The following is a 57671-nucleotide window of genomic DNA, read 5'->3' on the forward strand; positions in this document are numbered from 1 at the left end:
ACAATCATCCAGCGTTATAAATGTTGTTTGCGAAGAGTTTTCATCCTTGCAATAGGGACAGCCTATTCTCTTAAATCGCCATTCCGTCTCACAGCGTCCACAATAGAGTTTTCGATGACCTTCCTTCCCCACGAGTTTCGCCATGGTGGGTTGATCACCGCAAACCGGGCAGTGATTATGATTCCATTCCGCCAAATCAATTTGCTTTAAGAACCCTTCCCCAAATGCCTTTAATATTGGTTTGAAGGTAGCTAAAGCAATAAAGTCAAGGAGACCCAAGGGCACTGCTAACCTCTTGGCCCATTCATACTTGTTTCCTTCTAAATAAAATAATGCCTCGATTAAATTCTTTTCCTCGAAAGAATTTAACCCCTTTAGCCCATTGATAAACTCATCGGAAACTGGCTGGGGACCAGCCTGCCATTTCTGGCAGGCCTGGGCCACAGCTAGCAGCCGTGCAAATATCTTTTCTGCATTTATGACCGGCGGGACAAGGGCCAAAGCAGCCTCACCCTGGGACCACCGGTTCATTTGTTGATGATCAATATCCGCTTTCCACTCTAATGATGCTATATCATGTTCCTGTTCCATTACTTCTAAATAAAAGTTGGCCAGTTTTTCAGTGCTTTTCTTTGTTCCCATTAGAGCCGCTCCTTTAATTAGTTTAGGCGGTCGCATTATGATGATGCTCTTCGTGATGATCCAGAACATTGAAGTTCTCAGCAGCAAAGCAATACACGAGAGCGCCGATTGCCACCAGACCTATACTTACAGCCCATTCCATGATGGATGGGAAGTACCAGCCGCCAATGGCTGCTGACATGCCGGTAAAGACCACGTTCATACGGTTGAAAATCAATCCACCGCTGACCAGGACACCAAAGGTAATCAGGCCTTTACGTGTGTTGCTATAGCCGCTAAAAGCAATAAAGATGGGAATCATGACGCCTAACACAACTTCCAACAGGAATAGGTTCCCCTCTAAGTTGCCCTTAAATATCAGGTTAAATACTCCCCTATTTACCAAATCAAAGAACTTCAGGCCCAAGTAAAGGATCATAAAGACCCCGGAAATTCGCACTAGACCCCGTAACACATGGATGGGTACTTCGTGCTTAAAGGCCCTGCCTGCCAAAGCTGTTTCCACACAGATCATGGCGGGCCCCACAAAAAAGGAGGACATCAAGAATAGCAGCCCCAAATAGGGTGACCACCACAAAGGATAAAGTTTATCCACCATAATCAGGTATAAAGCACCTAGTGAGGATTGGTGCAAGGTGGGGAAGATAATACCAATGATCATGAGGACAGGCAAAGCCTTCTTAAACATAGCATGATATTTAGTACCAACCTTCTCCGTTACTACCTCCCCAAACTCTAAAACCTGAACCGTGGTGTAACAAGATACACACCAGAAAACTTCAAACAACACAGAGGCATGACCCCAGGAAACAAAGGGCCGCCAGAAGTTAAACCATTGACCGATATCCATAAATAACCCGGCCATTACCAATATATAACCCAATAATGAAGTTAACATGGCACTTCTGGCAATGGCATGATACTTACCACGGTGCAATACATGGACAATAATGGCTGTACCATAACCACCACCGGCCAGAGCAACACCTGTTAAGACGTCAAAGCCAATCCACAGGCCCCAAGGCCACTTATCACTGAGGTTTGTGGTCATGCCTAGGCCTACGGCAAGACGGAATATCATGCAAACTACACCAAGACCAGCCAGTAAGAATAATACTTTACGAGCGGGAGTCATGGTGAATTTCCAATTATATTCCTTTATTTCCTGTAGCAATCCCTTATTTGCCGACATTATTTTCCCCCCCAATAACCTTTTGGTTCACCATTTTTTCACTATCATCAAACGTGTAAAATTTTAAGAATGATAGCAGCGGCCTACATGTGAACATTTTTATCCTTCTCTGCAGCAATCTTTTCACGCCGCTTGGTGTAATGATACAAGGCAGTCAATAAAGTACCCCAGCCCACCGCAATAACTGGTGTCCACTTTAAAAAATCGTGGGAGTACTCCGGCAACGGCCTGGTACCCAAATTGGGACGGAAACTAAAGTTTTCAAAGGGCACGTCGGAAATATAGAGCCAGGATGTGCCACCGGCTTCTTTTTCACCCATTACTTTTTTAATATATTTAGGATCACGGTTAATACGCTGCCATGCTTCTTTAAGCAGTTCATCCCGCTCGCCGAATTTCAAGGCTCCTGTGGGACAGGTATCCACACAGGCCGGGCCTAAACCATGGCCCAGGCGATCATACTTGCCATTGGGATCAAAACAAAACTGACATTTTGCAATTAACGGAAACTGCTTATCCCATTCATATTTAGGAATATCAAAGGGACATGCCAGCATGCAGTAACGACAACCTACGCAAAGGTGAGGATAATATACCACAGCTCCTGTCTTGGGATCTCTCTGTAGTGCTTTAGCAAAGCAAGCTGAAGCACAGGCAGGATGTAGACAATGCATACACTGCCGCTTACCGGAGCGCATGGTATAGTCGTTATCTTTTTCAATTACCTCTATTTGCACGGTGGTATAGGTATAACCATCCATATCCGGCGGGCTGGTTAGACCATCCTTAAAAGCAGGGTTGCTGGATGGCAGGTCATTCCACTGCTTGCAGGCCACCTGACAAGCTTTACAGCCCATGCATCTGGTTATATCAACTAATACACCTTTTGACATTTATTACACCCCCATTTAGCAGCACGCTTTAATGTTTGCCGGTTTTCTTAATATTACATAAGAAAGCTTTGTATTCCGGAATATTGGTATTCGGGTCGCCTACACTTGGTGTCAGGTCATTGGCCGAAGCACCCGTGGCAATGCCTTTATAACCAAAGCACCAAGGCATACCGATGACTTCAACCTCTTTACCATTTACGTTAAGTGGTACACAGACACCAGAAACAGCAACCTTACAGGTGATTTCGCCGCGTATCGTTTCAACGATTACATCATCACCTGTATTAACACCAATTTTACGGGCCAGTTTAGGCGAAATATTGGCAAACATATGAGCAGAAACCTCTGCTAAGGTGGGGCAGTTACGGGTAATGGCACCGCTCTGATAGTGCTCGATAACCCGATGGGTGGTACCTACATAGGGATACTTGTCACTGCCGGTATCCGCTATTTTACTAAAGTCACCCTTAAATTTAGTGGCTAAGGGCATCGTCTGCTGCTTAGAAATAATGTTTTGTACCGGACTTTCGATGGGTTCATAGTGTTCCGGCAAAGGCCCGTCATTAACTCCCTTGACCGCAAACAAACGTCCCCGGCCTTCCTCTTGCATCAGGAAAGACACCGTTTTATCAGGGGTTACGGGGGTTGCTTGACCGCCCGGTTCCTTTGCTGGTTCCACTGCTTTAAAGTCAGGTACGTCTGCATTCTCCCATTTACCAGCCAAGGCATCCCATTTAATGAGGGGCTTTTGGGGATTCCACGGGTTGCCAGCCGAGTCTGCGGAGCATCGGTTATATACAATACGACGGTTTGCGGGCCAAGCAAAACCGTATTGGGGAAATAGACCTAACCCCGATTTATCTTTATTCATACGGCGTTTGGCGGCAACGGTATTGGCTTCCTTATCCATATACCAGTAGCCGGTATGAATCCAACAACCGCAGGCCGTGGACCCGTCGTCCATTAGCTTGCCAAAACTATCCAAGGCCTTATTGGAGCCAACTTCAAAACCATTGATTTCCAAGGCCACTTGATCAATGTTGGGTTCATCTTCGCCTGGAATGTCATAATTCCATACCATGTTAAATATTGGGTCTGGGTATTTGCCACCGCTTTGATATTCTTTTTTAACAGCTTTAAACAGCCTATCGGCAATCCAAAGATCACTCTTGGCTTCACCCGGTGGATCAACAGCCTTATAACGGAACTGCAACCAGCGGCCGCTGTTGGTTACGGTACCTTCCTTCTCATAGGACATAGCAGCAGGCAGGAAAAATACCTCTGTATTTATTTTAGTGGGATCTGCCTCAGGGCGATGCCAGAAGGCAGAGGTTTCTGTTTCAAATAAATCTACAGCCACCAGCCAATCTAATTTTTCCATTGCTTTACGCCCTTGGAAAGAGGAGGGACCACCTACCGCAGGGTTTTGACCCCAGGCTATCATTCCTTTGATATTACCCTCGGACATCTCTTCAAAAATCCCCATATGGGTACGGTTTTTGCCATCATGCTTTGGTACATAATTAAAGCCAAATTCATTTTCCTTCGTGGCCTTATCCCCATACCAAGCCTTTAGCATACTAACTACAAACTTACCGCGGTTGGACCAAAAACTTGTTTTGGGTACATCCTTGTCCATGTAGTCCTGCAGCGTTTTGTGTTTGCTGGCATAAAACATTGGGTTATAACCAGGCAGTAAGTGATTCAGCATGGCAAAGTCAGTGGAACCCTGCACGTTAGATTCTCCACGTTGGGCATTCACACCGCCGCCAGGAATACCAATGTTGCCCAGGAGAAGTTGCAATACACTGAGGGCCCGGCAGTTCTGGGAACCATAGGTGTGTTGGGTAATACCCATCGCATAGATCACGTTACCTGCCTTATCTGGCTTGCCCGTAGAAGCGAATAGGGCATAGGTCTTCTTGAGAACTTCCTCAGGCGTACCGGTAACTTGTGAAACTGTCTTTAGATCATAGCGACTAACGTGTTTTTTCAGAATCTGGAAGGCACAGTTAGGATCTTGCAAAGTGGGATCTTTCTTGATGGCCTCTTCTCTAATGCCATCCTTTACAGGATCTCCATCCATCTGATATTGCCAGGTCTTGGCATCATAGCTCTTAATACCATCCTTTTCAACTAGCCCTGAGAACACCCCATCTTCGAATTTATACTCAGGGTTAATTAGGAAACTGGCGTTGGTGTAATTAACCACATAATCTTTAAAATGCAAATTATTTTCAATGATATAGTTAATTAATCCGTTAATATAAGCGATATCCGTACCAGGGCGAAGACGAGCATGCATATCCGCAAGTCCTGCGGACTTGGTTAGTCTGGGATCCACAACAATCAGTTTGGCTCCCTTGTCCTTAGCTTTCATAATCCACTTCATAGCCTGAGGGTGGTTTTCAGCAGAGTTGGAGCCAATCATCAGAAATACATCACTATTCTTAAAATCAATAAAGTGGTTAGTCATTACACCCCGTCCAAAAGAAGCAGCCAAACCGGCTACTGTGGAGGAGTGTCAGAGACGGGCGTGGTGCTCGATGTTAATAAGCCCCCACGACCTAAACATTTTATGCATCAGGTAGTTTTCTTCATTATCTAACGAGGCACTACCAAAGGTAGCAATGGTTGTTGACCGGTTTACTGTCACACCGTTACGATCTTTTTCTTCAAAGGAGGCATCCCTCGTTTTCTTAACTCGCTTGGCAATCTCAGATAGGGCCCAATCCCAGCTTTTTTCTTCCCATTTGGTGCTGCCAGGAGCTCGATAGAGAGGTTTGGTAATGCGAAGCCTGTTAATTACACGGTTACCCTTTTTTTCAATTGTGTTATAGGTGTCAATGATTCCATTACCCTTAGAGCAAATGGATCCTTCATTAATGGGATGATCCGGATCACCCTCACAGTAAATGATTTTGTTATCGTTATTGGCATATAGGATAATGCCACAACCACAACCACAGAATGCACAAACTGTAAAGGTTTCCTTTACCTTTCTGATTTTAGAAGGTAGGTTCTCTCCCGTAATTTGATGATGGGCCTCAGAGGCTATGGCGGGGGTTGCCACTAAGGTCAACCCCGCAGTCCCCAGCCCAATATTTTTTAAAAAGTCGCGCCTGCTTATTTTTCTCATGGAATTAACCCCCTCGGTTTAACCGGGATTATCTTTATTGGGTTGAAACTCTGGTGCTACTTCTCTTCTTCCTTAGCTGGAGCAGCTTTCTCTTTTTTCTCTTCCTGCTCAAAACTTGCCGAAGTAGCTCTTCTAAATTCACTTACTGTTTTACCCATGGCTTTACCTACCTCTGGTAGTTTGCCAGGGCCAAAAATAATTAATACCACAACTAAAATAAGTATCAAGTGAGTCGGTTGTAAAATTCCCTCGAAGAAGACGTTCAACCCCCTTTCATCCATTAATTTTGTGTGAGACATGTTTCACATTGATGCATTTTTAAAAACAAGACATACTACTAACATTATGCCAAACTTGGGACATGTTTTGCAACACATATTGTTTTGTTGCCTTTAAATTCTAGTGAATTATTATTCTTTAGAAAAAATTAATTATTTTCTCATAAATTAGGTTTGGTTTGGTATGTCCCCTGCTTTTCAAAGTTCTTTTTGGCAAGTATAATAATGTTGTATTTTTCGAAATTATATAGGCTATAATTAAAAATCAACGGCCTTGTTTATTGGCTTTTTCGCTTTAATAAAAGTTACACTTTACATTGCCATAATTTTTATAACATTGCAGACATATTTCACAATTAAAATTATTTTATATTAAGTATATTCATAAACTATTCCAAATATTCAAATGGGGATGTGCATACTATTGGATAAGCATTGCCCTTATTCTGCCGTTATTTTAGCAGGTGGCAGCAGCAGTCGTATGAAGACGAATAAAGCATTATTGCAATTAAATGGCAAACCCATGCTAACAATAATCATCGAGAAACTACAGCCTTTTTTCCAGGAAATAATCATTATCAGCAACACCCCGGCTCAGTATGCCAATTATAACCTGCCGATCTATACGGATATATTTCCCAACCGTGGGCCACTTTCTGGGATCCACAGTGGATTAAAAAACATTACCAATCAGGCTGCCTTCTTTGTTGCCTGTGATATGCCGTTTTTAGATTCATCCTTTGCCATCAAATTAACGGATTACCTTGGTCAATTTCAGGCTGTGGTTCCCCGTCAAGGCAAATACCTGCAACCCTTACACGCAGCCTATCGAAAGGATTGCTTGCCCGCTGTGGAGCAGGCTTTACAGTTGGAGTGTACCAAAATAAGATCCTTTTATGACCTAGTTGAGGTAAAATATTACGATTTAATTGATCATGCCGATTATAACTGGGAAAAAATATTCTTTAATGTAAATACCCCCGAGGAGTACCAAATGGCGCTTAATATACCGTAACGGCCTTGGGTCATGGTCATTAAGCCTCGGAGTGACATTTTTCGAGGCAAAAACAAGGGAGTGCGCTTGCTACTGTTCCAAGTAGCTTTTTGCGACACCCCCTTATTTTTTCGATTAATCCCCTTGTTTATCCGGTTTGCGAGCGGGTTCGGGCATTGCCTGACGGATCTTATCCTTGGGCTTAAAAATGGAAGGCCTTTTATTTTGAACCTCCACTGGTGTGCGAACGATTACCGAAAGCATGGCCGTGGCATTAAAGGGAATTAATGGCCACAGGTACGGAACACCCATGGATTTTGTCCGAATCAAATAAATTAAAACGATGGCAGAGCCAATAATCAAGCCCGGCAAACGGAAGGCAGCGGTGGCCAGCAGCAGAAACAGCCTTACTAATCGAATGGCCCAACCCATTTCATAGCTGGGAATCATAAAGGAAGCCACGGCAGCTATGGCAGTATACATAACAACCTCTGCGTTAAATAAACCAACGCTTATGGCCACATCTCCCACTAGAATGGCAGCAATAATACCCGTGGAAGTGGCAAGTGGGGTAGGTGTATGAATGGTGGCCAGCCTAATCATATCAATGGCCAATTCCGCCAATAAAAACTGTACAATGATTGGTATCTTACCCGGTTCATTCGGCCCAATGAACTTTAATGCCGGGGGCAAGAGTTCCGGCTGGATGACAAAGAGAAACCACAGTGGCAGCAGGAACAAGGCACCTAGTACTCCCGCATAGCGTACCCACCGGATATAAATGCCGATGGGAGGCCCCTGCCGATACTCTTCTGCTGATTGCAGGTGATCCCACAAAGTACTGGGAGCAATAATAATGCTGGGGGAAGTATCCACCATGACTAATACCCGACCTTCCAGCAAATGTGATACCGCCACATCCGGGCGTTCCGTAAAACGCACTTTTGGGAACAAATTACCATACTTGCCAGGTTCTATTATTTCCTGAACGGCCTTTTCCGCCATGGGAATACCGTCAATTTTAATTTTTTGCAATCTATCCTTAATTGTTTTAACCAAATCGGGGTTTGTCACATCTTCTATGTAAGAAATTACTACATCTGTTTTCGAGCGCGTTCCTATCTGCATTACTTCATTTCTCAACCGGGGGTCCCTTAGCCGCCTCCGGATTAATAAGGTATTCATTAAAACGGTTTCCACAAAACCATCCCTGGGACCCCTTACTACCTTTTCCAGATCCGGTTCCTGGGGGGAACGGGAAGGATAAATCCGCAAGTCAATAATCAGTGCTTGCTCCTGTCCCTCTATTAAAAGGGCCAGAGGACCACTTAAGACCTGGTCAATTACCTTATCTAAATCTCCAACCGGATCAACTTGAATGTGATTGATATGCTCATTAAATAATTTTTTTAAGCTGTTGGGAGAAACATCTGGTCTCTTAAGCTCGTCCAGATTTCTTAAAATTAAGGACATTACATCATCTTTGACAAAACCATTGACAAAGTACATGGCAATTTCTTTTCCTGCCACATTAAAACGCCTTAATACGATATCAAAACTTTTACCATAGCCCAAAACACTATTGAGATAGGCTATATTTCTTTCTAAGTTTGAGGAAATCTTTGGTGCTTCCTTTTCTACTGTAGCTGCTCCCAAACAAAACCACTCCTTTCGATGATTTCTTGTAAAGCCCTGGTGGTCACGGGGGCCCCATAGTGGTAATCATCCGCCCCATACATTTTGCCAATATCACCAATACCAACAACCACCGGAACATCAAGGTCGTTCAATATTTCTACGGTATCCCCCTGAAGCTCAATGCGCCTAGTGGTTCTGCCAAATTTATTGACCGGTCCTTTAACCACTGCTCCTGTATCGGTAATGGACACATCAACCTTGGCACCGTCACAACCACCACTGTTGGAAGCAACAGCCAGTACCCCCAAAATATTTATCTCCGGGCTGTTATAAACTTCCATCATGGCCTTTTCTCCCAAACCTTGTCCCTCGACCCCTTTATCATCAAACATCACAATAACCGGATCATGGGCCGCAGATTTAATCAGTTCCACCAACCTTTGGCCAGTCAAACGGGTAGGATTACCTGCTGACATGGATATGCACCGGGCCCCTATATTTTTGGCAGCCACCTCCAAAGTGCGCCGGGCAATTTGGTCCCCATCTGTAACTAAAATCACATTTCTTTTTTGACTCATTTAAACCACCTACCCCTTGGGTTTAAAAACCAGGGCCGCCAAATAGCCAAACACCACTGCCGCTGTGATTCCTCCTGCTGCAGCACCTAAGGCACCCTTAAACACCCCTAGTAAGCCAGAATTTTTTGCCTCTGTGATGGCACCCTGGGCCATCAGATGACCAAATCCCGTTAGTGGTACGGTGGCACCGGCACCGGCAAAATCTACCAAGGGTTGGTAAAAACCCAAAGCACTAATAATTACTCCAAGGGTGACAAAGACCACTAATATATGGCCTGGGGTAATTCTATGACTGGTCAAATCCATCAGAAGCTGTCCCATTAAACAAATGGCACCCCCTACCAGGAAAGCTTTGAGCAGCATTTCTTTACCCCCTTACATTTCAATGGCCACAGCATGTGCAATACCAGGGATCGTTTCCCCCTGTTGACAACTGCAAGGCGATAATAAAGCACCTGTACCAATACCAAGAAATTTTTTAATCCTTCCCCTGTTCATTTCATTTAATATGTAGCCACAGGTCACAACTGCCGAACAGGCACAACCACTGCCTCCTGCATGTGCATCCTGTTCTTCAGCAAAAATCAATACACCGCAATCCTGATAGGTCTGGGAAGGTTTTACACCTTGCTGCTCAGCCAGCCTTACCACCAATTCCCTGCCGTATTTGCCCAGATCCCCCGTGGCAATTAGGTTGTAAAATTCTAAGGTCCGTCCTGTATCTGAAAGATGTTTTAAAAGTGTGTCAGCGGCAGCCGGGGCCATGGCTGCTCCCATGTCACTGGCATCTCCTTCACCAAAATCAATAACTTTGCCAACGGTTGCATGTGTTATGCGCGGTCCTGCTCCCTGTGCCGCCAGCAGCATAGCACCGGCACCAGTAACCGTCCACTGTGCAGACATTGCCCGTTGTACCCCCTGCTCGATGGGAAAACGGAATTGCCTTTCCGCCGTTGCATAATGGCTGGAAGCACCGACCAATACATATTCTGCATAACCACCGTCTATCAGCATGCTGGCGAGGGCTAAGCCCTCATACATCGTTGAACAGGCACCATACAATCCCAGAAAGGGTATCCCTATATTTCTGGCTGTAAAATTTGCGGCAATAATTTGATTTGTTAGGTCGCCGGCCAATAAGTAATCGATCTTTTCAATTTCTAGTCCGGACTTATAGATGGCCAACTCAAGGGTTTCTTGAAATATTTTTTGTTCTGCTTTCTCCCACGTACTTTCACTGTAATATAAGTCATCTATCGTTTTATCAAAGGTGTGCCCCAGTGGTCCTTGCGCTTCTTTGGGTCCTGCTATACAGGCTGAAGCAATTATGACTGGTGGGTTCTTAAAAACAACGGTCTGCAGACCAAGTTTTTTAGGCGAAGTGATCCTTTGACACCCCCGTTAAATGGAAAATAGATAGGTTATCAAACCAGCAAGCCATGAACTAAAAATGCCAAAAACAAGAACCGGTCCGGCAATGGTGAATAGCCTTGCTCCTGTGCCAAAAATCATGCCTTCACCTCGATACTCCATGGCTGGGGCAACCATTGAGTTGGCAAAACCAGTAATTGGCACAATGGTTCCTGCCCCTGCATATTTTGCTATTTCATCATAGACACCCAGCCCCGTTAAAAAGGCTGCTAAAAAAACTAAGACCGCCGATGTGGCCAGCCCTGCATCCTGTACACCAAGCCCCAATCTGTTAAAGTAATCCGTCATAAGCTGTCCCAGGGTACAAATCAAACCGCCTACCCCGAAGGCCAAAATACTATTTTTAACCACGGTAGGCTTTGGCTTTACCTGCCGTACCAATTCTTTATATGTTTTTTTGTCAAATTTAAAATCTCCTGAGGAAATCATTTAAGTATCATTTCACACCACCTTTTGCTTTTTCTGTCATTTACATTAGGTATTATGTGTTTTTAAATTTCTTTTATGCTTTCAAAATGATAAGCGCGCGGGCGAAGCACAGGGACGGTTCCCTTGCTTTCTTTTCAGGAAGCAAGGGAACCGTCCCTGTGCTTCGCCCGCGCTTCTTAGCTGCCTGTTTGCTGCATTAACTCTTTTAGTTTTCTTAAGGCCTGTCTCTCTAAACGGGAAACCTGCACTTGCGAAAGGCCAAGCCGCAGTGCCACTTCGGACTGAGTTTTGTCCTCAAAAAACCTCCATAATAAAATTTGACGATCCCTTTCCGGCAATTCAATTAAAACTTGTTTAATCGCTAATTTTTCCAACCAAGGAGCTTCCCCATCCTCTTCCCCGCTAAGCTGATCCAATATATAAATTGGATCACCATCATCCTGATGCAGCGTTTCATAAATTGATGTTGGCATTTGCGCTGCTTCAAGGGCATTAACAACTTCTTCACGATTAACGCCAAGTTCTTCCGAGATCTCATTGATCGAAGGTTCCCGGCCCAATCTTGCCGTAAGTCGGTCCCTGGTTTGCTGAATTTTGTAGGCCGTTTCCTTGAGGGAACGGCTTACCTTGACGGGACTATCATCCCTTAGAAAACGTCTGATTTCACCTACAATCATAGGTACAGCATAGGTTGAAAATTTAACATCATAGGTTAAGTCAAATTTATCAATGGCCTTCATTAACCCGATACAGCCAATTTGAAACAGATCTTCTAACTCATAACCCCTATTACTAAACCGCTGCACCAAATTAAAAACCAATTTTAAATTACAGTTGACTAATCTCTCCCTCGCTTCACTATTACCGGCCTGTGCCTTTATTAGCAAATCTCTCATTTCCTTGTCACCTAATAGAGGGAAGCGGGGAAGATTCATTTCCAGGAGCCTTGAAGAACTCATCGACATCCCGCCTTTGCTAATTGGCACGGGTCCGGGCCCGGGCACCTCGCAAACCGATTCGCTTAAACATTGTCACAGTGGTGCCTTTTTCAGGCTGGGAATCCACCTGCATACGATCACTAAATGATTGCATAAATACAAAGCCAAGACCCATTCTTTCTGGATCTGTGGAATATGCCGGCTGCATGGCAAGATGGATATCTCGAATACCAATGCCCTCATCGGCTACTTGTATCTCTAATCCTTCTTTATAGATGGTTGCTGTTACACGGACGATTTTATCTGGCTTATTTCGATAGCCATGCAGGATCGCATTGCCTACTGCTTCTGAGACAGCAACCTTTATCTCTTCAAGTTCTGGTAGAGTACAATCCAGTTGTGAAGCAAAGGCAGCAATGGCTACCCTGGCAAAGCCAACATTTTCAGGTATACTGGTAAAATCAATGGAACAGTGATTTAACATCTTCACGATATATCAACTCCTTTACACAATTTTAGCTAGGGCCACCGTTTCATCCGGGTATTCCTCCATTATTTGCACCAGACCTGAAAGCTCTAGTATTCTGTGTACCTGGGGCTGCGCACCAACCAAAATAACTTTTCCCCCACTATTTACTAAGCGCTTATAACGCCCTAGAATTACGCCTAGGCCTGAACTATCGATAAAGGTTACACGGGATAGATTAATTACTAAATTTTTTGCTCTCTTTTCAACTAATTCATTATCTAAAGCTTTACGCAATTTATCAGCCACGCCGAAATCCATTTCCCCTCCCAGACGAACTAACAAGGTGTCCTGTTTTTGTTCAATATCTACTTGCATAACGGTACCTGCCTCCTCTGCATTGGTTATATTTTCCATATTTCTACCTAAATTTAGAATTACCTTCTAATTTTTTCCAAAATGAATGTCGAAAAGCAGCCCATCAGCGGCTGCTTTTCCTATTCTAAAACTATTCCATACTATAAACACGTTCCAGCATATCATTTAAAAGCTTCAGCGGGGAGGCTTTATTAATATCCTGGGCCGCAATCAGATCAACTTTCAATACTTCTTGACCATCCTTATTTAAAACATATTGTCCAATTACCTGCCCTTTATTGATCGGTGCATCGATACTTTCTGGTAATTTAATGTTGCCCTGTATGGTTTTTTCCTGTCCCTTGGGGACTACCATACCCACTGGATCTTTGGTAATAATTTTCACCTGATCCGCTACACCCTTATCGACCTTAATTTCTTTAACAACTTGACCGGCCTCAGCCATGGTTACTGCTTTGTATTTAGCAAAACCATAGTTAAAAATTTTAATGGTTTCTTGGAAGTGGGTTCTTGGCATGGGGCAACCCAATACCACGGATACCAGTCTGAGACCATCTCGCTTAGCTGAAGCAGCTAAACAATAGCTAGCCTCATTGGTCCAACCAGTTTTTCCGGCATCTGCCCCGGCATACCATTTTAAAAGCTTGTTGGTATTCCATAATTTAAAATCGCCACCACGCAAATCGTACTCGTAAATTGCTGAAACTTCCCTAAAAAGCGGGTAACGCAAGCATTCCCTGAGCACTTGGGCCATATCGTAGGCAGAGGTATAATGGTTTTCTACCGGTAGTCCTGTGGGATTCGAAAAATGAGTATTTTTTAAACCCATTTCCTCGGCCTTTCCATTCATCATGGAAACAAATTCTTCTTCAGAGCCCCCAACATATTCAGCCATGGCTACACTGGCATCATTGGCCGAGCCAGTGGCGATCGAAATCAACATTTCCTTTACGCTAAGTTCTTCACCTGGTTCCAAGAAGATTTGTGAGCCACCCATGCTGCAAGCATGTTCGCTGGCGATTACCTTATCTGAGGTTTTAAACTTTCCTTGGGCCTCCGCTTCGCAAATAAGCAACATGGTCATTAGCTTGGTAACACTGGCCATTGGTTTGGCAACATGCATATCTTTATTATATAAAATTTGTCCGGAACTATAATCCATTAAAACTGCAGTCTCAGCAGCGGTTTCTAGTTGTGCAGCCGGGACCTTTTCCTTTGCACTACTAGACTCGGCTGCCTGTGGACTTGCAGGCTGAGCCAATGCCGTGCCCACTGCCAATAATAAAACTAACATTAAGGAGATGAATACTGTACCAATATTTTTCACTTTTCTTGTCATAACCTTTCCCCCTATAGTCCTAGTTATTGCTTCTATTATTGTTATCTTTAAATCTTGTAATATGCTGTAAACTATAGAGGGAGTTTATGGAAAAAGAGGTACTTTATGCACCTCCTTTTTGGCCGTGAGCCGTGACCCAGGGCTAAGCTAATCGCTATAGATCTTCTTTGGTTACCTTACCCAGTAAAATATCCTTGGCTTCAACCGGTTCCCTTTGTAAAACATAGGCCTGTCTAAGCATGTCTGTAACTTTGGTAATCTCCTTATTTTCATTAACATGCAATTCAGCGATTACCTCACCTTTGTTTACAAAATCACCAACTTTTTTTCTTAAGACCACACCCACAGCCAGGTCAATCACAGATTCCTTGGTGGCACGGCCAGCTCCCAGCCACATGGCGGCCAGGCCAACCTGTTCCGACTGGATTTCTCTAACATACCCATCGGTCAATGAGGTTACTTGGTGTATATCAGAGGCTTGGGGCAATAGATCAAAATGATCCACTACCTGGGGGTTGCCCCCCTGGGCCTGAACAAATTCTTTTAATTTATTTAAGGCTGCACCACTCTTTAACAGGTCTTCTAATTTCCTGCGGGCGGCCAACTGGTCTTTTTCAATACCTGCTAAACCAAGCATCTCACAGCCCAAACAAATACATATTTCTTTTAAATCAGCCGGACCGTTATCCCGTAGGGTTTCTATGGCCTCTTTTACTTCCAGGGCATTACCTATGGCAAAACCCAAGGGTTGATCCATATCTGTAATCAGGGCCACTGTTTGTCGCCCCAGGCGATGTCCAATTTCAACCATTGTCCTGGCTAAGCTAAAGGCATCTGAGGGGTTTTTCATAAAAGCACCACTGCCCACTTTTACATCCAAGACAATGGCATCTGCACCGGCTGCTATCTTTTTACTCATGACCGAAGCGGCTATGAGGGGAATGCTTTCCACCGTGGCAGTGACATCCCGCAAAGCATAAAGTTTTTTATCCGCCGGTGCCAACTGCCCCGTTTGGGCCACAACAGCCAATTTCAAATTTCTTACTTGTTCCAAAAAGCTTTGATTATCCATTGTTACCTTAAATCCGGGAATCGATTCCAGTTTATCGATGGTACCTCCGGTATGCCCTAAGCCACGGCCGGACATCTTGGCTACCGGTACACCAGCTGCAGCCACTAAGGGACCAACAATCAAGGTCACCTTATCACCGACGCCGCCGGTACTATGTTTGTCCACTTTTATCCCCGGAATCCCCGAAAGGTCTGCCTGGTCCCCGGAACGAGCCATAGAAATAGTTAAATCACCCGTTTCCCGGGGGGAGAAGCCTTGGAAAAATGCAGCCATCAGAAAAGCTGCGGCCTGGTAGTCTGGTATCTTGTCATGGGTATAACCCTGCACGAAGAAGTCAATTTCCTCCGAGCTAAGCTCCAGCCCCCGCCTTTTTTTCAGGATAATGTCAACCATTCTCATGCTCTAATACCTTCTTTCTATTCTCCTTACGATTGCAATATTTCGGGCGCAAAGCTTTTCCCAACATTAAAGGTAATGCCAAAAAGGTCGGCTAAGGTAGCCGCAACATCGCTAAAGGACGACCTTACGCCTAGGTTAACACCACTTTTTATCTGTTTCCCATAGACAATTAAGGGTACATATTCCCTCGTATGATCGGTGCCGGGCGTGGTGGGATCACAGCCGTGATCCGCTGTAAGGATTAATAGATCATCTGGCAGCATGGCTTCCATTATTTCCGGCAGCCTGCGGTCAAAGGCCTCCAATGCCCCGGCATAACCCACCGGGTCATTGCGGTGACCATAAAGGGAATCATATTCTACCAAATTGGCAAAAATAAGTCCTGCCTCTGTATCCTTCATAAAGTTTAAGACTTGATCAATACCATTCATATTATCCTTCGATTTAACAGAATCAGAGATGCCTACTCCTGCAAAAATGTCATATATCTTTCCTACTCCCATTGTCTTAATGCCTGCCTCTTGAAGAAGGGTTAAAATGTTGGGAACCTGAGGAGACACAGCATAATCATGACGATTGGCAGTACGTTTGAAAGAACCAGGGCTTCCCACAAAGGGACGAGCTATCACTCGACCTACTTTATGTTCCCCGTCTAACATTTGCCGGGCAATTTCACAAATTCGATATAATTCTTGTAATGGAATAATCTCCTCATGGGCAGCTATTTGAAAGACACTGTCAGCCGATGTATAAACAATCGGAAGGCCAGTTTCCATATGCTGTTTTCCTAATTCTTCAATTATTTGAGTGCCGGAGGCAACAACATTGCCTAGTATTTTTCGATTAATTCTTTTCTCAAATTCCTCAATGACTTCTCTGGGAAAGCCCTGTGGGTAAGTACGAAAGGGGGTTTCTAGGATGATACCTGCCAATTCCCAGTGTCCTGTGGTAGTATCCTTGCCCATCGATTTTTCGGCCATTTTGCCATAGGCCCCCATTGGATTGGCAATGGCCTCAACGCCCTCTATAGGATGTATGTTGCCAAGCCCCAACCTACCCAAGTTAGGTAAATGGATGCCCTTTACTGCCTTAGCCACATTCGCCAAGGTATTGCTCCCCTGATCCCCGTAATCTCCGGCATCCGGTAATTCTCCTATACCAACACTGTCTAATATAATGAGTGAAACTCTTTTAACCTTCTTTTCCGTCAACTCTATCACCTCTATAAAATTATCAAGCCCTCGGATGAGCTTTGGTATATACCTCTCTAAGTCTTAATTTCGTTAGATGGGTATATATTTGTGTGGTTGATATATCAGCATGGCCAAGCATTTCTTGAACGGCCCTAAGGTCTGCTCCGTTTTCTAATAGGTGTGTGGCAAAGGAGTGTCTTAGGGTATGGGGAGTGATCGTTTTATTTATTTTTCCTTCCTTGGCATACTTTTTGATAATCTTCCAAAAACCTTGACGGGTTAACCGGTTGCCTTGTACATTCACAAAAAGAGCCTGGTGCTCCGGTTTACCCTTTGTTAGTTTGACCCTGGATCTTGCCAGATATTCCCTGATGTAGTTTGCTGCAATTGAACCAAGGGGAATGATTCTTTCCTTAGACCCTTTACCCAAGCACTTTACATAACCCATGTCCAACTCTACATCCCTAATATTTAAAGAGACCATCTCAGATACCCTAATTCCTGTTGCATAGATTAGCTCCAGCATGGCCTTATCTCTTAAACCTGCGGCAGCAGCCAATTGCGGTTGACATAATAGATTTTCCACTTCCTCCGCGGAAAGTACATGGGGTAATCGTTGTGTTAATTTTGGTGATTCAAGATTTACCGTATGATCCTCTGAAATCAACCCCTCTGAAACTAGGAAGCGATAAAAATGTTTTAGTGCTGCTAAATGCCGTGAAATCGTAGCAGGTGCCTTACCATCCTTTTGCAGTTTATAAAGGTGGGATAAAATATGATTTCGATCAGCCTGCTCCAGTGAACGAACACCCTGATTTTTTAAATGTGTTACGTATTGACTGAGGTCTATTCGGTAGGAGGCTAAGGTATTTTGGGCTAGACCCCTTTCAACTGACAGGTAATGAATAAATTCTTCCAACCAGCGTTCCATTTTCCTCCCCCTTAACATAAAAAATAGTCCAACTTGTTTGGACTATTTCAACAGAAACCATTTAATCCCTTTTTATTTTTTACCCTGTAGGTGCTTTAACAGTTGTTCTATTATATTTTCTAAGCCGTGGTTTTTTTCATCCTCCCCACAAGTATTTGGAACGGGGCTGATAACCTTCATCGAATTACCAGTGGGCATTTTCTCTTCGGAATAAACCCCGATCCCCTTCAACATACCTGCCAGTTGAACCAGTAATATCGCCAATATCGTTAAGACCAGAGTAAACCTCATGGCTTTTAAGATTTTTCGTTTAATACCGGCAATGAATACAATCCGCACTTTTCCCCCTCCCGTCTATCCGTTGTCAGACGTCAGCCTTCAGCCTTACTTATATATCTAAAAATATGCTTAAAATTGGTTTTTTAGAATCGTTCCCCTGTCGTCTTGGGTGACAGCCTAAGGATGACAGAACTAGCGGTTTAGACCAAACCATGTTTTCGTATAATTTTTGAAAGTGTCACAAAACTATTTCCTCAGCCATATCCTGGTATAAACACTAGGTTTGGAGGTGCCTTATGAATCAAGATCAAGCACGTTTTTTAGACGCCCAAAGTCCATATACTCTTTTTTTAATTTTAATATTATTAATTTTAGGTACAGAAAAAGACCTGGAAAATCACCTGGAAAATGCACGGAATTTTATTTTGGAAACCAAGCGATCCATCGAAAGTTTTCGGGTGGGCTATGAAACCATGCAAACCAATTTAATGTCCTTTCATGCACAGCTCATGAATTTACAAAAATAATTTAGACCTCCTCGGGGGTCTATTTTTATTTTCTTAGCATATGCAAGGATTACCACGGCATAGGATTTTTAGAGTGGATAAAAATGGTTGGCCTGGGAGGAAAGCAACATGCAAAGAGCCAATGTTATTTTATTAATACTTATATTAATGGGCTTTTTTGCGGAATCTGCTCTATTGGCCACCGCCGGCTGTATCCTATTGGTATTAAGATTAAGTAAAATGAATCGATTGATGCTTACTTTAGAAAGAAGGGGCCTGGAAGTTGGTTTAATATTTTTAATGTTATCCGTTTTAGTTCCCCTGGCACACGACAATATAATATATAAAGACTTGGTTATGAAAACCCTTTCCCCCCAAGGACTACTGGCCTTAATCGGCGGTGCCTTGGCAACCCATATGAATGGGGAGGGTTTGAAGTTATTAAAGCTTGATCCCCAGCTTATTTTTGGCATGGTGATGGGATCCATTTTGGGTATCGTTTTTCTCGGTGGCATTCCCATTGGCCCATTAATGGCAGCCGGTCTCACTGCCTTATTCTTAGAGGTTTATTACTGGTTTAAATAATAAGGCCCCGCCTTCTTGTAGTTGGCTGGGGCCTTATTATTCAATAATCATTATTCTGTTATCCGATACCTATTTTTATAATGCCAGGCCAACACTGCCTCCGCAAAGGCTACCATTTTTTTGGTCATACCACCACCGACTTCACCATTGAGGCGGCTGGGTAATTCACCCTTATCTATTTTATCATAATCCGGGATACCCAACTCTGCCGCCATTTCGTTTCTAAATTCTGCTAAGGCTGGTTTTACATAGGGAACGAGTTCTTTGGGGACTAAACCTGAAAAAGCTGTACTTCTAATCAGATCATACGGCACATCTACCCGGGTCAATTCCTTCGACATGTCGTTTCCCTCCTAGAAAGTTTTGCTTTTTTCCTGTACTATCATCCTTAAAAATTTTATACTTTATGATAGTAAAAAAATATAGCATTCCCTTTGTCATAAAATATTATGCCCCATCCAGGGCAGAGTTATGTCAAGAATGTCTTTCCATACGTTTACATTTTTAAAAAATTTGCTGCGGCCTTAATTAAATCAGGTGTTATAAACGCTTCCACAATTCCTGCAGCAGCAGAAATGCAACAGACCACCAACATCAAGACATGGTAGCCCAGGATACCCGACATCACTGGCAATTTTGAGTTGCCAAATCTCCTAATCAGTAACCAGGAAAAGGACAGTGCCGCCACACTGGCTAAAAAAACGGCTGGTATGAGTAAGATGTTCTGTGGAACAACTGAGGTTAAGGCGAGAATAACCCCTTCTCCCGCCTTTTCTTGGGTCAAAAAGGCTACCGTAAACCCTAATGAATAGCCTCGTGCAAACAAGAGTGCTAGGATAGCCGGAGTACCAATGACAGTTAGGCCAAGGATATAAATAATACCAATAAAGAATAAATTATTAAAAACAGTATTTTTCACAACCTGAGACCGATCTATCATCACATCATTGGCTTTGTTAACAAAATTATCCAGATACTGCGTTAGCTGACCCAAAGTCTCGGTCTGCAAAGCATGGGCACCTAACCAACCAAAGGCAATCCCCGTGGCCAAAGCAGCAAATGCCAGCAAATAAATTGGCCAACTATTTTTTAGCGAAGACTTGCATAATTTCTCAAATGACCTAGCCATACCATCACCCCGCCATGTCCATTACTCTTGAGGATTTCTGTACATATTATGCGGGTCTGTCTGGTAAATAGTACTTACTTAAATAAGAAACCTGGCTGCTACGCCAGGGTGACAGGGTTGTTTAACCTCTATTTTGTACTACTTATTTAAAAAGCCATATTCAATAATTTTTTTCATAATATACTCTGCAGCAAGTACATCTTCCATCGAATTACCACTGGCAGCTACGATACAAATACCGGTATTGTGTTTGGCAGCCGCTTCTATGGCCCTCTGGGCCGCAGCTTCTGCCGGAGCTGCTCCTCTTTTTTTCATGGTTCTCGCCACCGTTCCAGTAATAACCTCTGGTGCCCCGGCATTTTGTGCAGCATCAAAGGCAACTCCACCGGTAGCAGTGGCAGCTACCACAACTTTATTCGTTAGACTGCAAATTTTTGCTGTTTCTGCCCCTAGATTAGGAATAATTGAAGTTACCTCAGCCCCCCCCTGGCGAACACCAGTCAGTAAGCGTGCAGCATTGTTCGCCCTCTCCTCATCGCTGCCTACCCTGGGCTCGGTTACCACAACCACACTGCTTGCAGCCTCTAAGGCCAGCCTAGCTGCTCTTCTGCCAATTGCTTCTGGGTCCAGGGGCACCGGCGGCCTCGCTGTATCCGGACTTGCTCCCAGTACTGCCAGGGCACCGGCATCAATGGCTGCTTCTAAGGTTGTAGACATATCAATAATATCCACCACCATAACCACCATCCCCTCCCGGGCAGCCTTTACCGCCCCACTGGCATTGGCACTCAGGGTGAGTAATTTCATAAATAACTCCCTTCAATTCGTCAAATATTCTTACCTGAACCGGGTACATAAAGCCGCTGCCCTTTTCATATACTGTCCCATAATGATGAGGAGGGACAAACATGTCACAACTTTATGTTTACTCGGATCGCATCTATTTCCTTTGCAAGGCCAAGGATTTATGTAAACTAATTCAGGAATATGCCAAGGAATATGGCACGGTGAAGAATTTGATTCGGGCAAAGTTGAATTGAGTGGGCCGTGGGCTAAATGGTTGAGCCTTCCGCTTTTTTACATGTCTGCTTTAGGGGGCTCATCCCTTGTCAGCCTGAACGGCAACGAAGGGCTGAGGGCTAACATACACTCCCGCCGCTCCAGCGGCTAGGAAAAACTCTGGATCTTGCTCCACAGAGCGTCCCATGGTCGTCACCTTAAGGCCATATTCCCGTAAGGACTCCAGGGCTGGCTGGGCATCAACAATGGCGATGTCGTGCTTACGGCTGATATGACTGTCTTCCAGTTGTTTTAGAACCAATTCCATCTTATCTGGTGTCAGCTTCGGCAAGACAACGGTGGACCTGGTTAAAGCAATTTTCCCCAGGGCTGTACGGCTATGGTGGCTGATGCCCAGGTGCCGCTCACGTTTGTCAGCAAAGCTGATTCGGGGGATAGCAATGGGTCTGCCGCCGAGAATATTTACCGCATTAATAATTTCACCCTGTTCAACCCCGGTAAAACCATAGGGTGAGCCACTGCCTACAATTCCTGGTCCCATGGCCACAATGATTATGTCAGCCTTAGCCACTGCTTTACAAGCCAGTAAACCAGTGTAAATATTAATGGCTTCCAAATCTCCGCCAAAGGCATGGCCACAGGTAACGGTTTGATCGATAAGACCTTTGCCTTTAAGCTCTGCCACCAGCCTTGATAAATGGATGGGCAGTGCAGCACCGTCGGTCATCAAGTAGGCAACCCTTAGCTTCCCCTGGGCTAGCTTCTTGATAGCTGCTGCCACTGGTGCCAACATGCTATGTAATGTACCAATAATGACAGGTGTTCCTGCCAAGGAATCTGCCTGCCTCATGATCTCAGCATAGGGACTGTCCGGTTCTTCCACTGCAAGTACCTTGACCTGGCAGGGGCTGTAGCGCAGTTTCATGATATGGCCTTCATGAGAAATATCCCGATCGGTCTGAGACAAGTTTCCCATAACAAAATGAGCACCCCCAGTGCCCAACTTCTTATAAACAGCGGTGGTATTTAATAAAACCTCATCCCCAACCATTACCGGGCCGGTGAGGTTATCATAATTAATTGCCTTTTCCCTATTCCTCTCCACCGACACCAAAAGCTCCGTAATACCAGGTCTACGGGAAATAATATCATCAACCATACCCCTACGGACACGAATCAAAACAAATCCCCCTTCGTTTCGCCTTTCGCTATTTTCTATCGTAAGCACCTGGCCTGGACTTATTCAACAAATGGTGCCCGGTACCATTTGTTGAATAAATCCTATTGCTTTTTATCCAATTTCTTTGCAAGCTCTCGGATATTTATTTTAATCCTCTGAATATCTTGTTCCATTTTATCCAGGCGACTATGTTCTGGATTCGCCCCGCCACTGCGCCGGACAACTTTGACGATAACTACAACCAGGACCACAAACAGTAAACTTAATACTAAAAAATTAAACAATTGAGCCAGCAGGGTTACATTATATCCCATGCCTTCCATAAAATCACTCCTATTAGCTTTCAGCCTTCGACTCAAGAGAACCGTCCCCTTGAGTCTCCTCCTAGTCTGACCATTTGCCTTTAGCTTTTGTCTTTGACTTAAGGATAACTACTAATGGCTAAAAGCTACTACCTCCTGGGCGGTTTTAATGATTTCTACGACATAGTTGGCGTTTTGGATTAGGTGTTCTTCGGTAATAAATTCTTCTGTGGTGTGTACCTTGGACATACCAATACCAAGGTTGGCGCAGGCTATACCCCGGCCGTTAAAGACGTTGGCATCACTGCCTCCGCCAGTCTGGCCCAGATGAGGTTTTATATCTGCATTTTCAGCAGCCTTGAGGGCAATCCGAACGGGTAAAGAGTCTGCAGCTAAATCGATGTGATCATATTGCTTAATAACCTCAATATCTACATGGGCTTCATAATGAGCCGCTGCTTTGGCAAACTCTTCTTTCATATGCTCAATTTGATCCTTTGCCTTAACAGGGTTTATGCTTCGGGCCTCTCCCTCAATCGTCACCTTTTCCGGTACAATATTGGTGGCCAGCCCACCGGAAATAGAACCTATGTTAGCCGTAGTTTCGTTATCAATACGACCAAGCTTAAGCTTGGTAATGGCACTGGAGGCGACCACAATGGCATTGATCCCTTGTTCTGGGGCAATCCCCGCATGGGCAGCTTTACCCTTTACCGTTGCTTTAAAACTATACTGGGTAGGAGCCTTAACAATGATTTCTCCTGGGGCACCGCCGCTGTCCAAAACAAAGCCAAGTTTTGACTGGATCAAATCATAGTCCAACCCTTTGGCCCCTACCAACCCCATTTCTTCCGCTATGGTAAAGACTACCTCAATCCCACCATGCCTTAGCTGGTTTTCCTTGACAACCCTGAGGGCCTCTAAGATAGCTACAATCCCTGCTTTATCATCGGAGCCAAGAATGGTGTCACCCGAAGCAATAATCCTGCCATTTTCTCTTCTAGGTTGCACACCCTTGCCTGGTTTAACAGTATCCATATGGGCTGACAATAAAAGAAGTGGTCCCTTTCCCCCATTGGCCGGTAAAGTCCCGATAATATTGCCAGTGGTTTGACCAACCTCAATATAGGAACCAGCATTATCCTCCCGCACCTCAAGCCCTAGGTCTGTAAGTCTAGCCTTTAATAAATCCGCAAGCTGACGCTCTGCACCAGACTCACTATCTACCTGTACTAATTCCAAAAATTCATTAATAACCCGATCTGTATTTACCACTGAGGTCACCTCCAAATTTTACTACCACTGTCAACCAACTTAATACATCATAGAATCAAAGTCAAGAATAAGAGAAGAGCAAGGAACACTTCAACAACTCAGATTTATGATTAATTCCTCCCAAGCTGGTCTAAGAAATTTAACATTTTATTCCTCTCGATAACCTTTGTTAGGCTATACTTTTCGGTAAAAATATGAAAGGCGATGAGAAATAGTAAGTAACCTATTTTAAGATTTTCAGGTAAAACCAGCACAGAGGTAATACCGATACTGGCACCCAGGGCATTCGAGCCTGTATCCCCCATCATTGCCCTTGCCTTAAGGTCACTGGGGAGATATGCCAGCAAGGCACCCGCCGTGATAACACCCCACACTAGATGACTTGCCGGCCAACTGGCTAAAAGCAGCATTCCCACCGCCAATAAATAGCCTTTGCCAGCTCTGCCCGGTCTCAGATCCAGTAAATTAATTGCATTAACAGATAGGGCAATAACCAGGGTATTGGTAATAACCTCAAGCCAATGGTTGCTGATAGTTACGGCCACTACCAAGGACATGATACCCCCGGTGACCAGCTTAAGGCCACCCGTGGTTAATTCTCCCCGCAGCATTTTTTTCAAGTGACCCTTTAGTCCGCTATCAGCCCGGGAGCCAAAAATATCATCTGTCAAGCCAAGTAAAGTCATGGAGCCAAGGACAAACAAATAAAGTAACCCACCAAGCTGGTAGGTATCTTCGTCAAGAAATATTAACACGCCAGTTGGTATAAGAGCACTTAAAAAAAACAAAAGTCCTACCCCAACTGGTATCTGATCCCCCCGAAAATTAGGCCGTACATATCCTGCCTCGGTAATCAATCTTAAGATACTCGTCAGGATCAGCCTGGCAATAATATATGTAATGAGCAAAGAAATAGCAAAATGGAAATATATCTCTTGAGTCATGGTACACCTCGTTTAGCTGTTAGCCATTCGCTTTTAGCTTTCGGGTGATGTCACGATGGTGACAGAGGCGTTCTGCTCGAATTATGTCGACCCAAAGCCTAAAAAGTTAACCTTTTATAAGTATATCCAGGTAATGGTATTTTATTTCAGGCCATATTTAATTAGACACCCGGTGAGAACCCTTGCTACGTGTACAAATTGCTTCCCCCGGTGCATAAAACCCTTTAAATCCCTGCCCGTTTCAGAATGGGACATTTGCGTGGGAACCTCCAAAACCCGAAAGCCAGCCCTGGCCACCTTTATGGTTAGGGCTACTTCAACGCCGTAACCCGAGGCAAAGGGAGTAACTGTTTCCAGTACCTGCCGTGTCATTGCCCTTTGACCGGATAAAGGGGCATTACTCTCCAGGCCAGTAAAGTATCGGATACCAGAGCGCGCCAAATTTTTTACCAGCCCAAACCCACCCTTCTTGCGAGCGCGGGGAAATTGGGCAATGGTCATATCTGCAGAATTATTTAATATAGGTAAAATAAGGGCCCTGGCTTCACTGGAACTACTTCCCAGGTCACCATCTAAAAGGGCTACGATATCCCCAGTCACCTTGGTAATCCCTTCGTTTAGTGCACCGCCTTTACCCATATTGGGGGTTAACCTAATTACGGTGGCCCCTGACTGCTCTGCCAAATTTGCAGTTTCATCCGTGGACGCATCATCAACAACAATAATTTCCGATACCTCCGGAATTCTTTGAATCCCTTTTATGGTATCGGAAATTCTTTCACTTTCATTATGGGCTGGGATTACCACTGACACCTTGACCGGACTGGCCACTTCCTACACCTCCAGTTGACTCAAAGGGTGGTAGTAACTGTTTGGCAGTGGGCTTAACCCCGTAATGTCCGGGCTTTCCTGCGATGGCCATAACAAGGGCCAATTGACCTGGAACTGTTTCAACGTTATCCACCGTGCTAATTCTCTTTTTCTGATAGGATTTCATATAGGAAAAGCTTACATTGGTTTCTTCAACTCCAAAGACCGGGAGTTTTTGCTGTAAAAAGTAATCAATCATGGCGTAGTCTAAAATCTCTGTCTTAACCAACATTTGATCCTGACTTCCACCAATGAATATTATACCATCGATTGGTACACCATAATCCCCGGACAATTTAAGCAAATCGACTTGTGCCAAAGTATTAAGCAAAGCCTGCTTTTCACCTGTTAAGATGCCCTTGGCAGTTTCTGTCGATAGGTATTTTACAACTTTCTGATCGTCAATTTCTTTAAGATTAAATTCATTTATTAAACGGTCTTTTCTGCCAGTTAAATCAAAACCATCCATTACCGTTGTGACAGACTGTACCGTTGCGCCGGACATGGTTAATGTGCTAATTATATCATCCAAGAAGCCATAACTATTGGTCTCAATGATAGCCAAACGCTTACCGGCTAATTTTCCAGCTACTAAGGGTGGTAATACCTGCTTCTCAAATTGTTTTTGGATATTATTATCGATCTCAAGATTATTGGCCCTGGCTTGTACAGCTTCATTTTTTTCTCTTAATTCCTCCAGTTGAACCTCTAAGCGATCCGCCAATTGTTTTTGACGTTCAACAATACCCTCATTCCCCAGTACAGCACTACCTACCAAAATGCCTATGCCCAAAGCAATAAATACAGCCACGAGGGAAGCAATATGGTAGCGATAATCAATCATCAAAGGATTTCCTGCCTCCTAAACTCCAAAGATTAAACGAACATTCAGCACCAGCAGCCTAAAGAGTTCCCTTGTGGGTGGGGCCATGGCAATGACCACTGTCAATGGAACGAGGCCCGCTAATAATATCTGGCCTACGTACTTCATTTTAACACGGCTTTTGTAAAGCTGACTAACACCTTTCGCATCAACTAAAATATCTCCGACCTTTAATCGCACCAAAAAGGTACTGGACATGCCTTTACGGCCCTTCTCCAAAAAGTCTAACATATTTGAGTGGGTGCCCACTGCCACAATCAGTTCCGTACCCTTTTCATAGGCCAACATCATGGCAATATCTTCACTGGTCCCCGGAGCGGGAAAAACTTTAGCAGATAACCCAAGGTTATTTATTCTTTCCATGCCCGGTGCCCTGCCGTCGGGATAGGCATGTACAACTAGCTCTGCTCCACTGCAAAGTGCCTTATCTGTGGTACTATCCATATCACCTATAATCAAGTCAGGCTTATAGCCAAACTCCAGCAATGCATCCGCCCCACCATCGACACCGATCAATAGGGGGTGAACTTCGTCAATATAGGATTTAATTGCATTTAAGTCTTGTTTATAATTGTGACCCCTAACAACAATAAGGGCGTGCCTGCCTTTAAAAGTGGTATTAACTTCAGGAATAAGTAATCCACCACAAACAAAGTCCACTTCATTTTTAGCATAGTCCAAAGTATTATGAATAAAACGGGATAAAACCCGATCCATACGGCTTCGGGACTGTTCCATGTGCTCTTTAACTTGTTGGAGATATAAAGATACTCCTTCTACTAAAATCTCCCCGCCTTGATAAACAATGTCCCCCCGAATTTCTAATTCGTCCCCATCTCGAACTAGTTCCATAATATCTTTCCCTACATTATCAATGATGGGAATACCAGCCTCAAGGAGTGTGATGGGACCTAAGTTAGGGTAATCATCGCTTAATGAAGGTTCGGCGTTTATAACAGCCTTCACCTTTGCAGCAATTAATGAATCTGCGGCTACCTTATCCAAATCATGGTGACAGATAACAGCTATTTCATTGGCATGAATTCTTTTAGCTAAATCCTTTGTTCGTTTATCTACCCTGGCGATTGCTTTAATATTCACTTACACAAATCACCACCTTAACACCTTCATTCTAATGTTATCAAATATTTAAGTCAAGTATATCAACTGGTATTTTATACCATTTATTTTTAATCCCATTCCCCTCTTAATTATTTACGTAAAACCGTTACCCTATCAAGGGGGTTCAATAGGACAAATAACCTGTCTCCTTGTCCCACTAAAAAACACCTCTTAAGAGGTGTTTTTTAGCTTTTATCTTTTCTTAACTTACTTTACTCTCTATTCTAAGTTTATCTGCCACCATGGCAATAAACTCAGAATTCGTGGGTTTTCCACGTTCTAGGTTGATGGTGTAGCCGAAGAACTTGGTCATCATCTCAATGTTACCGCGATCCCAGGCAAGTTCAATGGCATGACGGATGGCCCTCTCCACTCTGCTGGGGGTTGTTTGATACTTTTGGGCAATCATTGGATATAGTTCTTTTGTGACTGCCCCTAAAAGGCCAACCTCATTAATTACACATAATATGGCTTCTCTTAAATAATGATATCCCTTAATGTGAGCGGGAACTCCCATTTCATGAATAATGTTTGTAACCGCAACATCCAAATTACGAGGTTTACTAGGAGAAATATATTGTGCTACCTGCACGCCATCAGCAAGTTGGCGAATTCTAGTTGCCAACACGGCAAAATCAAAGGGTTTTAAAATATAATAATCTGCTCCTAATTCTACGGCCCGGGAAGTAACGCTTTCTTGTCCAAAGGCTGTTAACATAATTACCTTTGGTTTATGAGCAACTAAACCGGTTGATATTTTTTCTAAAACACCAATGCCATCTAAGTGGGGCATGATAATGTCCAAAACCATTACGTCTGGTGCTTGAGAATTAATTATTTCCAAGGCTTCCAGTCCATTATTGGCAATCCCAACAAGTTCAAAATCGTCCTGCTGATTAATAAACTCCTTCAGCAATTCACAGAAATCCTTGTTATCATCAGCAATTAAAACCTTGATCGCCTTTCTCATCATAGTTTAAAACCCCGCCTCCTATTTTTTCTCTTTATTTTTCTATATATTGGAAATCTATTTCTGATGCTCTATTAGTTTCGACAGGCGGGGTATAAACTCCTTCTTAAAAAGGTAAAAATTTACTTTTTAGCTTAAATTGATTGGTTTCGACAGAAATTTGGCTAAATTTTGTTATTTTGAGCATCTTAACAGGCTATAATACTTCTCTCGTCATTTTTTTCATTTTTTCTTATACTAACATGTTTGGAAATGGCACCAGAATTATATAACATCCATTCTGCAAGGACCCCATAACCACGTGCCGGGTCGTTGACAAAAACATGAGTAACAGCACCGATTAGCTTATTCTCTTGAACGATCGGACTTCCTGACATTCCTTGGATGATCCCTCCGGTTTTCGCCAGAAGTCTGGGATCCGTAATTTTAATAATCATCCCTTTTCCCTCTGCCTTACCATTGGGAATAACTTGCTGCACTTCAATGCTAAATTTTTCAATTCTATTATTGTTAAGAACGGTATATATTTCAGCTGGGCCTTCCTGTATTTCTGCGGTCATAGCCACAGGAATGGCTCTTTTACTATAATTATTTTTAGGTTCCTGGTCCAAAATACCAAAGATACCACAGTTGGTATTCTTAATGATATTTCCTGAAATCCCCTCTTCTGCGCTAAATACCCCTAACTTTTCTCCTGGTTGACCCTTTTTCCCCATTCTAATGCCCTCTATAGTGGCTCCCACTACCTTACCGCCGTTTAGGTTTATAGGCTGACAGGTATCTACATCGGTAATTATATGACCCAGGGCACCATAGGATCGTGTTTCCGGGTGGTAAAAAGTCATTGTCCCCACCCCAGCAGTACTATCTCTAACAAATAAACCTACTCGATAACGCTTTGTTTCATTACAGAAAATAGGGGTAATGGTTGCATTATAAGGCTTTTGGGTGTTCTTACTTTTTAGTATTAAAACCAGTGGTTTTCCTGTTTTACCCAAATTATTGATTTGATCCCGTACTTGTCCCTCCGTTTCTACTTTAACACCATTAATTTTTATTAAAATGTCCCCCAGTTTCACACCTGCTTCGGCCGCCGGATTGTGACGTTTTCCCTGCCCATCTATAATTGAAGACCTGCCAACCACCATAACACCTTCTGAATTCATCATAACTCCGATGGCTTGGCCACCCGGTATCACTTTAATCTCTGGTACAACACTGACCATCATTTCTCTAACCGGTATAAAACCAAATAACTTTACCTGTACTTTCAATTCCCCCGGTTTTGCTGCTACCGGTGCAGCTTGCCCTAAATAAAAGGCGGGCACTCCATCAATTTTAAATTCAAATTGATCGGTAAAAATTTTGGGTAGATTAAGTTGAAAATCAATCTTTTCTCCCACTGCTACCCGCTGCTGGGGCGGCAAATTTTGTACGACCTGGAACGGTAGCTGTAAACAAAGGCCCAAAAAGATAACCACCAGTAATACTGCTGGCAATTTCTGTTTCCGGTAGTCCAAGTACAGCCCCTCCTTTAATTTTCATTAGCAGTTTTTTTAAATCACCCCCGTGTATATGGCATGAATGGAAATTAAAGATATCTTGAAAAAAAGCTTAAAAATATTTGTAAGCTTAAGATAACCTCATAAAAAAGCTTTTACTCATGGCTTTTTTGCCGAAAATTGCCGAATTCAATAAAATCACACCCTGAGATGCTATTTGAAAGTTTTGTTTACTTTTCCGTTTCATTAAAAAAACGGTTGCTTCTCGCAACCGTTTTTTTAATCATCCGCCTTCAGCTTTTTTATGTAATGATTGTGGGTATATTTACCAAATGACCAAAGAAAGCATTTTATATAAAAAGCCAATTTTAGGATTGTTCGTCCCGGCTGATGGCTTTATTTCTTATAACTTGCCGACATTTTTAACATTTGTGCGGCATGATCCTTAACAGCGTCTGTTATTTCTCGTCCAGCCAGCATTCGGGATAATTCCTCCACTCTGCCTGCTTGGTCAAGCTTCTCCACGGATGTTTTGGCATGCCCACCGACAACTGATTTGCTGATAAGATAGTGATTATCTGCAAAACAAGCCACCTGTGCGCCGTGGGTAACACAGATAACCTGCCTGTTTTGCCCAATTAAAGCGAGCTTTTCACCAATAGCCTGTAGTGCTTTACCACCCACTCCTGTATCTATTTCATCAAAGATCAGGGTGGGTACCTCATCCACTCCAGATAAAAGCACCTTTAGGCCTAACATGATTCGGGAGAGTTCACCGCCGGAAGCGATCTTTTGCAGAGGGCGCAAGGGTTCTCCAGGATTGGGTGCAATAAGAAACTCCACTTCTTCCAAGCCCTGAACCGTGATCCCCGTTTTTTCAGTAAGACCTACCCGAAAATCAATGCCGCCCATTTCTAAATGTTTTAATTCCTGTGCCACTTGGTGCTCTAGCTGTTGGGCAGCTTCCTGCCGGAGCTTGCTAAGCTTCTTAGCATAGCTAAGCCACTGCTGCTCTAAGTTTTCAATAATATCCTTTAATTCCTCTGCCTGCTTGGTGCTGTCAGACACTTTTTTTATTTCTGTCCGTGCGGTTTCTTGATAGTCTAGTATTTCCTTTATGGAAGAACCATATTTATATTTCAATTGTTTGATTAAGGAAAGTCTGTTTTCAATTTGATCCAACCGTTCGGGGTTAAATTCCAGCTGATCACGATAGGAGGATATTTCTCTGGACACATCCTCCAACTGATAAAGAACCGCGTCTAAATTTTCTAATAGGCCAGTTAAACTATCGTCAATTTCCACCAGCTCCCTAAGGAAAACGGACGCTTTACCCACTGCATCCACCGCTGGGGTTAAAGTGGTCTCCCCACCATAAAGATAATCATAGATCTCCCCACTTAAGCGGGTAATTCTCTCAGCATTTATTAATAACCTACGTTCCGCAATCAGTTCTTCTTCTTCATCTTCCGTTAAATTGGCCTTGGCAATTTCCTTTGTTTGAAAGGATAACATATCCAACCTGCGGGCCATTTCCCTAGCGTTTGTTGCCAGTTCCCTAGCCTCGGTGGTGGCTTTTTTCCACTGGCTATATCGGTTTTTTACTTCATCCAACTGATGAAGGGTCTTCTGGCCGCCCAGCCTGTCCAACAACCAACGGTGCTTTTCCTGGTTTAAAAGTGACTGCTGTTCATGTTGGCCTAACATATCAATTAAGCCGCTGCCTATTTCTCTATAAACCCCTAAATTAATAGGTCTGCCGTTAACTCTACAAGTATTCTTCCCATTGCGACTCAATTCCCGGGAGAGGATCAGTAAATTATCCTCCTCGTAATCGATACCCGCATCATCCAGTTTTTCTTTTAACCAGGATAGTCCTGCTAGATCAAAGGTAGCCTGAACAGTGGCCTTATCTCTGCCAGACCGGATAAAGTCCACGGATGCTCTACTACCCAAGGCAACCTGCAGGGCATCAATCAGCATTGACTTACCTGCTCCGGTTTCCCCGGTGATTACATTTAAACCACGCTCAAAATTAACCTCTACATCATCAATCAGAGCAAAATTTTTAATGTATAATGCTTGGAGCAAAGCTATCTACCCCCTTGCTAATTCAAGGAACCTCTGCACAACCTCTGGTGTTGCCTCTTTCGGTTTAACAATAATTAGGATGGTATCGTCCCCTGCCACTGTCCCAATAATTTGCGGCCAATGGGAATGATCAATGGCTGAGGCCATGCCCTGAGCTTCCCCTGGGGGTGTCTTCAGAATAATTAGGTTTTCGCTGGAGTTAATATCCGTCAGGGATAGACGAACCAACCTTTTTAACCGATCCTCGCCGCCTCTTCTAAGCACCGGTTCATCTGGCGAAGCATAATAGGAATTATTATTTTCACCAGGAATTTTCACCAGACTTAATTCTTTAATATCCCTGGATACGGTTGCTTGGGTCACTTCAAAGCCCTCCGCCCGCAATATGGCAGCCAGCTCTTCCTGGGTTTCAATCGCTCTTTCCCTTACTAATTCAAGTATTTTAGCCTGTCTTCTAGTTTTCACTTTTTTCCCCCGCCTTTTCGATAAAAATGACCCCTGGTGCTGAGGGAGGACTGTTAAATAGGGTCAATTTTAAAACCTTAAATTTTTGTGTATCCAACGTAGAGACCAGTTGTTCAATAGCCTCTTGCTCCTGTTGCCCCCCCGGGTGCCCTGGGTAGACAACAATAACGATTCTTCCCCTAGAAACAAGCAAGTTCAGTGTTTCATTCATCGCTCTCAGGGTTGTTTCTGTTTCTGTAATGATTTCATGATTGCCCCCGGGCAGATAACCTAGATTATAAATAGCTGCCTTAATGGGTTGCTTGATATATTTACCTATATTTTGGTGCCCATCCTGTATCAGCTCTATCCGCTGATCCAATACTCCGTGTGAAGCTAATCTTTCTTTGGTTCTTTGGATAGCCTGTGCTTGAATATCAAAGGCATAGACTTTACCTTGGCAGCCTACACTTTGGGCCAAGAACAAGGTATCATATCCGTTGCCCATGGTCCCATCCAGGGCTGTATCACCAGGGCCTAAGATTTCAGCTAAAAAATAGTGACCTATTCTAGCTACCGCAAACCAATTAATCAAAACCGCTCTACCACTCCTTTAACTTTTCCCTAAGAACTTTAAAAAATCCTGTTTTTTCTATTTTTAAAAAGCGCGCTTTTATCGGAGCTTTCTTAATTAGTATCCGGTCTGAGCCCTTTAAAGCTACACCATACTGCCCGTCTAAGTTTAGTCCCACATTCTCTACACAGGGCAACACCTTTATTTCAACGATGCTTTCTGGGGCTATCACCATCGGGCGGCTAGATAAGGAATGGGGGCAAATAGGCGTGATTGCGACAGCCTCCATATCCGGTGATATGATCGGTCCGCCTGCGGATAGGGAGTAGGCCGTGGAACCAGTGGGACTGGCTATAATCACGCCATCCGCTGCAAACATTCCTACAAATTCATTATTAACTAAAATATTGAGTTGAACCATGCGCGAGGAAGCACCTTTGGAGACAACCGCATCATTTAAGCAAAGAGCTTGCTCGATAACCCGGTCATCACGTATCAACCTAGTCTCTAACATCATTCTTTCTTCTATGTAATAATGTCCAGCAATTAAGGCCTGCAGCTTTTCCCTGAGGTCTGGGACATCGATTTCTGTCAAAAAACCCAAACGTCCCAAATTAACCCCAAAAATAGGGATGCCAGTGGATGCAGTTTGTCTCGCACAATTCAGCAGTGTCCCGTCGCCACCCCAAACCATAATGCAATCACAATGATTGCCCAGTTCCCGGGTTGGCATACCTTGTTCCGGACAGCCCAAAAGTGTTGCGCTTTCCTTATTGTATAAAACCTTTATCTGCTGCTCAGCCAGCCAGGAAATAACCTCCCGAACTGGTATTGACAAATCGCCCTTATTGCTGTTGACCACCAGTCCGATGGTGTTCAACTGATATTTCCCCCTTTTAACAAAATATAGGTTAAGAGTATGCCGGCACAAAAGGTAAGGAGGTATGGCAGCGGCTTGATTCCCTTTGGGGAAGGAAAATCAATTTCAAATTCAAGCCGATATAGTTTTTTGTTATCCATATCCAAAACCAGAACCCCGTCAGGACGATAAATTAAAAAGTATTCCAACAATTGCCTTCGTATCTCCGGTGAAACCGGCCTTTGAGCCGTTTCCCCCGTTTTTACATCCACCACAAAAATTTGTTTCCCTTTTTGTACAATTAGATCGGCCTTAATATAGCTTTGATGGGGCTTACCATTGACCTTTGTCACAACAGGTACCCGCTCCTGTACTGCCAGCACCGTATAGCCCTCTGCTTCTAAGTATTTCCTGGCAGCACTCTCCGCTCTGCCTGCCTTTAATACTCTTCTTCTAGCAATATAGGATTGGCCTCGTTTAAGAAAATTATAAATGATGACAGCTCCAATAATGACGCCGATAATCAAAAAATCGCTAGGAAGCATCATAACACCTCCCATAGCTTCAGATGGTTACTCCAGTGTACCGTGGGCACACTTTACAATTTCTTGGACCTTAGGTTCAATGAACTTGCCCTGTTGCCCCTTGGTAAAGTAGAGTAAGTACTCAATATTTCCTTCGGGACCGCGCACCGGGGAAAAGTCCAGACCCGCCACCTGCCAGCCTAAATCATGAACGATCCTGAGTATCTTTTCAATTACCTCCACATGGACAGCCGGGTCACGAACGACTCCCTTTTTGCCGACCCTCTCCCGGCCTGCCTCAAATTGCGGCTTAATCAAGGCAACTCCTTCTGTCATCGGTTCTGTTAGGAGGTCTACCCGGGGCAGCACCAATGCCAGTGAAATAAAAGATACATCGATGGTAGCAAAACTGGGCCTTTCCGGCAAGGCTTCCGGTTCTAGGTATCTAACATTGGTACGCTCCATACTAATTACTTTGGGGTCTGAGCGAAGCTTCCAGGCCAGTTGCCCATAGCCGACATCCACTGCATAAACCAACCGGGCTCCATTTTGCAGGGCGCAATCAGTAAAACCCCCGGTGGATGCCCCGATATCAATGACGACTCGGTCCTTTAAATCAATCTTAAACGCCTTGATCGCTTTTTCCAATTTGAGGCCGCCACGGCTAACATAGGGTAATTTATTGCCCTGTACTTGTACCTTAACCTCTGCTTTCACCGGATGACCCGGTTTATCTACCCGTTCCCCATCAACAAAAACGAGCCCGGCCATCACCGCGGCTCGGGCCTTTTCCCGACTGGGAAAAAAACCATTGTTTACGAGATAGACATCTAAACGTTCTCTGGTAACAGCCAAAGTAAAATTGCCTCCAATTTAATTTGCTAGCTTGAAAGATGGCCATGAGCCGTTGATTGCCTTGCAGCATGGCCAACTATCTTTTTTTAAGAACAGCTTTTAAAGAACGAATTTTCGTGTTTTGTACACCATTTTTTAGTACAGTATCAACAATTCCATTAGACGTCAAGTTATAATTGGCCCTTAAGATGTCTTGGGTGCCATGTTCAACAAATTCATCGGGAATGCCCATTCTTTTTATTTTGATATCCGTAAGTTCGGCTGATTCGATTAGCTCAAGAACAGCACTGCCAAAACCCCCAGCCAGAACATGTTCTTCTATGGTTACGACATTCCCAATACGTTTAACATAGTTTAAGATAAGTTCTTCATCCAGGGGCTTGGCAAACCGGGCATTGATCACCGCAGCCTCAATACCCTGGGCACTTAAAGACTCAGCAGCCTTTAATGCTTCCTGTACCATGTTGCCAATGGCCAGGAGAAGAACGTCGGTACCCTCTCTTACTACTTCACCCCTGCCAATGGGCAGACACTTTAGCGACTCCGCTAAGGAAACCCCCACACCATTGCCCCGGGGATATCTTATCGCCACAGGTCCATCATAGGACACAGCTGTTTTAAACATATGTTGTAATTCAGCTTCATCCTTCGGGGACATAATGATTAGATTCGGTACATTGCGTAAAAAGGACAAGTCAAAGACACCATGATGGGTGGGACCGTCATCCCCCACCAGACCACCTCTGTCCATGGCAAAGGTAACGGGTAAATTCTGCATGCAGACATCATGTAAGAGTTGGTCGTAAGCCCTTTGCATAAATGTTGAATAAATGGCTGTCACAGGTCGATACCCCGATGCAGCCATGCCTGCGGCCATGGTTATGGCATGCTGTTCGGCAATTCCCACATCAAAGTACCTTTTGGGAAACTCCTTGGCAAAGTAGTTTAAACCTGTACCGCTGGGCATGGCTGCTGTAATGCCAATCACTCTTTCATCCTCTTTAGCCAGCTGTACAAGAGTTTTTCCAAATACCTCGGTATAACTTGGGGGGCCCTCGCTTTTCTTTACTACGCCGGTATCCGGGTCAAAGGGACCCACCCCATGATAAGAATCCGGGTTTTGTTCTGCTGGCTGATATCCTTTGCCCTTTTTCGTAAGCACATGAACTAACACTGGACCACTTACGGTTTTAGCCTGCTGCAGCATGGTAATAACCGCTTTGATGTCATGTCCATCAACTGGCCCAAGATAGGTAAAACCAAGTTCTTCAAAAAGCATTCCGGGAACCACTAAATATTTTAGACTGTCCTTTAACCGATCTGCTAATTTTAGCAGTTTAGAACCATGGGGTAATTTTTGCAATAAATCTGAGATTTCATCTTTACCCTTAGAATATTTGGGGTCCGTTCTTAACCTGCTTAAATACCCGGACAAGGCTCCAACATTTGGTGCAATCGACATTTCATTATCATTTAAGACAACAATCATATTGGTCCTTAGATGGCCGGCGTGGTTCATCGCTTCAAAGGCCATACCGCCAGTCATAGACCCATCACCGATGACCGCAACCACAGAATTATTTTCTCCCTTGAGATCCCGGGTTAAAGCCATGCCCAGAGCGGCGGATATGGAGGTGCTGCTATGGCCGGTGGCAAAGGCATCATGGATACTCTCCCCCGGTTTAGGAAAGCCGCTGATACCGCCATATTGGCGCAAAGTTGCAAACTGCTCCAGGCGTCCGGTAAGCAATTTATGTACATAACTTTGGTGTCCAACGTCCCAAATTAAGCGGTCCTGGGGTGTCTCAAAAACCCGGTGCAAAGCAATCGTAAGCTCCACCACCCCTAAGTTTGGTGCTAGATGGCCACCGGTTTGAGAGACGGTTTGAATGATCACATCTCTTATTTCGTGAGCTAAACCCTTCAGTTGTTTCATATTTAGGCTTTTTATATCCTTGGGACTAGAAATATTTTTTAATAAGGAATCCAATCAATGTCCACCCTCTTTTTAGACCTTTTACTTCTTTTTAACAGACTTTTTGTCCGTAATATCCCAATATGCCAAAAACCTTCCTACAAAGAATATTACATCATTTGCCCTGGTTACGGCTAGTGCTTTTCCCATCGCTTTACCGGAAACTGTTAGGGAGGCAATTAGTGCGGTCATTACTATATTGGCCCATAGGGCATCTAATTTGGGATTACTATTGATTATTTTAACCATAATTGATATACCTAAAGCACCACTTACGGTTCCTGCAATATCCCCAATCACATCATTGCATATATTGGCAACTTTATCGGCATTGCGTAATAAAAAAACACCTTCTTTTGCCCCGCGAATACGTTTGGCGGCTTTGGCATGAAAAGGTGCCTCCTGGGCAGCAGTTACTGCGGTCCCAATAATATCAGCAAAAATTCCTATTAGTATAATAAATAGCAATCCGGACAAGGATATAATAACACTTTTTACGATCCTTGTCATAGTTTCAGATAACAATGAAAAAAGAACAGCTAATGAGAATGAACCAATGAATATAAAAAAAACATACCGACTAGAAACATTGGTTTTGTGGTTTCCCAAAAATTTTCACTCCATTTATGTAAATAGTAATAAGTGAGTAGCAGATCAGGTAAATGTTGTGGCTTAGGTCCAGCAGGTTTTCCCATAGCGGTACCGGCTGTCGCCAAACCGGCGGTTTCCCTTTAAACCCTATCCGAGGCGTCGCCGCTCTCAGAGCTAGATTACCACTTAGTCCACACTTTAATCCCTGATCTGCCTCGGCAGGTGCCGAACAGCCTAGGAGTTTTCCTCGACAACATTAATCCTTCTTAGACTCTTTTGCAGCAAGGGTTTCAACCCACAATCATACATACGGGCCCGTATGTATGATTGTACCAGAGGAATCCACCAATGCCACTTCAAGTCAGGCTACACTGCACGCAGCTTCCCACCACATGCAGGTTAACAACCAAGCCATAGTTCGCCGTTTCCGACTCCCCACGCACTTGGGTCTCCACGGGGACGGGGTCGATACCCACATGCCATTGCAGGTCGCCCCATCCCCTTAACTCCCAGTACCAGCCCCCAACTGGGCGTCAAAAGCCAGCACCAGGAACTTCATCGATGTGCCCTTAACGGATTTTTAGGCCCGTCTTCAGAAGGGTAATGTTGACTAGGATACTGCATCACTTACAATTAACTTATGTTTCAAGTACGTTATGAATTATAACATGTGAAAACTTCTGTCTCAAATGTCACCTGAAGTTAAACTAGACCCACGAACAGAAAGAAAGACTAAATTCTCGCTAAAAACTCTTTCTTTCAAATGGACAATCGCTCAAGCTTGATTTTAGCACTATCAGAAAGTATAAGATTTTAAGGATGATCGTATTAAGAAAAGCGAAGGTCGCTTGCCTGTGACCTTTAGGTTATGCCCTAAAGAGGGTGCGCTATATGCCTGGCGCACCCTTAAGGGCATAAACGAGCCAAGCTTTTCTAATGATCCCTATTGATAATAAAATGCATCATATCTCTTAAAAATTCCGCTTCCTGATTAAAATCTTTTAATGCATTGACGGCTTCTGCCGCGGCACTTGCGGCCATTTTTTTGGTATTAGCCAGACCATAAATAGCCGGGTAGGTGGATTTTTGATTTTTTAGATCACTGCCCAAGGGCTTACCAATTTTTACCTCATCACCCTCAATATCCAACAAATCATCCTTTATCTGAAAAGCCAATCCCATTTGTTCAGCGTATTGGGTCAGTGACTCTAATTGACTGTCTGTGGCCCCACCTAGAATGGCACCAGCCCGGATGGCCGCCCTAAATAAAGCACCTGTTTTATGCCTATGAATATACTCTAAGGTGGCTCCATTTATTTCCTGCTTTTCGGATAGCAGATCAACCACTTGACCACCTATCAGGCCCCCTGAACCGGCTGCTCTCGCTATTTCCCAGGTTACCCGATTGACTGCTGCGGCAGGGAAATTTTCTGCGGCCTGGGCAATTAATTCAAAGGCTAAGGTTTGTAAGGCATCACCCACCAGGATGGCCATTGCTTCCCCATATACTTTATGATTTGTGGGACGTCCGCGTCTAAAGTCATCATTATCCATGGCCGGTAAATCATCATGCACCAGTGAATAGGTATGAATCAGTTCCAGGGCACAGGCCACAGGCATTACTTTCTCTTTGCTGCCCCCCACCGCCCGGGCCGCTGCCATTACCAAAATAGGCCTTAATCTTTTGCCCCCGGCAAAAACACTATAGCGCATGGCTTCATGAATTACCATGGGATAGGTCTCTGCAGACGGCAGATAATGCTCTAAAGCAAGATCCACCTCTTTTGACCACTGTTTTAATTCCTCATTAAAGGTCACGTCAATTTCCTCCTGACAGGGCAATGGATGCATCTCTAATTTCACCATCTGCCATTAGCACACTGATCTTTTGCTCCGCCTGCTCCAATAGGTTGTTGCAATACTTGGATAAGGCAATCCCTTCGGCAAATAAATCCAAAGCCTGATTTAGGGGCAGCTGGGTTGATTCCAACTCTCGCACAACTTCTTCTAATCGGGTCAAGGCCTGTTCAAAGGTTTGATTATTTTCTTCCATTGTTTTGTCCCCCAGTTTTACATTCTTTCTTGAACTGTTTTTTGGGTAACCAGACTTATTTCTATTGCTTCTGCCAAAAGAGTTGTTCTTTGACTTATCAATTCATTTGTTTTACTCGATAAATTTATATAAGGAATATTGGCATCCACTAAAAGCAAAGCTCCCTTAAGGGCCGCTTCAAGCAGGTTGGCGCCCACTCCCACGTCACTGATAGCATATTTGCTGCCAATATGGGCTAAGTCTTTGGCTGCTCGTAGTCCCCGAAGACAACAGTGGGCCATCTCCAAGGGGACCTTTGCCGCAAGGATCGCAGCCTGTTGTTTCCTTTCTCCTCGCAGAGCTTTTTCCTCAGGGGTTTTATTGGGCAGCGACAGGGCCTGTCGAAACTCCTGGTAAGCTTCCATATCCTGCTGGGTCAAAGCCTTTAAGGATGAGGAGTTTTCCCCCAGGATTACCAGAATTTCCTTTAATTTATCCGTTAGCTGCCGGTCTTTCTCTTTTTCCAAGGAGATTTTGGCCACCATGGCAAGCATGCCCAGGCCAAGGACCGCAGAAATTGCCGAGACCCCCCCGCCACCTGGCTCTGGTTCCGGTGCTGCTGCCCTGGTAAAAAGGTCGTCCACGGACCAATTAAGGTAACTTAACAACTGGGGTTCACTCCTATCTCATGTGCCATCTGAAGTTTCATTCCCTTAAGCACGTTCTTTAACATCAGGACGGTGGTTAGGCTGCCCACTCCCCCTGGTACAGGTGTGATCGCACTGGCTATTTCTTTAACCTGTGCAAAATCCACATCACCCAGGATATTGCCGGCAACCTCAGAGATACCGGCATCCACTACCACTGCGCCGGGCTTAATCATATCCGCAGTAATTAACCCCGGTTTACCCACCGCAGAAATTACAATGTCCCCCTGCCTGGTAAAGTCTCTTAGACACTTGGTTCGGCTATGACATACCGTTACGGTACTGTTTTCTGCCAATGCCATAAATATTAGCGGCTTACCCACTGTTTCACCACGACCCACAACCACCATATGCTTTCCTTCCAAGGAAATACCCGAGCGTTTCAGGATCTCCAGGCAGCTCAAAGGAGTGGCAGGACGCAAACACATACCCCCGCTAATCAAATGTCCCCGATTAAAGGGATGCAAGCCATCAACATCCTTCAACGGCGAAATTGCTTCCATCACCCTTTGTTTATTAATCTGGGAGGGTAATGGCATCATCATCAAAATGCCATGCACAGTCCTATCATCATTTAGGCCATTTATCTTGAGGATAACTTCCTCTTGGCTAGAATCCTTTGAAAGTGGATAAAGTTCAAACAAAACACCTGCATTTTGGCTGACCTTGCCCAGAAACTTGGCATAGGCCACCGAAGCAGGATCATCCCCCACCAGGATAACGGCTAATTTAGGTTCAAGACCTTTCCCTTTGACAGTGGCAATTTCCTGCTTTAATTCTTCCCTCAGGATGGCTGCAACTCTTTTTCCATCTATTATTGTGGTCATGCTGGCTCCTTCCAAAAAATAATATCAATCGAATCATCAAATTTGCTTTTCCTTAACCTGGCATGAAATTTTACCCTTCCGGAGTACTACTTCCACTCCCTGTCCCACCTCTACCTTGGTGGCATCGCTAAGGATATCCCCATTGCTTGTACTGCAGATACTATATCCCCTGGCAAGGGTGGCCAAGGGGCTTAGTACATTTAATTTTCCTGCTAAATTGGCCAACTGAGAGGTTCTCTCAGCTAGGCATATTTTGCCGTTTCGCTGCAAATTATTGGTTAGTAGATCCAGGGTTTGTTGCCTGCTGCCAGTGATCAGATAGGGTCTTTGCAGGGAAGGTGCGGCCAAGCAGTGCTTGACTCTCTGTTTAGATTTGTCCAGGTAATTAGCCATCCCTTTTACTAACCGTTTCTCCAGGGTGCCTAAATAGCGACCCATCTCTTGACAATCTGGCACCACTAATTCAGCCGCCGCAGAGGGAGTAGGGGCACGCAAGTCAGCTACCATATCTGCCACGGTAAAGTCCGTTTCATGACCCACGGCTGAAATTACCGGAATTTTAGATTTAGCAATGGCCATGGCCACTGCCTCTGTATTAAAGGCCCACAATTCTTCCAGGGAACCGCCGCCCCTGCCAACAATTAAAACGTCTACGGTCCCCAGGCCGTTCATTTGTTCAATCCCTCTGCTAATGGATGCCGGTGCCCCTTCACCCTGCACTAAAACCGGTGCTAAAAGGATCTGCACCTTCGGCCAGCGGCGTCTCATGATATTAAGCATATCTTGCAGGGCAGCCCCGGTGGGAGAGGTAACGATGCCGATCACTTTAGGTATCCTGGGAATTGGCTTTTTTCTTTCCTTGTCAAAAAGCCCCTGGGCGGCGAGCTTTTGTTTTAATTGTTCTAAGGCGATATAAAGAGCGCCAACACCATCTGGTTCCATGGACTCGGCATAGAGCTGATAGGTGCCATCCCTTTCATAGATCGAAATGTAGCCTTGAATAATTACTGACATGCCGTTTTCCGGACGGAAGATCAGTCTCCTGGCCCGGGAGCGAAACATGACTATTTTTATACTGCAGTCCTTATCCTTGAGGGTTAGGTAGGCATGTCCGGAACTATGCAGCTTAAGATTTGATATTTCTCCCTTTACCCATAGGTTTGACAAAAAGAAATCATTTTCAAACTTATCCTTTATGTATTTAGTTAGTTCTGAAACCGAAAGGATTTTCATGGAGTATCCCTTTCACTGTTTTTTATTTAACACAAAAGTTTGAGGTTTTTTTACAAAATTGTCAAGAAGAACTTTAAATCCTTCGTAATATTGCATCAGCGGGGGTGCTATCGTTATCCCCATTTGCTCCGCCAAAGTCGCTCAGGGGGATAACGATAGCACCTGGTAATTTGATGGGTTTCACTTATCTAAATATGAAACCTAAAAGTGTATCGCCCCCGTAGAAGCGATACACTTTTGTCCTAGCGGAATTAGTTTTTCTTGGGTCCCTTAGACATTAAATACTCGTGAATACTATTGGCTGAAGTACGGCCAGCACCCATGGCCTTGATTACTGTGGCGGCACCAGTGACAACGTCGCCACCGGCGTAAACCCCATCCTTGGAGGTTTTACCGGATTCATCCGCTACGATGTTACCCCGTTTATTGGTTTCTAAATCCGGGGTTGTACTGGTGAGCAGGGGGTTGGGCCCTTGGCCGATGGCTACGATAACTACATCTACTGGTAAAACATATTCAGACCCTTCGATGGGAACTGGCTTCCGGCGGCCGGAGGCATCTGGTTCACCTAGTTCCATTTTGAGGCACTCCAAACCCGTTAACCAACCTTCTTCACTGCCTACATACTTGGTTGGATTGGTCAAGAAGAGGAACTTTACTCCTTCTTCCTCGGCGTGCTCCACTTCTTCTAAACGAGCAGGCAGTTCCGCCCGGGAACGACGATAAACAATGTAAACCTCTTCGGCACCCAAGCGCAGAGCCGTCCGAGCTGCGTCCATCGCTACGTTGCCGCCACCCAAAACAGCTACCTTTTTGCCAACCTTAACGGGTGTATCACACGCTGGGAAACAATAGGCTTTCATTAGGTTCGAACGGGTTAAAAATTCGTTAGCAGAATAAACACCGTTTAGGTTTTCTCCCGGCAGGTTCATAAAGTAGGGCGTACCTGCTCCGGTGCCCAGAAAAGCGGCATCAAAACCTTCCTCTTGGAATAGTTCATCCAGAGAGGTGATTTGACCAACAATGGCGTTTGTTTCAATTTCAACGCCCATTTTCTTTAAGTTTTCGATTTCCTTCTGCACAATGTGTTTGGGCAGACGGAATTCGGGAATACCATACATTAACACACCACCGGGGGTATGCAAGGCTTCAAACATGGTCACAGCATGTCCTAGCCGAGCTAGGTCAGCAGCACAGGCTAAGCCCGCGGGGCCAGAACCAACAATGGCCACTTTGTAGCCAGTGGGATCAGCCTTTTCAATGGCGGCTTCTTTATTTACGATATAATCGCCCACAAAACGTTCCAAACGGCCAATGGCCACTGGTTCATTCTTTTTACCAACAATACAGAACTTCTCACATTGGCTTTCCTGGGGACAAACCCGTCCGCAAACCGCCGGTAAAGCATTGGTACGTTTGATGACCTTGGCGGCTTCATCAAAATTGCGTTCCTTAACTAAAGAAATAAACTCCGGAATATCTACGCTTACGGGACAACCCTGCTTACACAGTGGTTTTTTACAATTAAGGCAGCGTTCAGCCTCTGCCAAAGCTAGCTCTTCTGTATAGCCAAGGGCCACCTCTTGAAAGTTCTTGGCCCTTACCTGGGGGTCCTGATGAGGCATTGCATGTTTTTTAGGAATAATTTTAGCCATGGCACTTACCTCCTCCACCACAACCACAGGTGGTTTTCTGCAGGGCTTGCTGCTCTTCGGACTTATATTGACGGGAACGGATCATCTGTTCTTCAAAGTCCACCAGGTGGCCATCAAATTCAGGTCCATCCACACAGACAAATTTGGTCTCGCCACCGATGGTCACACGACAGGCACCACACATACCTGTGCCATCTACCATAATTGAGTTCAAGCTAACCATGGTTTTAATATCATATTCCTTCGTTACATTAACCACAGCCCGCATCATCGGCAGTGGCCCAATGGCCATAACCATAGCAGGTTTGCCTTCTTTTTCAATATATTCGCGCAGGACATCCGTGACAAAGCCTTTGCGTACATAAGAGCCGTCATCTGTGGTGACAAGCAGTTCATTACAGGCCTCTTGCATGGGTTCTTCCCAGAAAATCAAATCTTTGTTTCGGGCACCCATGATACCCACCACATGATTTCCCGCTGCTTTCATTTCCCTAGCGATGGGGAATACAGGGGCAACACCTACCCCACCAGCTACCATCACCACGGTGCCAAACTTGTCCACATGGGAAGGAACACCCAGGGGACCTACAAAGTCCTGGACGGCATCCCCAGCATTTAATTGACCAAGTTTTTTGGTAGAATACCCTGCTTCAGCAAAAACAATTGTGACAGTACCAGCTTCCCGGTTGAAATCGGCAATGGTTAGAGGTATTCTTTCACCATTTTCATCGACTTTTACAATAATAAATTGTCCTGCCCGGGCTTTTTTGGCCACTTTAGGTGCCAGAATCTCGTACTCATGAATAGCTGGTGCCAGGGTTCTCTTTGCTACGATTTGATACAACCTGATCTCCTCCTCTCCGAAGCATATAAAATTAGGTCTTTGGGCATCAAGGTTTTATATTTATTTATTCTTGATTGCCTAAGGCTGCTATTGCTTCGTCCTTGTTGTTATCTAATAACTTGCCTAAGATCCCGTTCACAAAACGGGCGGAATCCGGGCTGCCAAAAACCTTGGCCAACTCCAATGCCTCGTTTACTGACACACTTTCCGGAATATCAGATCGATACTTTATTTCATAAAGAGCTAACCGCATGATATTGCGGTCAACGTTGGCCATACGGTTTAATTGCCACTCCTTACTCACACCGGTAATCATCGCATCAATGTCCTCTAGATGTTCCAGGGTACCCCAAACTAATTGTCGGGCAAATTCAATCTCCTGGGGACCAGCCCCAAACTCCTCTGCAGTATTCGTGAGGGCAAGGTTTGGTTCGGTTTTGCCTAAGTCGATTTGAAATAATACTTGCAGTGCAGTTTCTCTGGCCTGCCTTCTGCCCAAGTTAGGACCTCCTCAAAATCAAATATTTATAATTAGTTTTCCCAATTAACTGTACTTACATAGATATTTCCTTGGTTCACCAACGATCCCGAAAAAGCCAATCCATGGCCCTTCGAAAATCAAATCTTTCATCGATACCTCTGCCAATAAAATAACCAATGATGATACAGAAGGCCACAAATAAAGCTTTAAAAAAACCGTAAGTGATGGCAAACCAGCCAAAGGCCAGCCCAAGAAAAATCCCTATCGCTTTCCCCTTATGGTTTTCGACAATTTTTTCAAAAATTTTTGCTAGCATTTTCACCCTCCTTTGGCTGGTTTTACTCTACCCTAGGACGGGTGTTGGATATGTTATCTACGATGACCTTGATGTCATTTACAGTTATCCCGGTGGTTTGTGAGAGATATTCCTGAACACGTTGCTGTATTTCCCGGCTTACCTCTGGAATGCTGATATCCGGAGCTACAATCGCCCGAATATGCAAGGCCAGGCCCCGTGAGGTTTGCACTACCCTAGGCTTGACCTCTTTAACACCGTGTATTTGGTGTACCACCTTCTTAACCAGATTCTCAATGGTTAGGACTGATATTCTTACTTGTCCTAATATATAGTCATGCACCACTGCTTTACCGGTTTGGCGTCGGCTTAGTGCTACCCACAACAATCGCAAACCCAGTAATAAGAGTATGGCTATAAAAATTGCAAGATAAATCTGCATCTCATAGACGTTGGGCCTTTGCCATAAAAGATGCAAAGGTTGCTGCCACCAACCAGAGACAATGGCTAAGGACAACAGGCACCCAACCGATATTACCAGGCTGTAAATAATGAGTAAAATACGGTCAAAGGGGCTCATAACATCCCCTCCCTTTTTTATATTACTATGAACTGTTGCAAAATAAAAGCAATTTATACTAGCATACTATTACCAGCTTAAATTAAAAATGCTAGTTTTACTGGTACTTTCTAAGGAAAAACCAGGAACCCGTGTTGCCAAAAATCTTTGTCATCCCGGGCGACAGCGAAGGATCTTCTAACATTTGGAAAGCTAAACCTTAGATCCTTCGCTATCGCTCAGGCTGACACAAAGTTTTCATAGCTGCATTCAGTTATTCCCGAAAGTACAAAGGTAAAATTTTCGAGATAAAATATAAAATGCGGAACCAATGTTGCTATTGGTTCCGATCTTTTTCGCTGCTTTTAAGTTTTACCTAACTCGGTTAGACTCATCTTCTTTTGTATCTGTGTTAGGGAAAGTAACTCCCTGCACATGAATATTAACCTCAACCACCGATAGACCTGTCATTCCTTCAATGGCACGTTTAACATTCATTTGAATTTGGGTAGCCACATCGGGAATACGCACGCCAAACTCCACAATAACAAATAGGTCAACGGCAGCTTCCTTTTCCCCGACTTCAACCTTTACCCCTTTGGACAGGTTTTTTCTGCCCAGCATTTCTGCAATGCCGCCACCGATACCACCACTCATACCGGCAACACCAGCAACCTCCGTTGCTGCCATACCTGCGATTACACCTACTACATCATCAGCAATGCGGATACCACCCAAACCATCCTGGGGCGTCATAACCACAATATCACGCTTATTATCTGACATGGCTACACCTCCAAAATTATCCAATCCTTCATAGTGATTATAGCATATTGGGACTAGTCACAGCAACTGCAGCACTAGTCGGGCAGCATACGCCGCTGGATAAAGTTTGTATAGACCTCACCACGACGGAAAAAGGCGTTATTCAGGACCTTTTTATGGAAAGAAATGGTGGTTGGCACCCCTTCGATGACAAATTCATCCAAGGCCCTTTGCATTCTAGCAATGGCTTCATCCCTGTCCCTGCCCCAGACAATAAGCTTGCCTATCATTGAGTCATAAAAGGGCGGGATGGCATAACCGGCAAAAGCAGCACTATCCAGACGAACCCCTGGACCACCTGGCGGATGATATAAAGTAATGGTACCAGGGTGAGGCATGAAGTTTTTATCCGGATTCTCAGCATTTATGCGGCACTCAATGGCCCAACCATCAATCCGAATATCATCTTGACCATAGCCCAAAGATTCTCCGGCAGCAATACGGATTTGTTCCTTAATTAAATCAATGCCGGTAATTAATTCCGTTACAGGATGTTCAACTTGAATCCTGGTATTCATTTCAATAAAGTAGAAATTATTATTAATGTCTAAGAGAAATTCCACCGTTCCCGCATTATAGTAATTGACCGCCTGGGCAGCCTTAACCGCAGTTTCACCCATTTCCCGGCGCAATTCAGGGGTCAGGGCAACCGATGGGGCCTCCTCAATTACCTTTTGGTTCCTTCGCTGAACAGAGCAATCCCTTTCCCCAAGGTAAACCACATTGCCTTCGTTGTCCCCGAGGATTTGAAATTCAATATGTCTGGGTTGCTCCACATATTTCTCTAAATAGACATCCCCATTGCCAAAGGCTGCCTGGGCTTCGTTCCTGGCAGTATTGATAGCTTTCATCAGATCTACTTCACTGTGTGCTACCCTCATGCCGCGTCCCCCGCCACCTGCGGAAGCCTTGATCAATACCGGATAACCAATTTCCTTGGCGGTGGCCATAATTTCATCCTCATTGCTGACGGCCCCCTCGGAGCCAGGCACCACTGGTACGCCGGCTTTGATCATGGTGCTGCGGGCCAAAGCTTTATTCCCCATATATTCAATGGCATGACGGGAAGGCCCAATAAAGGTTATCCCACAGTCTTCACATATTTCTGCAAAACCTGCATTTTCGGCCAGAAAACCGTACCCGGGGTGGATCGCATCCACCCCTGATACTTCAGCGGCACTAATGATATTGGTAATGTTTAAGTAGCTTTTGCCAGAAGGAGCCGGCCCGATACAATACGCTTCATCAGCCAATCTAACAGCTAAACTATCACGGTCAGCTTCAGAATAAACCATCACTGTTTTAATGTTTAACTCCCGACAAGCCCGAATAATACGTAGGGCAATCTCACCCCGGTTAGCAATTAATATCTTTTTAAACATGTGTTCTCCCTACTTTTTTCTTATCAAGAACAATTGTTGTCCATATTCAATCGGCTGGCCATTTTCAACAAGAACTTGCATAACTTCACCAGCATGTTCTGCTTCGATTTCATTCATCAATTTCATCGCTTCAACGATGCAAAGGGTCTGGCCCTTCTCTACAACATCCCCTACCTTAACAAAGGGAGCGGCATCCGGTGATGGTGCTTTGTAAAAGGTACCCACCATGGGTGCGGTCACAGCAATTAAATCATCTGAAGGCTGGGCTGCAGCCGCCGGGGCTTCTGCCGCAGGGGTTGCTTCAGCCTGTGGTGCTTCACTGACCGGAGCTTCCGCTGTTTGCTTAGCAGGGGCAGTTGTCACACTGGCTGTTACCTTGCCGCCCTTACGAATTGATACTTTAACGCCGTCGCTCTCCAGATCTATTTCGGTAATATCCGTTTGATCCAATACTTTAATTAGCTCTCTTAATTCACTAAGGTTCATATTACTGGCCTCCTTGGTTCTCTTGGTACTGCTGAAATCGGCGGGTGCCCCAGGTTTAATGGATGCTTCCTTCCGATGCGGGCCCGTTTCTCCCCTTTTGCGCGCTTCAAAAAACTTACGTGCCACCTGGGGAAACAATGCATAACTTAAGACATCTTCCTGACTGATGGCTAAATCCTTAATCTCATTTCTTAGTTTATCCAGTTTTGGCTCCAGCAAGTCGGCAGGGCGACAAGTAATGGCTTCCTTTTCACCTAATACCTTGCGGCTAATGGCAGGATCAATGGTGGCAGGAGGTTTGCCGTAGTAGCCTTCCACATAGAGTTTTACTTCACCGGGAATCAATTTATACCGTTGCCCGGTTAATACGTTTAGGACAGCCTGGGTGCCAACAATTTGGCTGGTTGGGGTAACCAGAGGCGGATAACCCAGTTCTTCCCTTACTCTGGGTATCTCTTCTAACACCTCTTCTATCCGGTGCAAGGCCTTTTGTTCTTCCAATTGGGATACAAGGTTGGAAATCATGCCCCCTGGGACCTGGTGTTCAAATACTCTCATATCCGTAATCCGTGTTACACCCCGCTGCTGGCCCAGTGATCTTCTCACATCTTCAAAATACTGAGCCACTTCAAACAGGGATTTAATACTCAGTCCGGTATCATAGGGGGTACCCTTCAGTGCCCGTACCACAGTCTCTACCGGTGGCTGTGAGGCACCGAAAGCCATGGGCACCGAAGCAGTATCTACGATATCCACGCCGGCTTCAGCAGCCTTTAGGTAGGCACCCACTGCCATACCACCGATATAGTGGCAGTGTAATTGTATCGGCACACTGAGATGCGCCTTAAATAACTTAACCAGTTCATAGGATTTATACGGTGCTAAAAGACCCGCCATATCTTTAATACAGATGGAATCAGCACCCAGTTCCTCTAAGCGCAGGGCAGTTTCCAAATAGTGTTCAGTGGTATGCACCGGGCTTACGGTATAGACCACCGTTGCCTGGGCATGGGCACCGGCCTTTTTGGTAACCTCGATGGCCTTTTCCATATTTCGAATATCATTCAGAGCATCAAAGATCCGAATAATATCCATACCACTTTCTACGGTTTTATGAATAAACGCTTCTAAAATATCGTCAGGGTAGTGCATATATCCCACTAAAGACTGTCCCCGTAGTAGCATTTGCAGGGGGGTATTTTTAACATGCCTTTTAATCAAACGGAGACGTTCCCAGGGATCTTCATTTAAAAAGCGTAAGCAAACATCAAAGGTTGCGCCACCCCAAACCTCCAAAGAGTGGTAGCCCATTTGATCCAACTTCTCCACTATGGGCAGCATATCATCAGTAGCCATCCGGGTTGCCCACAGGCTCTGGTGTCCGTCACGCAGGGTTGTATCAGTAATTTTTAAATGGTTACTCATTCGTTCCTCCTCCCCCAGCAATAAGTAACAGAAAGCTCAGGTTATTGTATTTGTGCAACAACCTGAGCTTTGTCAGTTGCCGTAAAAAAAATTATCCTATAGTTGATTATATATAAGTACTGGAGGATTGGCTACTAAAGAAGCACAAGTATACAATATTCTATGGTTTTACCAAAAAGCCCTTCTTTTTGACAAGATTTTTTTAGCCGTCAGCTAAAAACAACCGCTGGATGGACCCGAGGCCATGGGCCTATCCATCGCCCGCCATAACCCTTCAGCAATACCTGCAAAAAAGCGGCTGACAGACGGCGGATGGCGTTAACTCTTCGGTATAATCACGATATTCTGCGGTTGGGTCTGGGTGCTGCGGGATACCAAGTCCGTGATTTTAATGGCGTCCTCTTGGGTTAAATCCCTCGCTTGGATAACAACGGTCACTGTTTTTCCTTCTAAGAATACCACAGAATCTTGATAACCCTTAGCCCGAATCAGACTTTCTACCTCCAATTCCTTTTGTAAATTATTGCTGATAACATACATTTGCTCCTGCGCCTTTTTCCTGACCTCCGGGTCCGAATGGGTGTTATTAATAATTTCCCTGGCTATCTCAATTTGATGCCCCCGGCTTCTTTCCCGCTCCAAACGATACTCCACAAAGAAGCCGCCGTTATCATTGAGGACATCATTGACCTCTGCCGGGGATTTTTCTTGCTGCACCTCTACGGCATTGCCCGAGGGGGTACTATCGGGTTTAACAAAAACCTTCCCATCAACCTCCAAGGGGGCAGCCTCCTGCACCGGTGGTCTGTTGGTAAGATTCGTCGTTTCCTTAATCTCATGAATACCTCCTTGCCAGCCCACGGCTAATAAGGCAAGGCCCGCCACCGTTAATAACCCGAGAAACATGAAGCGCTTGGACATATTAGGCACCTGCCTTTCTGGCCATAACAATAACCTTGTGTGGTTCAATTCCCAGAGCCACCTGAGTAGCTCTAAACAACTGTGCCTTAACCCGAGGATTATCTGCTCCATCTGCCACAACCAGTACCCCTGCCACTGTGGGGGCAATTTCTCTGCTCATGACGGGAGTTTCCTCACCACCACGGGTCACCAATACCAATTGACCTGTATCGGTATCTTCCGTAAGGGTTCTGGTGCCACCGGACTGGTCCTTTTCCTGGGTGGTTTTCTTACCGGTGGATGTATTGATGGCATATTCTGTCAGGGTCGAATTTTCCAGCCGAATGGTTACCTTTACTTCCCCGGCACCATTCACTTGTTCCAGCATTTCACATAGCTTTTGGGCCAGAAAATCCTCTTCCGAGGCCATCGCTGTATTTACCCTTTGGTTTTCCTTGGCCTTTACTTCGACCTTGTCTGGGGTTGAGGGAAGTGATTGGACTTGTTTTTCCTGCCCTAAACTACCCATAATCAATAGTCCTATGCCAATGACAGCACCTACAATCATCATTTTGACCTTTTTAAGTTGTTCTTTTTTGGGCCCCTCCTCTTCTCCATCGCCAACGAGTTTTTTCCACCAGCTCATCGAACAACCTCCTTTTTGGGTATTTCACAAATCCTTTATTCTTTTCGCTCCACAACCCTAACTTGCTCCAGGGGAATATTATAAAAATTTGCTACATTCCGTGCCACTTGCTGGGCTTCCTTATTATTGATTGGTGAAGTATCCTGGTTGTCTGGCAAGCCTCCAACGGCTATATCCACCGTCTCTATTTTTGTTATTTGCCGATCATCCGCTGGTTCCTTGGCAATCTCCAGTACCACACCGGTTAATCTGCCATAATTGGGGTCCTGGGGATCATCCGTTGTCGTAACCTTAACCCCAGCTATATTTACATTGCTTTGAAGCCTGGCTAAAGCCAGCACCTGTTTCTCAATGCCCTGCTGATATTCTTTCATGGCTTCCTGTTTTTGCAGCCCGGCCAACCTTTGTCCATCATGAATAAGGCTCTCCAGTGGCGGTTCCTGGGTTCTGGCGGTTAGGGCCGGTAAATCAAATTTAAAATCCTGGTGGATTAAATTGGCCCCAGCCTCTAGAACAACTACAATAACCACCAAACCCATGACCATCTTCACATAACCCTGCATTTGGCTGTTAGGAAGCAGCATTTCCAGAAATAAAGCCATAACGATGAGGATGACCAGAACCTGTACCAGTTCTTTAATGCTTTCCAAAAACACCAACCCCTCTTTAACGTAACATGGTCATTAAATCACCCATGCCCACAACGATCGTTATAGCAAAGAAAAACAATAAGCCAACGGTGGCCACAGCTGCAAAAATACCTAGCAAGCTTTTTCCCAGACTCGTCAAACAATCCGCCATTTGTTTATCCCCCACTGGCTGAATCAAAGCCCCTGCTAACTTATAGACAAAGGCCACAGCAAAAATTTTGAGCATTGGCAGGATGGTTAAGATAAAAATGATCACAACTCCCACAATACCCACGGCATTTTTGATTAATAGGGACGAACCAATCACCGCATCCAGAGCGTCGGAGAACATCCCCCCCACCACCGGGATAAAGGCATCGGTGGCAAATTTCGCAGTCCGTATGGCAACACCATCCGTAACGGAACCAGCTACACCTTTAATGGAAAAAACACCAAGAAATATGGTTGTACACAAACCTAACACACTCATGGCTACTGTTTTTAGCAGATCTGCTAACCGGGACACTTGAAACTTTTCTGAAAGGTTGCTTAGGATGTTTAAGACCGCGGAGAAAAAAATCAAGGGAAAAACGATAACTTTTATGACTGTACCAATGGTGGTTATGGACCCAAAAATAATCGGATGAAAGATCGCCGTGGAGGCCACTCCCCCCATGGCGACCAAGAGGGTTAATAAAAGGGGCATTAATGCCTGCATAAAAAGAACCATGTTGTCAATGGCTTCCATGCCAATATTAACGGCCAGGGTAAAGGAGCCAATGGCCAGTGAAACAAGGGCCAGATAACTAACCGAGTAGGCTAATTTACCCGTGGTTCCCTTTTCAAAGGCGGACATTAAATTTTGTAAGACCGCACAAATAACCGCCAAGACCACCAGCTTGCCCAACAAGGAGGCGTTGGCTACTACTTCCTTAAAGAAAAACTTAAAGAGACCCGTAAATATATCCGAAACCTGCCAATCTAAGTCCCCTTTCATTACTTGTGTCACCAGTTCTTTAAAATTAAGCGCGGGAACCGCTCCCTCAATTTCTGAGTTAAGATGTTCCATAAACTCTTCCAGTTTGTTCATTTCCAGCTCAGCCAGTTGCCCCCCGGTGCTTAAACTTGGTTGTTCAGGTGCCGCCTGCACTGGTACCGGAGCCAGGAGCAAACATATCAATATCCAGGTATAAATGATCTTTTTGGGCAACCTTCTCCCCACCTTAAGGCACCAATTTTATTAGGGATTGCAGCACCGCCACAATAATAGGTACTGCCATCACCAGCACAATAATCTTGGCTGCAAATTCTATTTTAGAAGCCAGAGTACTTTCCCCGGCATCCCGGCAAATCTGGGAACCAAAATCCGCAATGTAGGCTATTCCTACAATTTTTAAAATGGTACCCATGTAAGCCATGCTTACATGGGCTTGGCTTGCGAGATCCCGTAGAACATTAAATACTGCTGCGATTTGCGGCATCATGATAAAAAATATGATAATGCCTGCTGTCATGGTCAATAATGTAGCCATGGGTGGCTTCTGCTGGCGCAGGATGATAGCGAGAATGCAGACAACTAAACCCAGCCCAACAATTTGTAATATATCCATAGCCCTGACCCCTTTTCTCTAAAACAACTTAAAGACCGATTTTACCTGATCAAACAAGCCCCCCAGAAGTTGCACCACCCAAAAAAGGACTACGGTTAAGCCCCCTAAAGTTGCCAAAACAGCGTAGTCATCCTTTTTGTACTCTTTCAAAAGTGTTGTCAACACGGCTGTCAACAGACCAACCCCGGCAATTTTAAAAATCAAATCAATATTGCCCATCCATCCTATCCCCTCTCTTAAATAAGGATTAGTACAACTGTCAGTCCCCCTAGGAATCCCAAATAGTTATAGACCTTGGCGTTTTTTTGGGAAGCATCTTCGGCTTTAGCATGTTCTAATTTTAATTGTTCTTTGGCCAGTACGAGATGCTTTACTTGGTCCTCCCGATCGGATACACCCAGACTGGTCCCCAATTCCATTAAAATGGCTCGGTCTGTTTTATTTAAAGCCGACTTCGGATAATACTCACCTAAGGCAATTTCCCAGGCTTCTCTGGCTGTGGCTCCCCTCATACTCATTAGTTCCGCACTGGCCCGGCTAAACAGCAGGGCTACCCTTTGGTCACAACGTGACGCAACACTGGCCAGGGCATCTGGCAGGGGCGTCGCCCCATAGGAAATCTCTGTTTCCAGGATTTGCAGGCCATTCAACAGTGATCGTATCTCGCCGGGCCTACGGCTATAGCTGCTGGCTACGGTCATGCCGATCAAGGTACAAAACACCACTACCACCATGGCACCAATTATTTTTAACACCTTTTCACCCCCAACGACCTCATGGTCCGGCCGTCAATGATGTCTTCTATCGTTCCTACTCCCCTTGACCTACTTAGTAAAACAAACCTTTGAATGGCTTTAATTTTAAAGAGGTATTGTAAGGCTGGACGATCGGCTAATTCCTCCAGAGAAGAACCGTGAACGGTGGTAAGTACCTTTACTCCGGCATTAAGAACCTCTTCCAGTGCCGCCACATCTTCCTGCCGTCCAATCTCATCGGTGGCAATGATTGCTGGTCCCATGGAGCGAAGCAGCATCATCATGCCAGCAGCCTTAGGACAAGCGTCTAAAACATCTGTTCTTGGTCCAATATCCCGCTGGGGGATACCCCTAAAGCAACCGGCAATTTCCGAACGCTCGTCCACCACACCAACGGTTACACCGGAAAAACCTAACTCTGGAATACCCTCACTGAGTCTTCGAATTAAATCCCTTAGCATCGTGGTTTTGCCACAGCGAGGTGCCGATACCAATACCGTGTGATAAAACCGCCCCTCCGGGGAAATAAGATAGGGTAAAAGATTATCCGCAGCCCCCAATACCGCCCTGGAAATACGAAAATTAAAACCGGAAATATATTTGATGTTTTTTATACCACCTTGATCCGTCAGGACTTTCCCTGTGATACCCACCCGATGCCCACCGGGCAGGGTAATAAAACCATTCCTTAGTTCTTCCTCCAGCGCATAAAGGGAACTTCTGCTGACCAGTTGAGTTGCTCTTTCTACATCCTGCTGATTAACAACATAGGCCTCAGCCAGCGAACCAGTTACTGTGCCCCTCTCGCTGACAAAACAGTCCCCCTGGGCCAACCCCAGCAGCAAAGGCCGTCCCTGCCTAAGCCGAATCTCCTCCACCTCTTCTTTAATGGACGGAGGAAGCTCAGCCAATAATTGACGCAGGTTGGGGGGAAGTAAATTAAGCACTTCATCCAAGGGTAGTTTATTGGTATCAAGAACTTGTAATTGCCTCAAAACAGACATAGTTTGTCCCCTCCCTATCCTATACATATTGTGGAAACAACCATTTTATGCCAAAAAAAAGAGTGCCAGTTGGCACTCTTTTTAGCCGTCAGCCCTCAGCCTTCAGCTTTTAGCTGTTTAGTTTTAGTTCTTATTCGAAGGTGCCAGGCAACAATCAACACCCACTAATAACCAGTAATATACACCACATCTCCCTCTGCTTTCACCTGATAGCCAAGATCCTCGACAATTAAGCGGAGGGGCACCAGGATTTGGCCGTTTTTCGCAAAGGCTGGTACATCTAGTATTTTATCCTTACCGTTAACCGTGTATTTTATTTCCCCCAGCCTGAGCATGACATAGTTATTTTCCTTGGCCAGGTACAGTTCGTGATCATTGATCATATTTAACTTGCACCCCAATGCCTCGGCAAGGTTTTTCAGAGGCACCATGGTGCGACCTTCCTTAATAACTGGTTTTACCTCAGCATGAAGGGGTTTGCCATTGATCACCACATGCACTGACTTTTCCAGACCGGGAAGCAGCTTTGCTTGCACAGTCTCTTCTTCTTTATTGGTTAACTGTTCTAAATTAAAGCTATTTTCCGGTGTTAATACTGGTACCGAAATCTCAACATTCTTATCAACCTTGGCCTCGGAGAGGATGTCCAGTCCCAGATTCAACATTTTCATGGAGCCCTGGTCAACACGAATGGTCAAGGCCGTATTTGATGTGGCATTGGTTTTGGTTTGGTCATAATCCCCTACCAGCTTAAGGCTAAAACGAATGTTTTGCTCCTTTACTACGCCACTAATCTCCATATTCATGTCGCCTGTAACTTTATCCCCATTTTTTACTTGATCAACTTTAAAATCCATTTCACCGAGGGACTCAGCGGTGGTTGGATTTTTGATACCCATATTTAATGAGAAACTTCCGGGGCCATTTTTACCCCTGGGTACGACATAGGTCAAGTTTCTAAACTCC

At 44.6% G+C, this 57671-nt stretch carries 64 protein-coding genes (2 of these 64 cut by a window edge); 4 read left to right on the forward strand and 60 right to left on the reverse strand.

Annotated elements, in window-relative coordinates; all coding sequences use genetic code 11:
* The 5 genes from AC1U9Z_RS07265 to tatA form a co-directional block, all read right to left on the reverse strand.
* A protein-coding gene (locus AC1U9Z_RS07265) for a formate dehydrogenase accessory protein FdhE (protein ID WP_333531357.1) crosses the window boundary here: on the reverse strand, positions 1–642 show its 5' portion. The gene continues 171 nt to the left of window position 1, outside the view; only the first 642 of its 813 coding nucleotides appear in the window; its start codon is at positions 640–642; its stop codon lies beyond the left edge, outside the window.
* A 22-nt stretch (positions 643–664) separates the two neighbouring features.
* Positions 665–1834, reverse strand: a complete 1170-nt coding sequence (gene nrfD, locus AC1U9Z_RS07270; RefSeq protein ID WP_333531356.1) for an NrfD/PsrC family molybdoenzyme membrane anchor subunit — start codon at positions 1832–1834, stop codon at positions 665–667.
* A gap of 83 nt (positions 1835–1917) precedes the next feature.
* Positions 1918–2727 (reverse strand): 4Fe-4S dicluster domain-containing protein, encoded by an 810-nt coding sequence (locus tag AC1U9Z_RS07275; RefSeq protein ID WP_333531355.1) that lies wholly within the window; start codon positions 2725–2727, stop codon positions 1918–1920.
* 28 nt (positions 2728–2755) lie between these two features.
* Positions 2756–5866 carry a formate dehydrogenase-N subunit alpha gene (fdnG, locus tag AC1U9Z_RS07280; RefSeq protein WP_479956638.1) on the reverse strand — a complete coding sequence of 1037 codons (3111 nt, stop codon included), beginning with the start codon at positions 5864–5866 and terminating at the stop codon, positions 2756–2758.
* 56 nt (positions 5867–5922) lie between these two features.
* Positions 5923–6147, reverse strand: a complete 225-nt coding sequence (tatA, locus tag AC1U9Z_RS07285) for a twin-arginine translocase TatA/TatE family subunit (protein ID WP_333531375.1) — start codon at positions 6145–6147, stop codon at positions 5923–5925.
* A 421-nt stretch (positions 6148–6568) separates the two neighbouring features.
* Between tatA and mobA the strand changes: the two genes are divergently transcribed.
* Complete coding sequence (gene mobA / locus AC1U9Z_RS07290; protein ID WP_479956640.1) at positions 6569–7159, forward strand: molybdenum cofactor guanylyltransferase; 591 nt, start codon at positions 6569–6571, stop codon at positions 7157–7159.
* 114 nt (positions 7160–7273) lie between these two features.
* Here the strand turns inward: mobA and AC1U9Z_RS07295 are convergent, their stop codons facing one another.
* The 13 genes from AC1U9Z_RS07295 to AC1U9Z_RS07355 all read right to left on the reverse strand — a co-directional run bounded on the left by AC1U9Z_RS07295 (position 7274) and on the right by AC1U9Z_RS07355 (position 18269).
* The gene (locus tag AC1U9Z_RS07295; RefSeq protein ID WP_479956642.1) at positions 7274–8794 is read right to left on the reverse strand and encodes a spore germination protein; all 1521 of its coding nucleotides are present in this window, start codon (positions 8792–8794) and stop codon (positions 7274–7276) included.
* On the reverse strand, positions 8776–9354 hold the full coding sequence (gene spoVAEA / locus AC1U9Z_RS07300; protein ID WP_333531351.1) for a stage V sporulation protein SpoVABEA: 579 nt from the start codon (positions 9352–9354) through the stop codon (positions 8776–8778). The genes AC1U9Z_RS07295 and spoVAEA overlap by 19 nt, the downstream gene beginning before the upstream one ends.
* A 9-nt stretch (positions 9355–9363) precedes the next feature.
* Positions 9364–9717, reverse strand: a complete 354-nt coding sequence (spoVAE, locus tag AC1U9Z_RS07305) for a stage V sporulation protein AE (protein ID WP_333531350.1) — start codon at positions 9715–9717, stop codon at positions 9364–9366.
* Positions 9718–9729: 12 nt separating this feature from the next.
* Positions 9730–10740 carry a stage V sporulation protein AD gene (gene spoVAD / locus AC1U9Z_RS07310; protein WP_479956708.1) on the reverse strand — a complete coding sequence of 337 codons (1011 nt, stop codon included), beginning with the start codon at positions 10738–10740 and terminating at the stop codon, positions 9730–9732.
* A 15-nt stretch (positions 10741–10755) separates the two neighbouring features.
* Positions 10756–11214, reverse strand: a complete 459-nt coding sequence (gene spoVAC / locus AC1U9Z_RS07315; RefSeq protein ID WP_333531349.1) for a stage V sporulation protein AC — start codon at positions 11212–11214, stop codon at positions 10756–10758.
* A gap of 176 nt (positions 11215–11390) precedes the next feature.
* Positions 11391–12173, reverse strand: coding sequence for an RNA polymerase sporulation sigma factor SigF (gene sigF / locus AC1U9Z_RS07320; protein ID WP_333531348.1), 783 nt, complete (start codon positions 12171–12173; stop codon positions 11391–11393).
* Between the two features lie 16 nt (positions 12174–12189).
* Positions 12190–12636, reverse strand: coding sequence for an anti-sigma F factor (gene spoIIAB / locus AC1U9Z_RS07325; protein ID WP_442886069.1), 447 nt, complete (start codon positions 12634–12636; stop codon positions 12190–12192).
* A gap of 21 nt (positions 12637–12657) precedes the next feature.
* Positions 12658–12996, reverse strand: a complete 339-nt coding sequence (gene spoIIAA, locus AC1U9Z_RS07330; RefSeq protein WP_333531373.1) for an anti-sigma F factor antagonist — start codon at positions 12994–12996, stop codon at positions 12658–12660.
* Positions 12997–13126: 130 nt separating this feature from the next.
* The gene (locus AC1U9Z_RS07335) at positions 13127–14335 is read right to left on the reverse strand and encodes a D-alanyl-D-alanine carboxypeptidase family protein (RefSeq protein ID WP_479956645.1); all 1209 of its coding nucleotides are present in this window, start codon (positions 14333–14335) and stop codon (positions 13127–13129) included.
* 154 nt (positions 14336–14489) lie between these two features.
* On the reverse strand, positions 14490–15806 hold the full coding sequence (locus AC1U9Z_RS07340) for a pyrimidine-nucleoside phosphorylase (protein WP_479956647.1): 1317 nt from the start codon (positions 15804–15806) through the stop codon (positions 14490–14492).
* 26 nt (positions 15807–15832) lie between these two features.
* Positions 15833–17017 (reverse strand): phosphopentomutase, encoded by a 1185-nt coding sequence (locus tag AC1U9Z_RS07345; RefSeq protein ID WP_333531344.1) that lies wholly within the window; start codon positions 17015–17017, stop codon positions 15833–15835.
* 22 nt (positions 17018–17039) lie between these two features.
* A complete protein-coding gene (gene xerD, locus AC1U9Z_RS07350) occupies positions 17040–17930 on the reverse strand; it encodes a site-specific tyrosine recombinase XerD (protein WP_333531343.1) in 891 nt (296 codons plus the stop codon).
* Positions 17931–18002: 72 nt separating this feature from the next.
* Positions 18003–18269, reverse strand: coding sequence for a hypothetical protein (locus AC1U9Z_RS07355; protein ID WP_333531342.1), 267 nt, complete (start codon positions 18267–18269; stop codon positions 18003–18005).
* A gap of 236 nt (positions 18270–18505) precedes the next feature.
* On the opposite strand from AC1U9Z_RS07355, the gene AC1U9Z_RS07360 reads away from it, so the two are divergent.
* Both AC1U9Z_RS07360 and AC1U9Z_RS07365 read left to right on the forward strand, forming a co-directional pair.
* Positions 18506–18736 carry a hypothetical protein gene (locus tag AC1U9Z_RS07360; RefSeq protein WP_479956650.1) on the forward strand — a complete coding sequence of 77 codons (231 nt, stop codon included), beginning with the start codon at positions 18506–18508 and terminating at the stop codon, positions 18734–18736.
* A 108-nt stretch (positions 18737–18844) separates the two neighbouring features.
* Positions 18845–19300 (forward strand): DUF441 domain-containing protein, encoded by a 456-nt coding sequence (locus AC1U9Z_RS07365; RefSeq protein WP_333531340.1) that lies wholly within the window; start codon positions 18845–18847, stop codon positions 19298–19300.
* A 50-nt stretch (positions 19301–19350) separates the two neighbouring features.
* On the opposite strand, the gene AC1U9Z_RS07370 is transcribed toward AC1U9Z_RS07365, so the two are convergent.
* The 3 genes from AC1U9Z_RS07370 to AC1U9Z_RS07380 form a co-directional block, all read right to left on the reverse strand.
* Complete coding sequence (locus tag AC1U9Z_RS07370; RefSeq protein ID WP_333531339.1) at positions 19351–19641, reverse strand: alpha/beta-type small acid-soluble spore protein; 291 nt, start codon at positions 19639–19641, stop codon at positions 19351–19353.
* A gap of 155 nt (positions 19642–19796) precedes the next feature.
* Positions 19797–20429: a stage II sporulation protein M gene (gene spoIIM, locus AC1U9Z_RS07375; RefSeq protein ID WP_479956651.1), complete on the reverse strand. Its 633-nt coding sequence runs from the start codon at positions 20427–20429 to the stop codon at positions 19797–19799.
* A gap of 138 nt (positions 20430–20567) precedes the next feature.
* Positions 20568–21236, reverse strand: coding sequence for a hypothetical protein (locus AC1U9Z_RS07380; protein ID WP_333531337.1), 669 nt, complete (start codon positions 21234–21236; stop codon positions 20568–20570).
* Between the two features lie 101 nt (positions 21237–21337).
* Between AC1U9Z_RS07380 and AC1U9Z_RS07385 the strand changes: the two genes are divergently transcribed.
* Positions 21338–21469 (forward strand): hypothetical protein, encoded by a 132-nt coding sequence (locus tag AC1U9Z_RS07385; RefSeq protein WP_333531336.1) that lies wholly within the window; start codon positions 21338–21340, stop codon positions 21467–21469.
* Between the two features lie 59 nt (positions 21470–21528).
* Here the strand turns inward: AC1U9Z_RS07385 and AC1U9Z_RS07390 are convergent, their stop codons facing one another.
* From AC1U9Z_RS07390 to AC1U9Z_RS07580, 39 genes are all read right to left on the reverse strand, one after another.
* The gene (locus tag AC1U9Z_RS07390) at positions 21529–22629 is read right to left on the reverse strand and encodes a DUF3866 family protein (protein ID WP_479956653.1); all 1101 of its coding nucleotides are present in this window, start codon (positions 22627–22629) and stop codon (positions 21529–21531) included.
* Between the two features lie 101 nt (positions 22630–22730).
* On the reverse strand, positions 22731–22952 hold the full coding sequence (locus AC1U9Z_RS07395; RefSeq protein WP_333531334.1) for a hypothetical protein: 222 nt from the start codon (positions 22950–22952) through the stop codon (positions 22731–22733).
* A 111-nt stretch (positions 22953–23063) separates the two neighbouring features.
* Positions 23064–24206, reverse strand: a complete 1143-nt coding sequence (locus tag AC1U9Z_RS07400) for a M20/M25/M40 family metallo-hydrolase (RefSeq protein WP_479956654.1) — start codon at positions 24204–24206, stop codon at positions 23064–23066.
* A 110-nt stretch (positions 24207–24316) separates the two neighbouring features.
* Positions 24317–25150 carry a hypothetical protein gene (locus AC1U9Z_RS07405; RefSeq protein ID WP_479956656.1) on the reverse strand — a complete coding sequence of 278 codons (834 nt, stop codon included), beginning with the start codon at positions 25148–25150 and terminating at the stop codon, positions 24317–24319.
* A gap of 141 nt (positions 25151–25291) precedes the next feature.
* On the reverse strand, positions 25292–25981 hold the full coding sequence (locus AC1U9Z_RS07410) for a glycosyltransferase family 2 protein (RefSeq protein ID WP_479956658.1): 690 nt from the start codon (positions 25979–25981) through the stop codon (positions 25292–25294).
* Positions 25938–26864 carry a copper transporter gene (locus AC1U9Z_RS07415; protein WP_333531372.1) on the reverse strand — a complete coding sequence of 309 codons (927 nt, stop codon included), beginning with the start codon at positions 26862–26864 and terminating at the stop codon, positions 25938–25940. Before AC1U9Z_RS07415 ends, AC1U9Z_RS07410 begins: the two co-directional genes overlap by 44 nt.
* Before the next feature lie 18 nt (positions 26865–26882).
* The gene (steA, locus tag AC1U9Z_RS07420) at positions 26883–28004 is read right to left on the reverse strand and encodes a putative cytokinetic ring protein SteA (RefSeq protein WP_479956661.1); all 1122 of its coding nucleotides are present in this window, start codon (positions 28002–28004) and stop codon (positions 26883–26885) included.
* 223 nt (positions 28005–28227) lie between these two features.
* Positions 28228–28998, reverse strand: coding sequence for a sporulation transcription factor Spo0A (gene spo0A, locus AC1U9Z_RS07425; protein WP_333531329.1), 771 nt, complete (start codon positions 28996–28998; stop codon positions 28228–28230).
* A gap of 185 nt (positions 28999–29183) precedes the next feature.
* Positions 29184–30515: a SpoIVB peptidase gene (gene spoIVB, locus AC1U9Z_RS07430; protein ID WP_479956664.1), complete on the reverse strand. Its 1332-nt coding sequence runs from the start codon at positions 30513–30515 to the stop codon at positions 29184–29186.
* 378 nt (positions 30516–30893) lie between these two features.
* A complete protein-coding gene (gene recN / locus AC1U9Z_RS07435; RefSeq protein WP_479956666.1) occupies positions 30894–32588 on the reverse strand; it encodes a DNA repair protein RecN in 1695 nt (564 codons plus the stop codon).
* 6 nt (positions 32589–32594) lie between these two features.
* On the reverse strand, positions 32595–33053 hold the full coding sequence (gene argR, locus AC1U9Z_RS07440) for an arginine repressor (protein ID WP_333531326.1): 459 nt from the start codon (positions 33051–33053) through the stop codon (positions 32595–32597).
* Positions 33043–33627, reverse strand: a complete 585-nt coding sequence (mnmM, locus tag AC1U9Z_RS07445) for a tRNA 5-(aminomethyl)-2-thiouridylate-methyltransferase MnmM (protein WP_333531325.1) — start codon at positions 33625–33627, stop codon at positions 33043–33045. Before mnmM ends, argR begins: the two co-directional genes overlap by 11 nt.
* A 7-nt stretch (positions 33628–33634) precedes the next feature.
* Complete coding sequence (locus AC1U9Z_RS07450; RefSeq protein ID WP_479956671.1) at positions 33635–34486, reverse strand: NAD(+)/NADH kinase; 852 nt, start codon at positions 34484–34486, stop codon at positions 33635–33637.
* On the reverse strand, positions 34483–35010 hold the full coding sequence (locus tag AC1U9Z_RS07455; protein WP_479956673.1) for a hypothetical protein: 528 nt from the start codon (positions 35008–35010) through the stop codon (positions 34483–34485). Before AC1U9Z_RS07455 ends, AC1U9Z_RS07450 begins: the two co-directional genes overlap by 4 nt.
* A gap of 27 nt (positions 35011–35037) precedes the next feature.
* Complete coding sequence (locus AC1U9Z_RS07460) at positions 35038–35844, reverse strand: TlyA family RNA methyltransferase (protein ID WP_479956675.1); 807 nt, start codon at positions 35842–35844, stop codon at positions 35038–35040.
* 76 nt (positions 35845–35920) lie between these two features.
* Positions 35921–37834: a 1-deoxy-D-xylulose-5-phosphate synthase gene (gene dxs, locus AC1U9Z_RS07465; protein ID WP_479956677.1), complete on the reverse strand. Its 1914-nt coding sequence runs from the start codon at positions 37832–37834 to the stop codon at positions 35921–35923.
* Between the two features lie 27 nt (positions 37835–37861).
* Positions 37862–38428: a hypothetical protein gene (locus tag AC1U9Z_RS07470; protein WP_333531320.1), complete on the reverse strand. Its 567-nt coding sequence runs from the start codon at positions 38426–38428 to the stop codon at positions 37862–37864.
* Positions 38429–39343: 915 nt separating this feature from the next.
* Positions 39344–40228, reverse strand: a complete 885-nt coding sequence (locus tag AC1U9Z_RS07475; protein ID WP_479956680.1) for a polyprenyl synthetase family protein — start codon at positions 40226–40228, stop codon at positions 39344–39346.
* Between the two features lies 1 nt (position 40229).
* Positions 40230–40463: an exodeoxyribonuclease VII small subunit gene (xseB, locus tag AC1U9Z_RS07480; protein WP_333531318.1), complete on the reverse strand. Its 234-nt coding sequence runs from the start codon at positions 40461–40463 to the stop codon at positions 40230–40232.
* A 17-nt stretch (positions 40464–40480) separates the two neighbouring features.
* Positions 40481–41110, reverse strand: coding sequence for a cyclodeaminase/cyclohydrolase family protein (locus AC1U9Z_RS07485; RefSeq protein WP_333531317.1), 630 nt, complete (start codon positions 41108–41110; stop codon positions 40481–40483).
* Entirely contained in the window at positions 41104–41976 is an 873-nt protein-coding gene (locus AC1U9Z_RS07490; protein WP_333531316.1) for a bifunctional 5,10-methylenetetrahydrofolate dehydrogenase/5,10-methenyltetrahydrofolate cyclohydrolase, read from the reverse strand. The genes AC1U9Z_RS07485 and AC1U9Z_RS07490 overlap by 7 nt, the downstream gene beginning before the upstream one ends.
* A 36-nt stretch (positions 41977–42012) precedes the next feature.
* Positions 42013–43209, reverse strand: a complete 1197-nt coding sequence (gene xseA / locus AC1U9Z_RS07495) for an exodeoxyribonuclease VII large subunit (protein WP_479956683.1) — start codon at positions 43207–43209, stop codon at positions 42013–42015.
* 251 nt (positions 43210–43460) lie between these two features.
* The gene (gltA, locus tag AC1U9Z_RS07500) at positions 43461–44864 is read right to left on the reverse strand and encodes an NADPH-dependent glutamate synthase (protein WP_479956685.1); all 1404 of its coding nucleotides are present in this window, start codon (positions 44862–44864) and stop codon (positions 43461–43463) included.
* Positions 44857–45708: a sulfide/dihydroorotate dehydrogenase-like FAD/NAD-binding protein gene (locus tag AC1U9Z_RS07505; protein ID WP_333531313.1), complete on the reverse strand. Its 852-nt coding sequence runs from the start codon at positions 45706–45708 to the stop codon at positions 44857–44859. Before AC1U9Z_RS07505 ends, gltA begins: the two co-directional genes overlap by 8 nt.
* A gap of 64 nt (positions 45709–45772) precedes the next feature.
* Positions 45773–46207 (reverse strand): transcription antitermination factor NusB, encoded by a 435-nt coding sequence (gene nusB, locus AC1U9Z_RS07510; RefSeq protein ID WP_333531312.1) that lies wholly within the window; start codon positions 46205–46207, stop codon positions 45773–45775.
* A gap of 76 nt (positions 46208–46283) precedes the next feature.
* A complete protein-coding gene (locus AC1U9Z_RS07515) occupies positions 46284–46505 on the reverse strand; it encodes a DUF2273 domain-containing protein (protein ID WP_333531311.1) in 222 nt (73 codons plus the stop codon).
* Positions 46506–46527: 22 nt separating this feature from the next.
* Positions 46528–47064, reverse strand: a complete 537-nt coding sequence (gene amaP / locus AC1U9Z_RS07520; RefSeq protein ID WP_333531310.1) for an alkaline shock response membrane anchor protein AmaP — start codon at positions 47062–47064, stop codon at positions 46528–46530.
* Positions 47065–47415: 351 nt separating this feature from the next.
* Positions 47416–47829 carry an Asp23/Gls24 family envelope stress response protein gene (locus tag AC1U9Z_RS07525; RefSeq protein ID WP_333531309.1) on the reverse strand — a complete coding sequence of 138 codons (414 nt, stop codon included), beginning with the start codon at positions 47827–47829 and terminating at the stop codon, positions 47416–47418.
* 74 nt (positions 47830–47903) lie between these two features.
* On the reverse strand, positions 47904–49250 hold the full coding sequence (gene accC / locus AC1U9Z_RS07530; RefSeq protein ID WP_479956688.1) for an acetyl-CoA carboxylase biotin carboxylase subunit: 1347 nt from the start codon (positions 49248–49250) through the stop codon (positions 47904–47906).
* A 9-nt stretch (positions 49251–49259) separates the two neighbouring features.
* Positions 49260–51161, reverse strand: a complete 1902-nt coding sequence (gene accB, locus AC1U9Z_RS07535) for an acetyl-CoA carboxylase biotin carboxyl carrier protein (protein ID WP_333531307.1) — start codon at positions 51159–51161, stop codon at positions 49260–49262.
* A 318-nt stretch (positions 51162–51479) separates the two neighbouring features.
* Positions 51480–52082 carry a SpoIIIAH-like family protein gene (locus AC1U9Z_RS07540; protein WP_479956690.1) on the reverse strand — a complete coding sequence of 201 codons (603 nt, stop codon included), beginning with the start codon at positions 52080–52082 and terminating at the stop codon, positions 51480–51482.
* A 1-nt stretch (position 52083) separates the two neighbouring features.
* Complete coding sequence (locus AC1U9Z_RS07545; protein ID WP_479956692.1) at positions 52084–52707, reverse strand: hypothetical protein; 624 nt, start codon at positions 52705–52707, stop codon at positions 52084–52086.
* 35 nt (positions 52708–52742) lie between these two features.
* Complete coding sequence (gene spoIIIAF / locus AC1U9Z_RS07550; RefSeq protein WP_333531304.1) at positions 52743–53363, reverse strand: stage III sporulation protein AF; 621 nt, start codon at positions 53361–53363, stop codon at positions 52743–52745.
* A gap of 10 nt (positions 53364–53373) precedes the next feature.
* Positions 53374–54546, reverse strand: a complete 1173-nt coding sequence (spoIIIAE, locus tag AC1U9Z_RS07555; RefSeq protein ID WP_479956695.1) for a stage III sporulation protein AE — start codon at positions 54544–54546, stop codon at positions 53374–53376.
* Positions 54547–54559: 13 nt separating this feature from the next.
* Positions 54560–54946 carry a stage III sporulation protein AD gene (gene spoIIIAD, locus AC1U9Z_RS07560; RefSeq protein WP_479956698.1) on the reverse strand — a complete coding sequence of 129 codons (387 nt, stop codon included), beginning with the start codon at positions 54944–54946 and terminating at the stop codon, positions 54560–54562.
* An 18-nt stretch (positions 54947–54964) separates the two neighbouring features.
* Positions 54965–55165, reverse strand: a complete 201-nt coding sequence (spoIIIAC, locus tag AC1U9Z_RS07565; protein ID WP_011877419.1) for a stage III sporulation protein AC — start codon at positions 55163–55165, stop codon at positions 54965–54967.
* 17 nt (positions 55166–55182) lie between these two features.
* Positions 55183–55701, reverse strand: coding sequence for a stage III sporulation protein SpoIIIAB (spoIIIAB, locus tag AC1U9Z_RS07570; protein ID WP_333531301.1), 519 nt, complete (start codon positions 55699–55701; stop codon positions 55183–55185).
* Positions 55695–56705 carry a stage III sporulation protein AA gene (spoIIIAA, locus tag AC1U9Z_RS07575; protein ID WP_333531300.1) on the reverse strand — a complete coding sequence of 337 codons (1011 nt, stop codon included), beginning with the start codon at positions 56703–56705 and terminating at the stop codon, positions 55695–55697. The genes spoIIIAB and spoIIIAA overlap by 7 nt, the downstream gene beginning before the upstream one ends.
* A gap of 164 nt (positions 56706–56869) precedes the next feature.
* On the reverse strand, positions 56870–57671 hold the end of the coding sequence (locus tag AC1U9Z_RS07580; protein WP_479956700.1) for a stalk domain-containing protein. It continues 824 nt past the right edge of the window; only the last 802 of its 1626 coding nucleotides appear in the window; its start codon lies beyond the right edge, outside the window — the gene reads right to left on this strand; the stop codon is at positions 56870–56872.

The organism is Desulfotomaculum sp., from assembly GCF_982386235.1.

Coding starts and splice junctions, on each gene's coding strand:
- nrfD (WP_333531356.1), bottom strand. CDS start 1,834: ATGTCGGCAAATAAGGGATTGCTACAGGAAATAAAGGAATATAATTGG.
- AC1U9Z_RS07275 (WP_333531355.1), bottom strand. CDS start 2,727: ATGTCAAAAGGTGTATTAGTTGATATAACCAGATGCATGGGCTGTAAA.
- tatA (WP_333531375.1), bottom strand. CDS start 6,147: ATGGATGAAAGGGGGTTGAACGTCTTCTTCGAGGGAATTTTACAACCG.
- spoVAEA (WP_333531351.1), bottom strand. CDS start 9,354: ATGAGTCAAAAAAGAAATGTGATTTTAGTTACAGATGGGGACCAAATT.
- spoVAE (WP_333531350.1), bottom strand. CDS start 9,717: ATGCTGCTCAAAGCTTTCCTGGTAGGGGGTGCCATTTGTTTAATGGGA.
- spoVAC (WP_333531349.1), bottom strand. CDS start 11,214: ATGATTTCCTCAGGAGATTTTAAATTTGACAAAAAAACATATAAAGAA.
- sigF (WP_333531348.1), bottom strand. CDS start 12,173: ATGAGTTCTTCAAGGCTCCTGGAAATGAATCTTCCCCGCTTCCCTCTA.
- spoIIAB (WP_442886069.1), bottom strand. CDS start 12,636: ATGTTAAATCACTGTTCCATTGATTTTACCAGTATACCTGAAAATGTT.
- spoIIAA (WP_333531373.1), bottom strand. CDS start 12,996: ATGCAAGTAGATATTGAACAAAAACAGGACACCTTGTTAGTTCGTCTG.
- AC1U9Z_RS07335 (WP_479956645.1), bottom strand. CDS start 14,335: ATGACAAGAAAAGTGAAAAATATTGGTACAGTATTCATCTCCTTAATG.
- AC1U9Z_RS07340 (WP_479956647.1), bottom strand. CDS start 15,806: ATGAGAATGGTTGACATTATCCTGAAAAAAAGGCGGGGGCTGGAGCTT.
- xerD (WP_333531343.1), bottom strand. CDS start 17,930: ATGGAACGCTGGTTGGAAGAATTTATTCATTACCTGTCAGTTGAAAGG.
- AC1U9Z_RS07360 (WP_479956650.1), top strand. CDS start 18,506: ATGAATCAAGATCAAGCACGTTTTTTAGACGCCCAAAGTCCATATACT.
- AC1U9Z_RS07365 (WP_333531340.1), top strand. CDS start 18,845: ATGCAAAGAGCCAATGTTATTTTATTAATACTTATATTAATGGGCTTT.
- AC1U9Z_RS07370 (WP_333531339.1), bottom strand. CDS start 19,641: ATGTCGAAGGAATTGACCCGGGTAGATGTGCCGTATGATCTGATTAGA.
- spoIIM (WP_479956651.1), bottom strand. CDS start 20,429: ATGGCTAGGTCATTTGAGAAATTATGCAAGTCTTCGCTAAAAAATAGT.
- AC1U9Z_RS07380 (WP_333531337.1), bottom strand. CDS start 21,236: ATGAAATTACTCACCCTGAGTGCCAATGCCAGTGGGGCGGTAAAGGCT.
- AC1U9Z_RS07385 (WP_333531336.1), top strand. CDS start 21,338: ATGTCACAACTTTATGTTTACTCGGATCGCATCTATTTCCTTTGCAAG.
- AC1U9Z_RS07395 (WP_333531334.1), bottom strand. CDS start 22,952: ATGGAAGGCATGGGATATAATGTAACCCTGCTGGCTCAATTGTTTAAT.
- AC1U9Z_RS07405 (WP_479956656.1), bottom strand. CDS start 25,150: ATGACTCAAGAGATATATTTCCATTTTGCTATTTCTTTGCTCATTACA.
- AC1U9Z_RS07415 (WP_333531372.1), bottom strand. CDS start 26,864: ATGATTGATTATCGCTACCATATTGCTTCCCTCGTGGCTGTATTTATT.
- spo0A (WP_333531329.1), bottom strand. CDS start 28,998: ATGATGAGAAAGGCGATCAAGGTTTTAATTGCTGATGATAACAAGGAT.
- AC1U9Z_RS07455 (WP_479956673.1), bottom strand. CDS start 35,010: ATGCTTCCTAGCGATTTTTTGATTATCGGCGTCATTATTGGAGCTGTC.
- xseB (WP_333531318.1), bottom strand. CDS start 40,463: ATGGAAGAAAATAATCAAACCTTTGAACAGGCCTTGACCCGATTAGAA.
- AC1U9Z_RS07490 (WP_333531316.1), bottom strand. CDS start 41,976: ATGACCACAATAATAGATGGAAAAAGAGTTGCAGCCATCCTGAGGGAA.
- xseA (WP_479956683.1), bottom strand. CDS start 43,209: ATGAAAATCCTTTCGGTTTCAGAACTAACTAAATACATAAAGGATAAG.
- gltA (WP_479956685.1), bottom strand. CDS start 44,864: ATGGCTAAAATTATTCCTAAAAAACATGCAATGCCTCATCAGGACCCC.
- AC1U9Z_RS07515 (WP_333531311.1), bottom strand. CDS start 46,505: ATGCTAGCAAAAATTTTTGAAAAAATTGTCGAAAACCATAAGGGGAAA.
- amaP (WP_333531310.1), bottom strand. CDS start 47,064: ATGAGCCCCTTTGACCGTATTTTACTCATTATTTACAGCCTGGTAATA.
- AC1U9Z_RS07525 (WP_333531309.1), bottom strand. CDS start 47,829: ATGTCAGATAATAAGCGTGATATTGTGGTTATGACGCCCCAGGATGGT.
- accC (WP_479956688.1), bottom strand. CDS start 49,250: ATGTTTAAAAAGATATTAATTGCTAACCGGGGTGAGATTGCCCTACGT.
- accB (WP_333531307.1), bottom strand. CDS start 51,161: ATGAGTAACCATTTAAAAATTACTGATACAACCCTGCGTGACGGACAC.
- AC1U9Z_RS07540 (WP_479956690.1), bottom strand. CDS start 52,082: ATGTCCAAGCGCTTCATGTTTCTCGGGTTATTAACGGTGGCGGGCCTT.
- AC1U9Z_RS07545 (WP_479956692.1), bottom strand. CDS start 52,707: ATGAGCTGGTGGAAAAAACTCGTTGGCGATGGAGAAGAGGAGGGGCCC.
- spoIIIAD (WP_479956698.1), bottom strand. CDS start 54,946: ATGGATATATTACAAATTGTTGGGCTGGGTTTAGTTGTCTGCATTCTC.
- spoIIIAC (WP_011877419.1), bottom strand. CDS start 55,165: ATGGGCAATATTGATTTGATTTTTAAAATTGCCGGGGTTGGTCTGTTG.
- spoIIIAA (WP_333531300.1), bottom strand. CDS start 56,705: ATGTCTGTTTTGAGGCAATTACAAGTTCTTGATACCAATAAACTACCC.